Below are 57,671 nucleotides of genomic sequence, written 5' to 3'. Positions count from 1 at the left end.
AAAACTGCTGATGACATCAATACCGCATTTGCTGCTGGCAAAATGGCCATCGCCAAGACTCATCAACCTGGTACCGCCATCGCCGATCAACAGGCCGCTCAAATCCAAGCGTTGGCTCAGGCAGCCGCCAAAACTGCGCAGGCCATTCAAGCAGATCCTACTTTGACAACTGCAGAAAAGCACCAGCAGACTGCTGCAGTCGCCAATGCTCAGAAAACGGCGCAAACCACCATCACTGGCGCCAAAACCGCCGATGCGATCAATGCAGCAACCGTTACTGGCCGCACCGCCATCAACAATGCCCATCAAATCGGCACTGCGATTGACCAGCAGCAAACCACCCAGATGCAGGCACTCGCTGATAAAGCCGCAACTATCAAAAAAGCCATTCAAGCAGACGTCACCCTCACAGCTGTGGAAAAACGCCATCAAACAGCGGCAATCAATCAGATTGAAAAGAAAGCGCAGGCCGCCATCAAGGTCGCAACCACCGCGGACGAAATCAACACTGCCGTTACAACCGGAACAGCCGCTGCAGCCAAGGTACATCAAAGTGGACCTTCCATTGACGAGCAAAGGACAGCCCAAAAGAAGGCCATCAGTGTCGTAGCTTCTAAAGTCAAAAAGACCATTCAAGCTGATTCGACACTAACCACATCGGAGAAGCAGCAGCAGCTGACGGCTGTCGACAAAGCGGTGGCAACGGCTCTTTTTGCTATCAATGCTGCCAAGTCAGCAGATACCACCAATGCCGCTTTTGCTGCCGGCAAGGTTGCGATCACCAATAGTTACCAGACTGGCACCCCGCTCGCCGATCAGAAAACGGCCATGAAACGACTGCTGGTTTCAAAGGTGGATCGCATCAAACGAAGTATCGAAAACGACGCCACCTTAACGATGGTGGACAAACGGCAACAAACCGCGGCTGTTGACAATATTGATCACGTCATTGAAGCCATTCTCACTACTGCCGCTACAGCCGATGCCGTGCACACAGCAACCACCGCCGGTATAACCAACTGCACTAACGCCTATCAAGCTGGTCTCTCTCTTACCGATCAAAAAGTACAACGCAAACGAGAGCTAGACGCTGTGACAGCAAAAGCCGTTCAGACCATCCAAGCCGACGTTACTTTAACCATAACGGAGAAAAAAGCACAAACCGACGATGTTAATAAGGTTACTCAAATAGCCGTAGCAGCCATCGACGCAGCAAGGAAAGCCGACGCCATCAACGCAGCTTTTGCGATCGGTAAAATCGGTATTAACAGCACGCACCGAGTTGGCCAGCCGTTGGAGAGCCAAAAGACGCATCAAAAGCAAGCAGTAGCAAATGCCGCGACTAACGCTGAGCAAACCATCCAAAGCGACCCAACGCTAACGGCCGCAGATAAACAGCAGCAAATTGCGGCTGTTGGCGAGGCAGCAAAGCTTGCTGCAACTGCGATTGATTCAGCCACCTCTGCCGACACGATCAAAACTGCAGCCACTGCTGGCATCATTGCCATCAACAATGTCCACCAAACAGGCACGCCAATCGCCGATCAAAAAGCGGCACAACAACCGGCGCCTGATGAGGCTACGGTTCCCATAGATTATCAGATCATTAAAGGTGATACTGTGCTAATGGTCACAGAGAAATCAGAGCAACTCAATGCTATTGACCAAACTACCGAACAAGCTGAAACTGCTATCGACACAACACTGGCAGCTGATACCATCAACAAATCGCTAGCCACTAGTGAAACAACTATGGATCAGCTGCATCAGCTAAGTACTTCATCAATTTTCCAAGAAGCTCCCCAAGAAAAAGTGACACAGTCTGACCACGATCAAGTCACTGAACGGATCACATACGATACTGCCTTGACCCATCAATCCCGGACTTCTACCAAAATCACGCTCACTAGTCAGCAGCTGTCAGACAAACCCTTAGCTGACAAACAGCGCAAACCTGCAGAAACACTTGATATTGAAACAGAAGCTGAAAAGGAGCAAATCAAAACTAGTCTGGTGCTGATAAGCATACAAAAGGATACAGAAGAATACCAAATCGATCGCGAACAGCCGGACCAAAAAACTGACATCACCAAAAGCACCGAGCACCATAAAACTGAGAGTGAAACCGGCAAAGCGCGTATCCATTCGAAGCTTAAACGGCTCCCTGTTCAAGAAGCACCAGAACTCGTTAATTCCACCAAACCAACAAACCAAGCCACTTACCTACCACAAACCGGCGACAACAAGTCCCAAGGATTAGCAGTTCTGGGTGCCCTAATCCTAGGCATTGTGGGCGTGACAACCTTTGGCAAAAAACGCAAACCTATGTAAATTCACCTCACAGCAGTTGCATGAAAGTGGCCGGCATTTTCACACAAACAAAATAAGCCTTCAATCGGAACTGGCAACAGTTCGCGATTGAGGGCTTGTTTGCAATATTTCTCCGGCAACCTCTCCTTATCACCGATGCCGCCATCCTCCTCGGTGTCACTGTTGTCGGTGCCTTAATCCCCACCGTCATCTCCGCCAACGTGCCACTTGTTTTCAAAACCGGCAAAGTCGTTTTGAAGGCGCAGGCGGTATTCAACCAAATCATGCCGTCGCTGGTTCCTGTCGCGTTAGTTGCGTTAAGTTACTGGCTGCTTGGCAAGAAAAAAATGAACTCGACGCGTCTTATTGTTTTGGTATTAATTCTCGGTATCGTTTTAGGTGCTTTCGGGATTATTGGCAAGGTATAAATTCTCCCTCTAAGCGGCCAAAAAAACGATGGGTTTATAAAAACGATTCTGAGCATTTCGGTTAGATAGCCGTAATGATCAGAGTCGTTTTTTTGTGTACTGGTCGCAAATATATTAATAATTACAACTCTTGTTTTTATAGTTAACTAACATTTTCCCTATTTTAATAAGGAAACATAATATATTAGTATTAATAAAACGACTATCAATTAACCAAGTACACATGTTTTACCGTTTATAGTACTATTTTAGACCTATTTTTGATGCAAATTACTTTACCAGAAAAAGTAAAACATGATACTCTTCTTGTGAGAACGTGAATAGATGAGCACTGTCCTTCGCTTTAAACAAGGAGAAGAAAAATGGAAAGAAAAGTGCACTACAAAAGCTACAAGAGCGGCAAATTTTGGGTTGCCGCCCTCATTTCAGTGTCGCTCGGAACGGTTGGGGATATCACCATTCCACAATTTTTTGAGGCTGTACCGGTCTATGCGGATTCCAGTCCGACTGACGTTACAGTCAAGATCGATCCTGCCAAATTTGGAACCTATTTTAAATTGGACGGATCAGCATCACTACTTGCAACCCCCCCCAGACGGTCAACCAGCACGAGGTCTCCAAGTCGAGTTGACACCTAACTTGGGAGCTAAGACTGGAATTGTTTCACTACGAACCAAAATCGATATGACCCAAAGTTTTACGCTCAAAGGGCGTCTTTACTTAGGTGAGAATGAATTTGGTGCAGATGGGGTCGCTTTTGGTTTTGCGGACACTACTCCAGGAAAATATGGGTATGCTGGCAACGCATTCGGTATAGGGGGAATAGCCAGATCATTCGGTGTCAAATTCGATGAATATTATAATGGCACTGGGGACATCCATGCCGGTGCAGACCTTGGAACTAAAAACGACTATCCTCAGATGCGCCTTGTTCAAACCACTGACGATCAGTGGGGCACAGTCTTGAGTGTGGATGGGAAAAAGGGAGTAGCCTATGAAACCATCCCCAACCCAGATGGCAATTTTTTTGACCTCGTGATCATTTATAATGGCGATACTAAGCAAATGACAGTAACGTACGACAAAAAGACCATTTCGTTCAATGCAAAGGAGTACATCAAAAACGAACAGTTAGCCTTGTTTCTCACTGGCTCAACTGGTGGCTCGTTCAATCAACATGTGTTCGATTTTGAATCATTTGAATACACCCCAGGGCTAAACGCAGTCAAATCTGACCTTAAAAACAGATTGCTCACTGAAGCAAACACTCAAAAAGCAGCAGTTAACGCTGATCCAACGTTAACAACTGGCGATCGTAAGATTCAAACAGACAAAATTGATGTTGCTCTCAAAACAGGACAAGATGCGATCGACGCTGCAACCAAGACACCTGATGCGATTAACGCTTTTGATACCAACAAGCCCCTCATCCAGGCTATACACACGCCCGGTCAACCACTAGCGGATCGAAAAGCGGACAGAAAGACAAAGTTGCAGGCCGAGCATGACAAAATCGTAGCTGACATCAACAAAGATCCAACTTTAACCTCTGCAGAAAAGACTCAGCAAATCCAAAATGCTGATGCAGCGTTAATCGATGCCAACACAAAAGTTGATGCTGCTACTGATGCGGATAATGTTGACTCAGCATTTTCGAATGGAAAAGCTGCGATTGATGCCGCCCATAAGCCAGGTGCTACTCTTGATGCGCAACGAACCGCTAAAAAGGCAGTACTAGATACCGAGGCAGCGACAGTAAAAAAAGCCATTCAAGACGACGCCACCCTAACCTCAGCCGAAAAGAAAACACAGTCAGACGCCGTTGATAAGGCCTTGACCGATGCCAAATCCGCCATCGACAAGGCTACAACAGCTGACACGATCAACGCCGCTGCGGATACTGGTTTAGCCAATATTAGAAATGCGCACAAATCGGGTCCGTCCTTGGCTGACCAGCGCACCATCCAAAAGCAGGCGTTAAAAGCTAAACACGATCAGGTTGTCAATGACATTACCCTAGATCCAACATTGACGGCGGTCGAGAAGAAAACGCAGATCACTAAAGCGGATCAGGCCCTCACCGATGGCAATGCCGCTATTGACACTGCCGCCACAGCTGATGCGATCAACCAGGCAGCGACTGTTAGCCAAGCAAACATCGACAATGCGCATAAAGTCGGAAAACCGCTCGAGGATCAAAAAAACGCGCAGAGGCAACGGCTGAACAATGAAGCAGCTGCGGTTAAGAAAAAGATTCAAGACGATGTCACGTTGACAACCGCGGAAAAAAACCAACAAACCGCTAACGTTGATAAAGCACTGACAGAAGGTTTAAACGCCGTCAATGACGCGACCACCGCTGACAGCATCATTGCAGCCGGCGATGACGGAATTGCTGCTATTGATAAGGTCTATCAAACCGGCACACCCCTTGATGACCAAAAAACCGCCAAGAAAACGGCGATTGATAACGCGGCCGCTATTGCCAAAAAAGCCATTCAAGACGATCCAACCTTAACCACGGCTGAAAAGCAACAGCAACTCACCGTGGTTGACAAAGCGGTCACAGACGGTAAAAAAGCTATCGACGCCGCTACCAATGCGGATGACGTCAACAAAGCTGCCGATACGGCGATCACCACCATTAATCAGGCCCATCAGCCGGGTAAATCCATCGAAGACCAAAAAGACGCCAAGAAGACGGCCATTGATAAAGCTGCTACCGATGCCAAAAAAGCCATTCAAGACGACCCAACCTTAACGATGGCTGAAAAGCAACAGCAAAACGATGCCGTTGATAAAGCTGCTGACGCCGGTAAAAAGGCTGTCGACGTCGCTACCAACGCGGATGACATCAACACGACAGGTGACACCGCGATCACCAATATCGGCAAAATCCACCAGCCTGGGAAATCCATCGATGAACAAAAGGACGCAAAGAAAACGGAACTTGACAATGAAGCTGCCAAGATCAAAACCACGATTCAAGGCGACCCGACGTTGACCACCGATGAAAAGAACAAACAGCTTGGTGCAGTTGACAAAGCCCTCGACGCCGGTAAGAAAGCAATTGATGCCGCCACCAATGCCGATGACATCAACACGGCCACTGACACTGCTAAAACCAACATTGACAATGCCTATCAACCTGGCACTTCAATTGACGACCAGAAAAAGGCACAGAAAGAAGCACTCAAAAAAGAAGCCCAGACCGTCAAAGAGGCCATTCAAAATGACCCGACTTTGACGACGGTCGAAAAGCAACAGCAGACCGACAACGTTGATAACGCACTAAAAGACGCTGAAGCTGCCATTGATAAGGCCACGACCGCTGACGAGATCAACACCGCCACTGCCACCGGTAAAACCAACATCGACAACGCCCACAAGCCGGGTACCTCGCTTGATGACCAAAAGGCTGATCAAAAGAAGAAACTTGAGGAAGAAGCTGCTGCCGTCAAAAAAGCCATTCAGGATGACCCAACTTTGACGACTGCTCAGAAGCAGCAGCAGACGGACAATGTTGATAAGGCTTTAAAGGATGCAAAAGATGCGATTGACGCCGCCAAAGATGCCGACAGCATCAACCAGGCATTTTCTGATGGCAAAACCGCCATTGATGCGACCCACCAGCCTGGCCAAAAGCTCGAAGACCAAAAGGCTGCGCAAAAGAAAGCTCTTGAAGACGAAGCTGCCGCTGTCAAAAAAGCCATTCAGGATGACCCAACCCTGACAACGGTTGAAAAACAACAACAAACAGCAGACGTTGACAAGGCGCTAAAGGATGCTGAAGATACGATTGATGCCGCGACGAATGCGGATGGCGTCAACCAGGCATTTTCTGATGGCAAAACCACCATTGACGCGGCCCACCAACCTGGCCAAACGCTCGACGATCAAAAAGCAGCCCAAAAGAAGGCGCTTGAAGACGAAGCCGCCACAGTCAAAAAGGCGATTCAAGACGACCCGACGTTGACAACGGCCGAGAAGCAGCAACAGACCGACAATGTCGACAAAGCGTTGAAGAATGGAACAGCGGCCATTACCAATGCTATGAATGCTGACGAAATCAATCAAGCCTTCAATACCGGCAAAACCAACATCGACAATGCTCACCAGCCAGGCACCTCAATTGATGACCAAAAAGCCAATCAAAAGAAGGCCCTGGATGATATCGCAACCAGCGTCAAGAAAGCGATTCAAGACGACCCAACCTTAACGACGGCTGAAAAGCAGCAGCAAACCGCCAATGTCGACCAAGCACTCAAAGATGCTAAAGACGCGATTGATGCGGCCAAAGATGCCGACAGCATCAACCAGGCATTTTCACACGGTAAGACAACGATCGAAAACGCCCATCAGCCGGGGCAAACACTTGATGACCAAAAGAATGATCAAAAGAAGGCCCTGGATGACGAAGCTACTAAGATTAAACAAGCCATTCAAGACGACCCTACCCTGACGACTGCTGAGAAAAACCAGCAAATTGCCGAGGTCGATAAAGCGGTCAAGGATGGCAAAGACACGATTGACGCCGGAACAAACGCTGACGAGATCAACAAGGCATTCACGGATGCCAAGAATAACATTGACCAAGCCCACAAACCTGGCACGGCTGTCGATGATCAAAAGGATGCCCAGAAGAAGCTGCTTGATGATGAAGCAACTAAAGTCAAGCAAGCCATTCAAGATGATCCAACTTTGACGACTGCCGAAAAGCAGCAGCAAACCGATAATGTCGACAAAGCGCTCAAGGATGGCAAAGCGGCCATTGATGCGGCCAAGAATGCGGACGAAATCAATCAAGCTTTCGACACCGGCAAAACCAACATCGACAACGCCCATCAACCGGGTGCAAGTATCGATGATCAGAAAGCCGCCCAGAAGAAGTCGCTGGCCGATGAAGCTGCCAAGGTTAAACAAGCAATTCAAGACGACCCGACGCTCACCACCGCTGAAAAGCAGCAGCAAAGCGACAATGTGGACAAGGCGCTCAAAGATGGCGAAGCTGCCATTGATGCGGCCAAGAATGCGGACGAAATCAATCAAGCTTTCGATACCGGCAAAGTGAACATTGACAACGCTCACCAACCGGGTACCAGTCTCGATGATCAAAAGGCCGCCCAGAAGAAGTCACTGGCCGATGAAGCTGCCAAGGTTAAAAAGGAAATCCAAGACGATCCGACCCTAACCACAGCGGAGAAGAATCAGCAAACTGCCAATGTTGACCAAGCGCTCAAAGATGGTGAAGCGTCCATTGACGCCGCTAAGAACGCCGATGAAGTCAATGACGCCTTCAACACGGGTAAGATCAATATCGATAATGCCCATCAACCAGGCAAAACGATTGACGAACAACAAACCCTCCAGAAGAAGTCGTTGAACGACGAGGCCGCCAAGGTGACCCAGGAAATTCAAAACGACCCAACTTTGACAACTGCTGAAAAGCAAAAGCAGATACAGGATGTTGCTGACGCTCTCAAAGCTGGCGAGGCTGCTACCACCGCTGATGAAGTCAACCAGGCCTTTAACACCGGCAAAATCAACATCGACAATGCTCACAAGCCAGGCACAGCAGTCAATGACCAAAAAGAAGCCCAGAAGAAGTCACTTGCTGAAGAAGCAGCCAAAGTTAAACAAGCGATTCAAGATGATCCAACCTTGACCACAGCGGAGAAGAACCAGCAAACTGCCAACGTTGACCAGGCGTTCAAAGATGGTGAAGCCGTCATTGACGCTGCCACCAATGCCGATGACATCAACAAGGCGTTTGAGACCGGCAAAATCAACATTGACAACGCTCATCAACCGGGTAAGTCTATCAATGATCAAAAGAATGCCCAAAAGAAGCTGCTGGATGAGGAAGCTGCCAAAGTTAAGCAGGACATTCTAAATGATCCGACGCTGACGGCCGTGGAGAAACAGCAACAAACAGAAAACGTCGACAAGGCACTCAAAGATGGCAACGCCGCGATTGACGCTGCCACCAATGCTGATGACATCAACCAGGCCTTTGGCACCGGCAAAACCAACATCGACAACGCCCATCAGCCAGGCACAAGTCTCGATGGCCAAAAAGAAGCCCAAAAGAAGTCACTGGCCGATGAAGCCGCTAAAGTTAAGCAGGAAATCCAAGATGACGCAACGCTCACAACCGCGGAAAAACAACAGCAGTCAGAAAATGTTGATAAAGCCCTCAAGGATGGCGAAGCGGCAATTGATGCGGCAACGAACGCCGATGACATCAACAAAGCGTTTGGCACTGGCAAAATCAACATCGACAACGCCCACCAGCCAGGCACCGCTGTGAGCGATCAGCAATCCGCTCGGAAGAAAGCCCTTGATGAGGAAGCTGCCAAAGTTAAACAGGCGATCCTTGACGACCCAACACTCACGACCGCTGAAAAGCAGCAACAAACTGCCGATGTTGACAAGGCTCTCAAAGACGGCAAGGCAGCCATTGATGCGGCGACGAACGCTGATGACATCAACAAAGCGTTTGATACCGGCAAAACCAACATCGACAACGCCCATCAACCAGGCAAAACGATCGATGAACAAAAAGCCGCGCAGAAGCAGTCACTTAATGAAGAAGCCGCTAAAGTTAAGCAGGACATTCAAAATGATCCGACGCTGACCGCCGCGGAAAAGAAGCAGCAAACCGAAAACGTCGATAAGGCACTCAAAGATGGCACTGCTGCCATTGATGCCGCCACCAATGCCGATGAAGCGAACCAAGCGTTTGCTACCGGCAAGATCAATATCGACAAGGCGCACCAACCGGGCAAAACGCTTGACGATCAAAAGACGGCCCAGAAGCAATCCCTAGCCGATGAAGCCGCCAAAGTTAAAGAGGAAATTCAAGCCGACCCGACCCTGACGACAGCCGAAAAGCAGCAGCAGTCAGAAAATGTTGATAAAGCGCTTGTCGACGGTCAAAAGGCAATCGATCAAGCCCAGGATGCCGACAGCGTCAATACGGCATTTGCAACCGGCAAAGCTAACATCGACGCCCAGCATCAACCTGGCAAATCGTTGGCAGATCAACGCTTGGCAGCAGCCGCCGAAATTGACAAAGAAGCGGCCAAAGTCAAACAGCAAATCGACAACGACCCACTGCTGACCGATACACAGAAGGCCGAGCAAAAAGCCAACGTGGATCGCGAAGCAGCACTGGCGAAGGAAGCATTGGCGCAAGCAACTGATGCGGAGGCTGTAAATGCCGCACTTGCTGATGGCATCAAGAAAATTGATGCCCAGTACGTACCAGGCAAAACACCAGCACCCGCACCCGATCCAGCACCAGGACCGATGACGGTTGACCCACGCCCGACGCCGACCAAGCCACTGTCAACCACGCAAACACCAACCTCCCCATTGCCGCGAACCGGCGACAAACCAGCAACCGGCTTAGCTGCCCTGGGTGCCTTCATCCTAAGCATGTTCGGCTTCGCGCTGACCGGTAAAAAACGCAAACGTTCTTAAGAAAAGTCAGGTAACCTGAAAATCCTCCGTAAGTAACGCAACAAGCCCCCTGATCGAGATGCCGTATCGGCGCTCGACCAGAGGGCTTGTTTTATTCCAAGGTAACTACCTCAATCACTCGACAAACGGCACGTTAGCAACGTACGAAATATGTATGCCTCGCCTACTGGCCATTATAGTGAATGGCTGCAAATTTTCGCAACAACTCTGAAAACTTTACATCGCCTATTATCCAAATTCTTGTAGCTATTTTATAGCAACTCAGTTAATCAGTATTCAATTATGGTTATTCATTATGTACATTAATAGAATCTTTTGTGAGTATTTTATAATATATCAGTTTTTCAAAATAAGCTGCTTGAGAATTTACACATAATATAGTTTCCTAAATATACTACTTAATAATATTTTATATTATAAAGCGCTTCCATATAAAAATAATGTGTGCTATTCTACTTGTATAAAAACAGACAGCAACGCATTATCACAATTTTAATGAGGGGTAGAAAAAATGGAAAGTAAAGTGCATTATAAACGCTACAAGAGTGGTAAGTTCTGGGTGACCGCTTTGATTTCGATTTCACTCGGAACGTTTGGGGTTATCACCATTCCGCAGATTTTTGAAGCTGTACCGGTGTACGCGGACACCACACCGACTGATATTACCGCTACTGTTAAACCTGATGAGTTCTTGAACTTTTTCCAATTGGGAGGAGGCACGGATCCAAGTCAAGGCTCCGCCATTGCCTATCCATCAGGTCAATTAGGTTTTCAGGTTCAGTTAACCCCTGATGCACCAGGCCAAATAGGAGTTGCCGCGTTAAAGACGAGAATCGATATGAATAAAAGTTTTAAATTTCAAGGCAGACTTTACCTTGGCACCAAAGCTAACGCGGCAGATGGCGTTGCATTCGGCTTTGCTGATGCAGACCCTGGTGTAACCGGTAAGGCCGGGAACGCATTTGGCATCGGCACCTTGAAGAATGCATTTGGGGTCAAGTTTGACGAGTATTACAATGGCCAGGAAGACACTGGTGCTTATTTCAAAGACCCAGGTGTTGAAACCGACTATCCTCAGATGCGCGTTATTCAAACAGTAGGCACACTGGGTAAAGTTAAAAGCATCGAAGGAGCAGAAGGCGAATTTTATCAAAAACTCGAGGATCCAAAGGGCCAATATTTACCATTGCTCGTCGCTTACGATGGCGATTCTAAGCGGTTGACGGTTGCTTATGGCAACAAATCACTTTCATTTGATGCTAAGCCATATATTCAAAACGATCAGCTCTCCATGTTTATTATTGGTTCAACCGGCGAAAAGTCCAATCAGCATCTGTTCGACTTTGAATCATTCACGTACACTCCAGGACTGGACGCGGTTAAAACTGATTTGAAAAACCGATTAGTAACTGAAGCAGATACTCAAAAAACAGCAGTGAATACCGACCCGACGTTAACGACTCCGGAACGCGAAAAACAAGTCACCGACATTAACACTGCTCTCAAAACCGGACAGGATGCGATTGATGCCGCCACCACGACGCCTGATGCAGTTCACGCTTTTGATACCAACAAACCTCTGATCCAGGCCGTGCATAAACCCGGACAACCACTAGATCAACGAAAAGCTGATAAAAAGAAACAGTTACAGGATGAGCACGACAAAATCGTAGCTGACATCAACAAAGATCCCACTCTGACCTCTGCGCAGAAGACCGAACAAGTAAAGCAGGCTGGCACAGCGCTAACCAGTGCTAACACGGTGATTGATGCAGCAACTGATGCGGACCAAATTGACCAAGCATTTTTAAATGGCAAAAAAGCGATTGACGACGCCCATCAACCCGGCGCCACGCTTGATGAGCAAAAAACCGCAAAAAAGCAGGCATTAGAAGCCGCGGCAACAAAAGTTAAACAAGACATTCAGAACGATCCAACCTTAACGACTGCCGAGAAGAAGGCCCAAACCGATAACGTTGACACAGCCTTAACCATTGGCAAAGACGCGATTGATAAGGCCGATACCGCTGACGCCATCAATACCGCTGCCGCCACTGGCTTGGACAATATTCAAAAAGCCCATCAGCCTGGCCTCTCCTTAGAAGAGCAGAAAAAGGCTCAAAAGAAAGCCTTGCAGGACAAATACAATCAAGTCGTTAACGATATAAATAATGATCCCACTTTGACGACCGCACAGAAAAAACCACAAATTAAGAATGCCACTGATGCGTTTAATCAAGGTAACCAAGATATTGATAACGCCGCCACAGCTGATGCGATCAACCAAGCAGCCACAACCAGTCAAGCTAACATTGACAACGCCCATCAAGCCGGCAAATCACTCGAGGATCAGAAAAGCGCGCAAAGAAAACGGCTGACGGATGAAGCTACTGCGGTTAAGAAAAAGATTCAAGATGATGTCACGCTGACAAAAGCGCAAAAGACCGCACAAACTGTGGCAGTTGATCAGGCCCTGACAGACGGCTTAAAAAATATCAATGACGCTAAAACCGCTGATGCCATTATCACCGCTGCTGACGCCGGTATCACTGATATTGATAAGGCCTACCAACCCGGCACCCCGCTTGATGCGCAAAAAGCCGCCATGAAGACGGCTATTGACAATGCCGCGACTAAAGTTAAAAAAGACATTCAAGATGACCCAACCTTAACAAACGCCGAAAAGCAGCAGCAAATTGATGCGGTTGATAAGGCCACCACGGTCGGCAAAGATGCTATTGATACCGCAACCAACGCCGATGACGTGAACACTGCGGCTGAAACCGCGATTACCAACATCAATAACGCGCATCAGCCGGGCAAATCGCTTGATGACCAAAAAAAGGATAAGAAAACGGCCATTGACAATGCTGCAACCGATGCAAAAAAGGCCATTCAAGACGACCCAACTTTAACAACTGCTGAAAAACAACAGCAAACTGATGCAGTTGATAAAGCTGCCGAAAACGGCAAAACAGCTGTTGACGGCGCAACCAATGCGGATGCCATCAACACTGCCGCAGACACCGCGATCACCGCCATCGGTAAGATCCATCAGCCCGGCAAACCGCTTGATGATCAAAAGGACGCCAAGAAAACGGAGCTTGACAATGAAGCCGCCAAAATTAAAAAGGATATTCAAGGCGATCCGACCTTGACCACTGTCGAGAAAAAGCAACAAACCGATGACGTTGACAAGGCGCTGAAGGATGGCAAAGCCGCCATTGACGCGGCCAAAGATGCCGACAGCATCAACCAGGCATTTTCAGACGGCAAAACGAATATCGACAATGCCTATCAGCCGGGCCGAACCCTTGATGAGCAAAAGAAGGATCAAAAGAAAGCTCTCGAAGAAGAAGGCGAGAAAGTCAAACAGGCGATTCAAGGTGACCCGACGTTGACAACAGCTGAGAAAAACCAGCAAATTGCTGAGGTGGATAAAGCGGTCAAAGATGGCGGTGCTGCGATTGACGCCGGAACCAACACGGACGAGATCAACAAAGCGTTCACGGATGCTAAGCAAAACGTTGACCAAGCCCACAAATCCGGCACAGACATCAACGACCAAAAAGACGCTAAGAAGAAGCTACTTGATGATGAAGCAACTAAAGTCAAGCAAGCGATTCAAGACGATCCAACCTTGACCACTGCTGAGAAGCAGCAACAAACTGAAAATGCTGATAAAGCGCTCAAAGATGGTAAGGCCGCCATTGACGCCGCCAAGAATGCGGACGAAATCAATCAAGCTTTCGACACAGGCAAGGCCAATATCGACAATGCGCATCAACCGGGTGCAAGTATCGATGATCAGAAAGCCGCCCAAAAGAAGTCACTGGTCGATGAAGCTGCCAAGGTCAAAAAGGACATTCAAGATGATCCGACACTGACCACCGCGGAAAAGCAGCAGCAAAGCGAAAACGTTGATCAAGCGCTCAAAGATGGTGAAGCGGCTATTGACGCGGCTAAGAATGCTGACGAAATCAATCAAGCCTTCGACAACGGCAAAGCGAATATTGACAACGCTCACCAACCGGGTACCAGTCTCGATGATCAAAAAGCCACTCAAAAGAAGTCACTGGTCGATGAAGCCACCAAAGTCAAAAAGGATATTCAAGACGACCCTACCCTAACGACAGCGGAAAAGAACCAGCAAGCCGCCAATGTTGATCAAGCACTCAAAGACGGCGAGGCCGCCATTGACGCCGCCACCAATGCCGATGACATCAACAAGGCCTTCGACACCGGCAAAATCAACATCGACAACGCTCACCAACCAGGCAAATCCGTTGAAGATCAAAAGAAAGCCCAGAAGAAGCTTCTGGATGAGGAAGCGGCCAAAGTTAACCAGGACATTCAAAACGATCCGACCTTGACCGCCGTGGAAAAACAGCAACAGACGGAAAATGTCGACAAAGCCCTCAAAGATGGCAATGCCGCGATCGACGCTGCCACCAATGCTGATGACATCAACAAGGCCTTTGACACTGGCAAAATCAACATCGACAACGCCCATCAACCAGGCACCAGTATCGATGATCAAAAAGCTACTCAAAAGAAGTCACTAGCCGATGAAGCTGCTAAAGTGAAGCAGGACATCAAAGATGATCCAACGCTAACGACTGCCGAAAAGCAGCAACAGTCCGAAAATGTCGATAAGGCATTCAAGGACGGTGAAGCAGCCATTGACGCAGCTACGAACACTGACGAAATCAACCAGGCGTTTGACACCGGCAAAGTCAACATTGACAACGCTCATCAACCGGGCACCGCGATTGATGAGCAGCAGGCCGCTCGCAAGAAAGCGCTCGATGAAGAAGCAGCCAAAGTTAATCAGGACATTCAAAATGATCCGACACTCACGGCCGCGGAAAAGACGCAACAAAGTGCCAATGTCGACAAGGCATTAACAGATGGCAAGGCCGCCATTGACGCCGCCACGACCGCCGACGACATTAACAAAGCCTTTGACACTGGTAAAACCAACATCGACAACGCTCATCAGCCGGGCAAACTGATTGATGATCAAAAGACCGCCCAGAAGAAATCACTTGATGAAGAAGCCGCCAAAGTCAAGCAGGACATCCAAAATGACCCAACGCTGACGACTACTGAAAAGCAGCAACAAGCCGATAACGTTGACAAGGCGCGCAAAGATGGTCAAGCTGCCATTGATGCCGCGACCAATGCCGACGACATCAACCAGGCTTTTGAAACCGGCAAAGTGAACATCGATAACGCCCATCAACCGGGCAAAACGCTCGATGAGCAAAAAACCGTCCAAAAGAAATCACTGGATGAGGAAGCAGCCAAGGTTAAGCAGGACATCCAAAACGACCCGACGCTGACGACGGCCGAAAAGCAACAACAAGCCGAAAACGTTGACAAGGCACGCAAAGGCGGCCAGGCCGCCATTGACGCTGCCACGACCCCCGATGAAGTTAATCAGGCTTTTGAAACTGGCAAAGCTAACATCGACGCCCAGCACCAACCTGGCAAATCTTTAGCCGATCAACGCTCGACTGCTACTACCAAAGTTGACAAAGAAGCGGCTAAAGTCAAACAGCAAATCGACAACGACCCGTTGCTGACCGATACGGAAAAAACCGACCAGAAAGCTAAGGTGGATCACGAAGCAACACTGGCTAAGGATGCACTTGCAAAAGCGGTTAACGCCGACGCTTTAAATGCAGCACTAGCTGACGGTATCAAGAAAATCGACGCCCAGTACGTGCCAGGTACAATAAAATCACCAACCCCCACTCCTAAACCAGATCCAATGAGTACTTCGCCACGGCCAACAACAACCCACTCACTGTCAACATCGCAAATGCCAACCTCCTCATTGCCAAGAACCGGCGATAAACCAGCAACCGGCTTAGCTGCCCTGGGTGCGTTCATCCTAAGCATGTTCGGCTTCGCGCTGACCGGAAAAAAACGCAAACGTTCTTAAGAAAAGTCAGGTAACCTGAAAATCCTCCATAAGTAACGCAACAAGCCCCCTGATCGAGATGCCGTATCGGCGCTCGACCAGAGGGCTTGTTTCATTTCAAGGCGCTGTTTCAATCACTCGACAAACGGCGCTTTAGCAACGTACGAAAGATGCTTCACATACTGGCCTTTGTGTTGGATGGCAGCATATTGCTGCGTGGCATCATAGCCTTTGACATGCTTCAGCGTATAAGAAAGCTTTTGGCCCGTTTTCGAGTAAATCTTAACGTCCTGATAGGTCTGGGTCTTCAAAGGTACCCTAGCATAACTTGTTTCTTCGTTGATAAACGGATTGATTCGATCCGTCCATTCATTGTGGACTGAAAGTAGCGCTACTGCACCCATAACAATGAGTGCGCCAACAACGACTAGCATTTTCTTCGTACGCGTCATTCTTCATTGCCCCCTTTTTCAATCAGTAACCATCGCAAAATACCACCATAGCGGTAAACTTGGTTCAGTTTCTTATTGCTCAAATTCTAGGATGGCTGATTGATAATTGCAAATTTTTGACCCGTTACTTGCATAGATGAAAATGAAGAGGAAGTATCTAGCTTAAAATGGCCTCTTGATATCTTCAGTCTGTCGACTCTCAGATTATCACCCGTCCACCTGCGCAAGCTTACCTGCCATCACCTGCTGCAGATGCACTAGCGCCGTCATCACGACATCCGCATTGCCCCCCAAAGCTTCCCGCAAAAAAGCATCATTCTGTTCAAAGTACGCACGAATATGCGCCGCATCATGTTGCGCCTTAGGGGTTAGCTGAATCGCTTTATACCGGGCGTCCTCTTTTGATGGCGTTCGAACAATCAGCGCTTTACGTTCCATAAGCTGTAACAGTGCCGTGGCCGATGACTTTTGAATATTGAATTCCCGCTCAACATCGGTTTGGTAAAGACTGCGGTGCGAATCGTTGCGTGCCAAAAAATCGATGATGCTCATCTGTACCTGCGTCAATCCCATTTGCTTGGCCTCGCGATCTGCATATCGTTGCAGATCGTTATTCAGTTTCTTGACCAAGATACCTATCGAATCAGTCATTATATCCTCCATTATCTGAATTACTGCTGGTCCAAAACCAGCCATCTGCTTAAATAACTTGCTTTCAGAAAAATAAGTCGCTATAGTAGCATATAGTTCTATATAGAACTATACACAACGGAGGTTTTTATGACAAGAAAAGTATCAGCTAAATTGTATCTCTCGATTCTCGCCACTGGCCTCATGGCGTTTTGTGGTGTCCTCATCGAAACCGCCATGAATGTCACCTTCCCGACTTTAATGAAACAATTTCAGGTCAATACAGGCACGATTCAATGGCTAACCACTGGGTATTTGTTAGTCGTGTCAATCATTGTCCCTATTTCCGGATTTTTAAAACGCCGCTTTACCACCAAGCAGCTTTTCTTAACCGCAACAGCTTTTTTCATCCTCGGCTTAGCCATTTGTAGTGTTGCAAATGATTTTGCGCTTTTACTGATTGGTCGGCTGATTCAAGGCTGCGGCACCGGGATTGCCTTACCTTTAATGTTCAATATTATTCTGGAACAGGCTCCGCTGGATAAAATCGGGTTTTTGATGGGCATTGGCACGTTGGTAACGGCCATTGCGCCAGCACTCGGGCCAACTTATGGCGGGGTTTTGGTGGATTTAAATTGGCATCTCATCTTTATTTTCCTGCTAGTCGTCATGGTGATTGCCTTGTTTCTCGGGCTGTTTTCGATTACGCAAGTCACCAAGCCGGTCCATGTTCATCTAGACGTTATCGCATGGCTCTTGATCACGATCTTTTTTGCCGGCGCCATTTTAGGCCTTAATCGCATCGAAAACGCGCCAGGCCAGGCTGCAATTTACGGTGTGGTTGCCGGCTTGGGGCTCGTTGGCTATGCATGGCGGTCATTGCATGTCAAAGAGCCTTTAATCAATCTGCATTTGTTGAAAAACTGGTCATTTGACTGGCATGTTGTCACCTTCCTTATCATTCAGATCATTAACGTCGGCTTTGCCTTTGTCTTGCCGAACTACCTGCAACTCGTCAACCATACGAGTTCATTTACGGCAGGCTTGCTACTGCTACCCGGTGCGGCATTAGGCGCTTGCATGGCACCGATGAGCGGCAAGTTGTATGACAATCTAGGCCCCGGCAAGCCGATTTTTATTGGCTTAGCCTTACAACTGGTCGGTATTCTGTTGTTACTGGCCACCGCCTTAACCGCAACGCCGGTCATCTTGATGTTAGGTTATGCAGCGGTAATGCTAGGCACTGGCTTTGCCATGGGGAACATCATGACAAGCGGCCAGGCCCAGCTAACTCAAACGGAAACAGCCGATGGCAATGCGATTTTCAACACCATGCAGCAGTTTTCCGCCGCACTGGGTACCGCCTGCGTTTCTTTAATCGTTGCACTGGCGCAGGTTCCGACAGCCACCGCCCATACAACAGCTATCGGCGCCCAGCACGCCTTTTGGTTCCTGCTGATCTTAGCCATCATTGGCGATATTGCAATTGCGATCGGCTTAAAAACCAGACATGCCCAAAACCAGGTCGCAAGTCACGATGCCTAATCGTCATAGCGGCTAATCTCGAAACCTAAAGAAAACTGAGATGAAAAGTCTCCCTGTCGAAACTGAGCAGGTGTGACTTTTTATCTCAGCTTTTTCTTTTGCTATCATTCGCTGACACTTGGTTGCGTAAATCCTGGCTTTAGGCTTCGGCTTTTCCCGCCTTCACGTCTTCAATCCGCAGCCCGAGCTGTTCCGCAACGCGACTGCCGTATTCAGGATCGGCTTTGTAGAAGTTATGCGCAGCGAGGACGCGGACTTCCTGGCTCGTTACCTGCTTGAGGTTATTGACAATCGTGGTGACCAGGCGGGTGCGCTCGTCTTCGCTCATGACCCGATACAGGCGACCGGCTGCCGAGAAGTTATCCTCGTCGTAAGGTTTATAGTTGCCGATTTTGCCATTGACAGCATCTTGATGGATCCGGGCGCTGTGGTCTTCTTCAGGACCACCATGTGAATTAGGTTCATAGTTAACCGATCGATCCTGCTTGGCAGCCATGAAACCATCACGCGCATAATTGTGCACTGGATTCAACGGCCGATTGACCGGCAACTGCTCGTAATTGGCGCCGAGTCGATAACGTTCCGCATCCTTGTACCCAAACAATCGCCCTTGCAGCAGCTTATCCGGAGATGCTTCAATTCCCGGAACAAAGTTAGCTGGCGAAAAGGCTGCTTCTTCGACATCGGTAAAATAATTTTCCGGATTTTCATTCAAAGTAAACTCACCAACTTCAATCAGCGGATAGTCGTGATGAGAAACCACTTTGGTGACATCAAAAATGTCGTACTTATAATCTAACCCCTCCTGATACGGCAAAATTTGGACATAGACCGTCCACTTGGGGAAGTTGCCCGTTTCAATGGCGCTGAATAAGTCATTTTGCAGATAATCAGTATCGGTTCCGGCTATTTTTGCAGCTACTTCATCGGTCATATTCTGAACCCCTTGTTGGCTGATGAAGTGATACTTAACCCAGTAAGCCTCGCCTTGCGCATTGACCCACTTAAAGGTGTGGCTGCCATAACCGTTCATGGTGCGATAGCTCGCGGGATTGCCGCGGTCGCCCATCAGATAAGTCACTTGATGGGTGCTTTCCGGTGAATGCGCCCAGAAATCCCACTGCATGTTGTTATCGCGTCGATGCGTGCGCGGATCACGTTTTTGCGAATGAATAAAATCAGGAAACTTCAACGGATCATTGACGAAAAAGACCGGCGTGTTGTTGCCGACGATGTCATAATTACCGACTTGCGTGTAAAACTTCAGCGCAAACCCGCGAACGTCACGGATCGTGTCGGGATACCCACTTTCACCGGCAACCTGCGAAAACCGCAATAAAATCGGCGTTTCTTTGCCAACGCCATTAAACAGGTCTGCCTTCGTGTACGCCTTCATGTCATGCGTCAACTTGAACACACCTTTAGCACCTGCACCTTTCGCATGCACAACACGTTCCGGAATGCGTTCCCGGTTAAAATGGGCCAGTTTCTCCAGCAATTGATAATCCTGCAACAACACTGGCCCGCGTTCGCCAGCGGTCAGACTATGATTGTTATCCGCCCACGCTTGACCTTCGCCTGTGGTTAGTTTATCTGTCATTTGAGTACCTCCTGAGCGTGAACCGGCGCTCCGGTTCGATGATCTAACTATTAGATTGTGCACAATCATTGTTATGCAATAACCTGGATTATTCAAGCGAACGGCTCGCTTGGCAGCCATTTTAACGCACCTTTAAACCAACACCTCAACGCCTGCTTTTTCCAAACTCGTCGCCAGTGGTTGATCCGGTCGCGCGTCCGAAACGACGGCTTCCAGCTCATCTTCGTGACACAGGCGGTAATAACTTTTAACGTTGTATTTTGAGTGATCGCACAGCAGGATCGTTTTTTCCGCATGTTGCATCATGGCGCGCTTCACACTGGACTGCTCCTGGCTGGACATGAAGACGCCATCGTTGGTTAAGCCGACACACGACATGAAGAACAGGTTCGCCCGAAAATTATTAAGAAAACCAATCGCATCATCCCCGATAATCGAGCCCGCACCATTGCGCAACCGGCCGCCGGTGACAAAGGTCTTGATACTCGGCAAGCCGTCAAGTTCAACCGCAATCCGCAATCCATTGGTAATCACGATGACATGGTTCAGCTTGGCAAGGAATGGTGCCAGAAAAGAAGCCGTTGAACTTGAATCAATGAAAATCGCCTGATTATCGCCGAGAAACACGCTCGCCGTGGCGGCAATTCGATGCTTCTCCGGCGCTCGCTCCTGTCCCCGAAACAGATACGGCAATTCCAGATTGTCTGCTTTCACCAACTCAACATAACCAAAACTGCGGTGCACCTTATCCAGTCGCTCTAAAGTCATTAAATCCCGGCGCAATGTGGAATTGCTAACAAATAACGTTTTCTCCAAATCCGTCGTACTGACCACTTTTTTATGCTCCAGAATCGTCATGATCCGATTGAGCCTTTCATTTTTAAACACAATATCGTCCCCCTATTCACCCTTACACAGTTTAAAGGGCTGAGAAAGCGGTTGCAAGAAATGACGCTTTGTGGCGAATTATGAAGCTTCTTTGCCGCGTTTCCCGCGCTTTAGCCAGAATGTTCGCCAAGCGCCGCTACGACAGCGTTTTCAACTATAATGACGGTAATCAATCATGGAAGGAAGTTATTCAAAATGGAAATGATGTTTCAGGCGGAACGTGACGATCTTGCCCACACAGTCAGAGTCATGTTCGATCGCAAAGATACCAACGTCGCAGGCGGCAACATGTCGGTTAAGGTTTTTGACGAACAGGAACATCCCTACATCCTCATGACCCCGACGTTTATGTCCGAAACTTATTACTCCGAACTACATCCGGCGCAGATTCTGGTCATCGATGCCGAGACCGGCCAAAAAATCGACGGTGTCGGCGATGTGACGCGTGAAGTCAACATGCACGAAAAAGCCTACAACGCGCATCCGGGCATTCGCTGCGTTTATCATTCGCACGCAGAAGAGTCCATGTTCTGGGCCACTGCCGGACTCGATATGCCCAACGTCACCGAAGCCACCCGCGAGCTAGGCCGCATCCGCGTGCTGCCATTTGCCCCGGCAACGTCCATGGAACTCGCCAACACCGTCTACAAGGCTTTGAAAAAAATCGGCGACAAGGCAATGGAAAATGTCTTCCTATTAGACAGCCACGGCATCCTCATCACCAGCACCGATCTCCACATTGCGGCGCGCATCATGGAAACCTTGGAATGGAACGCCCGCATCGCCTATCAGCAAGCCATCTTCATCAAACTAGGCCTACTCGACGACTACCACTCCTGCGGCCAAAATTATCAAAAACCCTACAAAGAAGTCCCACCCATCGCCGTCCCCGGCATCCCAATCAAAGCCAAGCAAGTCCCATTACCCAAAAATCCCCAACGCCCAGCCAGCGAAATGCAGCCAGGCGAAGTCGCACCAGCCAGCACCGTCAAATAGGGTATGATCCAGACCCAACGTCGCTTTATCCCAGTTGTATCAAAAGACAACTAGGCCGAAGCGGCTTTTTTGCTGTTTACGGTTAATACTTCGGTTAGGCTAAGCCGCAAAAAGACCGAACACTCCCATTGGGAAATGTTCGGCTTTTATGAATTATCAAAAGTTTCACTTGCCAATTCAAGATGCTGTAAAGACTCCCTAGTGCCAAGGCGAAGCGATCGGAGGCCAGATGGGCTCAGTGGTGAAATTGTTGTTGGTGGGGCGGTCTTTGCCCCGCCTACAACAAGGCCGAGCTTTGAAACCGCGGTTTTTGCGGGTTCAAAGTCGTGCCCACCACGTTCCAGCCCAAGCTGGCCGGAGATCGCGGAGTTTGGCACGGCAAGTAACTCATTGCCCACCTTTTTAGTTTTCCACCCTTACCGCTACGCAATGACACCCTTTTTCAAAATCAAATTCCCGTACAATGCCTGCTCGCCAGTTTGCACAATGGCGAAGCACTGCTTGGAATGATCGTAAAAGTCAAACCGCTCCAGCGACTTTAGGTGAAACTCCGGAAATGCCTTGGCGAGCTCGGCGCGATACTCGTGCCAGATCGGCGGCTCACCTTCCGGAACGTTCTTGTCGCCCGGCACAACCGCTTGAACCACCGCCTGATAATCCGCATACGGATCCAGTGGCATCAGCGTCAAAATGCCTTGCAACAGCGTCGGAATCGTCAGCCCATCAGCCCGAATCACCCGCGCATTATTCGTTCGCGCCGGATAATTAGCATCCGCCAACAAAATCTCGTCGCCATGCCCCATCTCCATCAACGTCTCAACCAGCGCCGGTGACAACTGTTTTGGAATATGCTTCAGCATCACTTCACCCTCTCACGCATGCTTGGTTTCCCAATAATGTTCGATGTCTTCCAATGTCCGCCCCTTAGTCTCTAGGACGTTCCGATGAATATAAACTACCGCCAGCGCCGACAACGCCGCAAAAATGTAAAAGACGTTAATCCCTAACGCTTCCAGCATCATCGGGAAAATCAACGACAGTAGGCCATTAAACAGATACTGCGTAAACGTAATGACCCCCATCCCCAACGCCCGCGCTTTTAATGGAAGAATCTCCGGCACATATGACCAAAAGACCGGTCCTAATCCGAACCCGAAAGCAAAGACATACACGAAGATCGCAATGATCGCAATCGTCGCATCGTTGGACCACAGACACAACACGATGGCAGGCGGCACTTGACCGGCGAGACTGATTTCCAGCAACTTTTTCCGCCCCAACCGATCGATAAACGGTAGCGACATCAACGTTGAAATCACCAATGCGCTGCCGACTGCAAAATCGGCAATGATGCTGGCATTGGCCATCCCTAAGTTGTGGAAAATCTCAGGGGCATAATATACCGCAGCGTTGATACCGGTAAACACTTGAAAGAACGTCAAGGTAAACAGCAGCAACATCGCCGGTCTAAAGGCGCCAAACAGCTCACGCATCCCGGCTTCTTGGGACTTCAAGCTATCCTGGATATCCTGAATTTCCGATTCAACTTCATCGTCAGTGGCACGGACCCGTTTTAAAACCTGACGCGCTTTGTCAACTTTCTGATCACGAATCAACCAACGCGGACTTTGTGGCGACAACATCATGCCAATCGCAAAAACCGCTGCCGGCACGGCCCCGAGTCCCAGCGTCCACCGCCAACTATCAGTCGGCAGGTTATAGGCACCAACAGCATAAGCCGCCAGAATCCCGACGTTGACACTCAATTGGTAAAGCGACGACATTAACCCGCGAATATGGGCCGGCGCCAATTCGGAAAGATAGATCAAACCATACATATTGGCGATCCCGGCCGCAACCCCGAGGACAAAGCGGGCAATCATCAACATCACGGTATCCGTTGATAACGCGCTGAAAATACTGCCGGCAATGAAAATGATCCCGCCGAGGACTAAAACATTGCGGCGTTCAATTTTCTTCTCCATCGCGGTAAAAACAACGATAGACGGCAACGCGCCGAACAGCAGAAACGAAACGACCAAACCTTTTTCTGCTGAATTTAAGCCGAATGCAGTGGTAATCGACGGCAAGGCCAGCGAAATGGCGCCTGAATCGTAGCCATATAACAACCCGGCAAAACCGCCCAGAATGGCAAACAGGTACACAATCGGTTTCGTTGCCGGTTTGGTGACAGGTTGCTTCGATGTCGTCCCCATATCACTTCGCCTCCATTTTTGGTGGTAACTCAGCCGCTACTGCCTTGCCTCGTTCGACAATCTGTTGAAACGCCTTGAAGTGCGCGTCGAGATCCGGCACTGCTTGCGGCTGGATCGTCGCAACGGTGTACGACTGCTTCATGGTTGCGGCCACGTCTTCCGGCGCTAATTTTTTCAGCACCAGCAGCTGTGACACAATATTCCCGGTCACACTGGCTTCGATCGGCCCGGCGCTGACCGGCATTTGCGTCAAATCTGCCGTTAGCTGCACTAACAACTGATTCTGGATCCCGCCGCCAAACATATGGATCTTCGTCAGTGGCATTTCCGCCGCCTGTTCCAAGTTGAAAATAGTTTGCCGATACGTCATCGCCAGACTTTCCAAAACGGTACGCACCAGCTGACCGCGACTTTGCGGCAACGATTGACCGGTTTGGTGCAGGAAGGCTTCAATCTTTTCTTCCATCCGACTCGGGCCGGTGAACAACGGATGATTCGGGTCAATGTAGCTGTGCAAAGATTCAGCCGCCTGCGCTTCTGCGGTCATTTTGGCAAAATTAACCATCTCGCCTTGATACGACCATTCCCGTTGCAACTCCTGCACGATCCACAGACCGGTCACGTTTTGTAAAAGGCGATTGCTGCCGTCAAAGCAGCCCTCATTGGTCAAGCCGGCATCGGCTGCCGCCAGTGACACGATTGGCTTGGGAGTTTTGCGGCCGATGATGGACCAGGTACCGCAACTGATAAACGCGGTTTGTTGCCAATCTTCCGGCGTCAACGGCAGTGCTAACACCGCCGCGGCGGTATCATGCCCGACACCATTGATGACCTGCATCTCCTCATTCAGCTGCAACTCCGCCTGAATCTCCGGCCGCAGTGGTCCCAGCACGGCACCGCCTGTCACCAGCTGACCAAACCAGTTCCGCGGAATGCCCAGCTTGTGCAAAACCGCTTCATCCCAGTCACGATTGGCAACATCAAGCAAACCACTGGTGCTGGCAATCGTAAAATCGGTCTGTTTGACACCGGTAAAGAAATACCCAATCAGATTCGGCATCATCAACACATCCGCGCCTTCCGTCAGCAAAAACGGATAACGGGTCACATCAGCAAAAAGTTGCACATTGGTGTTGATCATGGCCGCCTGATTGCCTGTTTCCAAAAACAGCTTGCACGGACTCATGCGCTGATAAAAAGCCTTTTTGACGGCCTCGGTTCGCGAATCCCGGTAGCTGTGCGGTGCAAATAACAGCTCACCGCGTTGACTCAGAATGCCATAATCAACGCCCCAGGTATCAATACTCATGCCGTCGATCCGCCCGAGATCTCGCCGCGCAATAGCCAGGCCATACTTGATTTCCTGGAAAATTTTCAGATAATCCCAGTACAAATGGCCATTCACCGCCACTGGCTGATTGGAAAAGCGAAACTGCTCTTTTAAGTGAATTTGGTCACCATCAAACTGGCCGGAAATCAAGCGACCGGAACTCGCGCCCAGATCGACGGCAATTAAATTTGTTATTGCCATGGTTATCACTCATTTCCCCAGCTATTTGTATAACGGACCAAAGTTCTTGCAGGCATTGAAATCAGCCGCTTCGAGATTTTCTGTTCCAAGTGACGACCATGCCCGTGGCCGGAAAATGTCGGCTTCAGGAACATTGTGCATATTCACCGGAATCCGCAAAATCGAAGCTAAGGTAATCAAATCAGCACCGATATGCCCATAGCTGATGGCTCCATGATTGGCACCCCAGTTGTCCATCACGTCATAAACCGATTTGAACGCGCCATGTCCGGTCAAAATCGGGACAAAGAATGTTGATGGCCAACCCGGATCGGTCCGTTTGTTGATAATGTCGAAAACATTTTCCGGCAAATCAACGGCATAGCCTTCTGCCACCTGTAATTCCGGACCCACACCCTTGACAAGATTCAGGCGGGCCATGGTGACTGGCATGCCCTTTTCACCGCCGCGGGTCACATAGTTGGATGAGAAGCCGCCGCCACGGAAGTAGCCAATGTTAGCCGGAATCCAGCGGGTATGGTCAAGATTGGCCTGGGCTTCTTCTTCGCTTAAGTCATAGAACGGCTTGATCGCCGGCTGGCCGTCAATCGTCTCCTGACCGGTGGCATCAAGCGTTTGGGCTCCGGAATTAGAGAGATGCAAGAATCCGTTCTTGGCTAACCCTTCAAGTTTGGTGCCAGTGACCCGCTCAACGGCTTCAGGGCTCCAGTACGTCCGCACATCAGCAAAAATCTGCGGCGTGTTGGTCAACAGGTAGTTGAACAACATGGAGGTCGCATTCAACGAATCGTTTTCGGTCGCAAAAACATGCGGCTGATGAATGCCATTCCAGTCATACTGGGAATTCATGAAGGCTTCCATGTAGTCGCCATTTGGAAAATGATCCGTCCACTGCCGCTGTCCCTGGAACCCAGCCGCAATCGCGTTGTGCCCTTCTGCTTCTTCCTTGAAGCCCATGTCGGCAAGTTTCTTATTGCCATCCATGAGGTCACGAGCAATCATGGTCATTTTCACGCAAGCAACGAGTTGCTCATGTTTTTGCTCGTCGGTAAATTTGTTCGGATCGTCTTCGTTGTAAAGATCCGGGCCAATCGGGGTATTCTTTTCGGCCCAGGCCAAGGCCTTTTCAAATTCTTCCCTATCGTAAATGCCTTCGTCCCAGCGACGAACAATTTCCGTCATGTCCACATATTCGTTACGCATGCCTAAGTATTCCTGGAAGAAATCAGGGTCAACGGTCGAACCGGCAATTCCCATCGCTACACTACCGATCGACAGGTAACTCTTGTTGCGCATGATGCCGGTCGCCAGCGCACCTTTGGCAAACCGAATCAGTTTGGTTTTGACATCGTCAGGAATGCTGGTATCGTCGGCATCTTGCACATCATGACCATAAATACCAAACGCCGGGATGCCTTTCTGAGCATGCGCCGCCAACACGGCCGCCAGATAAACGGCACCCGGACGCTCGGTGCCATTAAAGCCCCAAATCGCGTGCGGCAGATCCGGTGACATATCCATCGTTTCACTGCCATAGCACCAGCACGGGGTCACCGTAATCGTGCCGCACACCCCGGCGCGATCGAACTTCTCTTTCGACATTGCGGCTTCTTTAACGCCGCCAATGGTCGTGTCGGAAATCACCGTCTGCACCGGCGAGCCATCCGGATATTTAAGCGTCGCCGCCAAAAGGTCCGCCACCGAATGCGCCATCTTCATCGTTTGATCTTCCAATGATTCACGAATGCCACGCCGCCGACCATCAATCGTCGGACGAATACCAATCTTCGGGAATGTCATGTTTGTCATTTGTTTTTGCCTCCACATGTGCTGCTTGTCTAGTTACCATCTTGTTAATTTCATCAGCTGACTACGGCTTTTATGATAAGCGCTTTCATTCCACGCGCCAAGGGTTGGCAAAATGATTGAAACTTCGTCAAAAAAAGCGCCAATTTTCGTCATAGTTCATCAAGCTTGTGAACTTTTCTTCGCTAGGGTGGGTATACCAAAAGAAAATTATTGGTGGGCTGATCCAATCAGAAGCGCGTTGCTGGAGTGTTCATGCTTGGAAAACTGATGGCACCTAACTGTATCTTAAACAGACGATTTCTTGATGTGAATTTGCTGATAGTATCAGGAATGTTTGTAGCACTTCAAAATAAATTATTTAATATAAATTTCTCTGTGTGTTAGTAAGATGCAGGTTAAGCAACATTTATCAGCGGAAAAATACACGCGAAGAATAAACCAATTCTTTTTTAGTGGTATCATAACTGTTGTTAGCATTGCAGATACAGATGGTCGTCAACGTCGAAGCTATATTGCCAAAGGTGGTAGACATATTGAAACATCAAAAGAATGCTCAAATAAACGAAGATATGCTAAACAAGCTATACGATTTTGTCCTCGATCCCGATATCAAAGACCACGAGCGAAAATTCGGGCTTATGGCAAAAGCCGATATGGAAAAAGGCAGATATAATGTCGCGGTTCTTCAACAGACCCTTATCAGTTTACAGAGAGAGTCAATGCAGTTCGGTCTGTCACGTGATGCGGGAAAACTTTATGATGATTTTCAAGCTCTCTATGATCAAAACCTGCCTTTTGGTACCAATCGCGGAGCATTAGGGACGTTGAGCAGTTATCTGGATTCGTGAGAGTGTAACAGGCAGTTGTGTTGCTCGCTTCTGATGAGTTTGGTGCCTTCCGCACGCCACTAAATGAAAGCAAAATGCGCTAATGCGTTGGAAAACAAACAATTATGAGAGACTGTGATAACCCGTGACGATTCAGAGAGATCCTTTGCTCAAAAGAATCGCTTATATGATGCTGATGTACTTCGTGTCGCCGCTCCCGCAGTGCTTTTTATTGCTGATGGCTGATGCCAAAAGTACCTTGGCTTTAGTTGAACTTACGAACGCTTTTGTTTTCGCAGAGGCAGTCGTTATTTTCGTTGCATATAGATTCGTCCGAAAAAACACAGGTACTGGCATTCTGCAAAAGGCCAGTCTTCACGACCTTGGATATATTTTCGGTGGTTATGCTGCTGGCCTGATGAGTGATGCTATTTTTACTTATCTAAATTACATAACATATCATCAAACACAAACACCAAATAACCAAATCATCGAAAGATCCTTGTTTGACCATCACCAGCTGATGGTTGGTCTGTTTATCATTAGTATGGTGATCGTAACGCCAATCGTCGAAGAGTTGGTTTTTCGAGGAATGGTGTTTAGTCTATTTTTCAATTCAAATCAAGCTTGGATTAAAATCATACTAAGTGCCCTTTTGTTCTCATCCGGGCATGAAAGCAACACAATTTTTGGCTTCTTGATGTACGCCTTCACGGGAATCGTACTTGGATTTGTCTATTGGAAAAGTGGTAAGTTGCAAAACTCGATTGCGCTGCATGCCGTCATAAATATAGTTGCAGTGCTAGCCATATTTTTCCTTTAAGAGACACTAAAACTAGGCTTAACTTCAAACTGGCCTTTAAATCTTTGTGTGGATCCTGTTAAACGATTTTATCAATTGTTGTAGCCCTCGTGACCCGTTAATCTTTAAGCCAGAGTCAAACAAAGAGGCGCATGAATTTTCAAAACGAAAATTCATGCACCTCTTTGTTTGACAGCCCTATTATCCGACAATGCGTCAACCCACTAATCAAAACTCAAATGAACCTCAATCCCCATCTTTCGCAGCCAATGGCGATCGGCCACACAATAGTTATCGGCGCCGATGGTATGTAGAAAAGTGAGCATCTCCACGATATGTTGATACTCGTGCGGTTCGTTGCGGAGTGAACACCGCAATGCTGCCTCTATCATCCTGATGCGGTATTTGAGGAAAATCGTGTCGGCAGTAGCAACCAGTCCGCGTAAGTTTCCTAACAAGACGTTTGCCGTTGGTACATCATGCTTTTCAATGGCTGCGACTGCCGCGTAGAACAAGCCACTGGTGAATGGTTCCAGAAAAATATGGGCATGGGCATGGTCGATTTCATGAATGGCTCTGATCAGACAATGCCTGCTGTCTTCAGGATTGGCTAAGTAAATTGAAGCCGCAAACAGTTGGAACTCCAGCAGGAACCACCGGCCATTGCCGAGCAAATAGTGAATCACCGGCGCAATTGCGTGACCCCGATCCAACTTTTCGTGTTTGAACATGCTGCGATAAGTTTTGAGAACAGTGACGATCATCGCATTGATAGTATCCGGCTTTTCTTCAAACGCAACAATCACTTTGTCTAACTCGCGGGTGTCTTCAGTAAGCGCAGCCTCAGCTAATGTTTGCCACATCTCGGGAATTTCGGTTGAACCATCCACGAGTTCGGCAGTTTCCGGCAATGAAGCATGAACGCGTCGGAACAAGTCGCTGGCAAGCTTAATCGAAATGGTCTGACTGCCTCGTTCAAATCGCGAAATGGTGCTCAAACTAGTGTTACCGGCAATGTCTGCCATACGCAGCTGTCGCCGTTTGCGCATAGCCGCCAGCAACAATCCAAAATTTGCAAATGTATCTGTCACGGCATTCACCTCTTCATATTTTCATATATGCAAGTAAACCGCCTAAAGAATTGCCTTCATAAACGAGCTATCGTACGATTTTGGTGGCAAGAAAGGGGTGGTAATAACTCTAAACAGATGTGTAGGTGATGTTGTTGATACGTTTGGAATCTTCACAATAAGAATACATCATGGCTCTTGTTAAAATATGTGGGTTTCAACTCGGGTACACGATGCTTTGTTCGTTTCGATTAAAATGTACACTTCAATTTTAAAAAAAGCGAGCAAAATGGAACAAAATGTGAAGATTATCCAATTTCTATAAATTGCTGTTGTTCTGCAGGAGCAGAGCAGATTGAGGAGGTATTTTCATGTTTAAGAAAAAGTTGGCGAGTTTGGTGGCTGCGGGGTCACTATTAGTTTCAACAGGCGTATCCACAACGGTCTTAGCGGATAATCACGGCGACACTTCATGGCACAACGAGTATCGTGTTTGGTCCCCCAACGACCACACACCCGCACGGAAAAAAACAAATCGAACTTCTTACTACAACAAAACAAACTCAACCCATGGCAATGTTGGTTACATCACTATCTGGGCCGCTTTGTATGATGGTCGAGATGCCTCTGGTGGCCATAACTACAGAAGTTATGCAGGTACAACAACCTTTCTGTGGAATAACGCTGTGGAGAATCATGGATCAGGCATTTCGGTAAGAATTGATTCAAGTTCATGGTCTGACGGTTCAGCTGACGGCGTTTGGAGTCCTGATAGCATCTGAGTGAAAACAAAACCTAGGCAAACAACACTCGAACGAAATCACCCTAAGATATTCGTCCGAGCGTTGTTTGTTTCTAACGAGGTGTTTATACATTGGCATTTTTATGGCTGCGTCTACCGAAGAAACGAATGGTTTTAGCTAGTATCATTGCTTTATCGATCTGTGGGTTACAGATGATTCAACTATTAAAACCGATCCCCGCCGGCAATTCTCCTTATACCCGTTGGCTGTCAATTGACCCTTTCAGTTTTTTACCGATCATCTTTTTTATTTTGTTGCCTTTGATCGCTAGCATCCCCGCCGGAACCTTGTTGAAAAACGATGTTGATTCCGGCTTGTTTGCAAAGGTCAAATTGCAATCCCCTTTGCAAAGGGTCATGTGGTCCTATATTGGTATTGCCTTTTTAACCGGTTTTGCCATCATTACATTGGCATTGTTGCTTAATCTTGCGTTCTATTTTACCGTTTTACCCAACATAAAACCGGACAACCTGTTGAACAGCAACATCCTGTTAATTAACCAAAACACGATGTTGGTCAGTCTTTACTATGCCCACCCATTATTGCACGCTGCCATTTCCATCCTTTTTGCAAGCACTTGGGCAGGTCTGTTTTCTGTCTTTGTGACGGTGACGGCGATTTGGATCAAAAACGCCTTTGTTGCCATGAGCCTAGGACTGGTTGCGCAAATTGTTGTGTTGATGCTCAATAGCTTCATCAAATTACCTAATTCTGTCAGTTATTCACCAGCTGACTTTCTCCATGAAATGTCACCCACGGTCAATGTCAATCTCGCGGTCACTAGCATTGTCACTTTACTGATGCTAATCTATTGCATTGTCTTTTCCCAAATCGGGGTGAAGCATCTTGTACCGTAACGTCATCCGTCAACAGAATCTACTCACGCATGCATTTCTCAAAATTCATGTCGTCTGTGCCGTGATCACGCTCATCATCAGTTTGATCGATGGCAACAGCTTAAACCAAGAACTCATGTCACCGGAAAATCTGATCGTAATTATTTTCCCTCGCTACTTAATTTTTTGCGGACTGATTCCGACTTACCTGCTCGCATTACTTGCCACCACTCAGATTCGTTCGCAAGATATTCTGATTTATCAATCGCGAAAAGTGGTCGTTCTTCAAGCAATTTATCGGCTTTGCTTAACCACCATCATCATGGCTGGCGTTTGGACTGTTGGCACCTTTTTGACAATTACCATCAACCACCACTTTTATTTTTTAGCGGCAACCTGGTTCACAATTTTGGTACGCGCAGTTTGTTTGTGGACAGCGTGTTTTTTACTGGGAATGATTGCGATCACACTCACCTTTGCCGCCAAAAGCAAGCTAACCGCATTTCTCATTAGCTTTTCCATCAGCGCGTTATCTTTTTACCTTGCCACCGCCCATATACCTTCTTTGCTCTTCGACTTTGGCAGTGCAGATACAAACATCATCTTGATTGGCAAAGAAACCATCATGTTAGGCGCTATTTTAGTGTTCGTTGCGATTATGACGCAGATTATCGGGAGGAGGGATCTATAGTGTGGCGACTGTTCCAAAATCAGTTCCTCTTTTACTGGCACATCATTCGGATCCGTTTGATTTTCTGGCTGATATTTATGAACCTCGCCATCATCACGCTCACTTTCCATATTGCTGACAATCCCCATATATCAGTCATCAACCTGTTTTTTGATGGCACCAGTTACGCCATGGTCGAAACCCATCATGTCGTCTTGCCGGTTTTGTGGTTCGTTTATTTCTTTGCCCCGCTTTTAATTTCGCTCAACAGCTTCAAGCAGCTGTGGCAGGCGCGCACGATGCACCTGCGTGGATTACAAATACCACCGCGGCAGTTTGCCAATGTCAATTTGCTGTTGCTGGGTTTCATCACAACGACCTATTGTGCGTCGACAATGACCTCAATGTTTCTAGCCTCAATCGCCACATCGCGAGCGGGGCTTTCCACCACCCCAGGGACCTTCAGCGAACTTCTTTGCCTCACTTGGCTAGGCGTTTTCACGCTCCTGTTGGTTCAAGCCATTGGCAATCGATTCAATCCGCCACTTGCCTTGATCGTTCCTGCCACCATCTTAATCGCGACAGCCTATACAGAAAATCGGTTTAACCCATTCAGTTTCCTGATGCTCAACCGACTCCCTACCATAGGAACTTGGAACGCAATCCTAATTTGGCTCGGCATCGTCCTCGCAATGACGCTGGGTTACGTCATCATTGACCGCAACATCAAGTTAGCTTGAGGAGGACTTCATGACACTTATCGAATTACATCAGGTAGCTAAAGTCATCAAGCATCGGCAACTCTTGCACCAAGTCAATGCCAAAATTGACCGCGGCAACATTGCAACACTTGAAGGCATCAACGGCTCTGGCAAAACGTTGATTTTAAAAGCGTTGCTAGGGCTCATCGCCGTCACCGGCAATGTAACAGTCGCCGGTAAAACCGTGCGGACGCAAGATGCTTACCCGATCAAAGCCGGTATCTTAATCGAAAACCCCAGCCTCATCGAAGACTTCACGGCGGCTAAAAATCTGGAACTACTGGCCAGACTAGACCCCAATATCCATTCATCGCAAATTCAGGATTTGCTGACTTATTTTAACCTCGCAAGATTTCCCAAGCAAAAAGTACGCAAGTTTTCTTTAGGTATGAAGCAGAAGCTAGGCATTGCGGAGGCTTTTTTGGGCGGCTATCCACTGATCGTCTTGGACGAGCCCACCAATGCGTTAGATCATGACGCCATCGGCAAGTTGGTCCAACTTATTCATGATTATCATGCCAAAGGCGCCACTTTCATCATCGCCTCGCACGATCACGACTTTGTGGAGCATGTGGCGACGCAAAAGCTATTGGTAAAGGAAGGGACGATCAGTGATGCGCACTAAACATAAGCTTTGGATGATGACTTTTCTGGCCTTAATCTTAGTGATGTCGATCGGTATTTTCCGTTACCACGAAGTCAATGCAAACCCAAAATCACTCGGCGTCACCAAAGAAGTCTTCATTCATGAAAATCAACTCATTCATGCCATGAACGTCGACTTCATGATTCGCAGCGCCCATGTCTCAAAAAGCAAAGGCCAAATCATGGTGCCAGTTGAACTGACAATCAAACAAACCGGCTCGGCCAATTATGGATATAAGAAAAATAACCCCAACTTTTTGGAAAACATGTGGCTGAACATCCCCTATAGCATCAGCACTGCAACTGCCGATGTTACGGATAAAGACAACCAGCGCATTCATAAAACCGAACATCTTTTAGCTGCCAAACAACCCATCACGCTGCATTTCACGACAACGCAAGCAAATTATGCGTTACGCAATCAGAAAATGAGATTTAGTTTTTTAGTGCCGGCGGCGAATCATTATGTGAAATATTCGCTGTTGCTGGAGTGATTTGATCTTGCTCTGGTTAGGCCTTGGACAATTCTGTTAGTAAAATCGAGATGCAATCAGTTTTATAGCAGACAAAGACCAGCTCCATGATACTTACAAGTGGCTTCAAGCACATCAAAAAGCAGGTATCCCTACCAGTCAAGAATTGGCTTGCTGGTATGATACCTGCTTTTATTGCGTTTTTCAGCAGCTCCCAATCCTCACTTCTTATTTTTCTTAGCATTTTCAATCAGCCAAAAAATCCCCGAAAAAATAGCGGGAACGACGATCACCGGTAAAAGAAAAGCGCTGTTGCCATAATAAGAAGCCGCAAAAAGCACAAAACCGTAAATAACAAACACGACTACCCAAATGACTTTTCTAAGCAGCGTCATGCCACATCCTCCTCGCTTCTTACTGGGACGAAATCATTAGTCGGCGGATTTTTATGCACTGACAATATAACATTTTGAATGTAAAGTAAAGAAAACTGAACGTAGCAAAAAGCCCCGATCGCTCGGGACTTTCTTCGTTTATTCAACCTTTATGCGTCACCTCAGACCGCCGCTCCCGTTTCTGCCACGGCAATCGATTCCGCTGTGGCCGATTACGAATCGCGGCCAACATATCTGCCTGACGCTGGCGATCATCTTGAGCATCGCGATTTTCTAACGTGGCCCATTCTTCCGCAGTTAACAGCGCCACATTTTGTGGCAGGTTTTCCTTGAAGAACTGGCGGATCTGGGCCTCGGGCTGATCAAACATCAAGGAGTAGCTGCCGCCTTTTTTAGACCAAAAAGTGACCATAGTGCCTTGCTTGATGGTTTCAGTGATGATCCGATCGTAGCGCCGGTAGTCACTGGCATGCGCGACCGAGCCATACGTGATAACTTTGGTTTTGCCTAACCCTTGGCGATACAGCCCGACGCTAGCCACCAGAATCGCCAGAATCACGAGACGGAGGTTGCTGATGGTGTTTGCCGACCAGAACAGCGTGACGATTAACAGCGCTGCGACGATGGCAACCACGACTTTAAGCCAAGAGGACTTGGTTTTGATTTGCAGCTGTCGTTGCTGCTGCCACTCGAGATAAAGCAATCCGCCTAACAAGAGTGCCGTTGCCGTTACATCTGTCATCTCACATGCCCCCTAGCTTTCAATCCGCGACTTTTACCATTCGGCAATCGTGCCGTCATAATTCTTCCAAGACGGGTTGTTCCAAACCAAGCCTTCCTGCGCAACTTCTTTGATCTTGTCTTCGTCCATATCAATGCCGAGACCCGGGCCTTTTGGTAACTGAACATAACTGTCTTTGTATTGGAAAATTTCTTTATTCTTCACAAAGTCAAGCAGGTCAAAGCCTTGATTGTAGTGAATCCCTAGACTTTGTTCCTGAATGAACACATTTGGCGTGCAGGCATCGACTTGCAGGGTTGCTGCGAGTGACACTGGTCCATACGGTGCATGCGGGGCGACACCCATGTCAAAGGCTTCAGCCATAGCCGCAATTTTGCGGGTTTCCAAAATACCGCCACACAGCGCCACATCTGGCTGCACGATATCAATGGCCCCTTGACGGAATAAATTCTTGAAGTCCCAGCGCGTGTAAAGCCGTTCGCCAGTTGCCAGCGGAATGGAAACTTCGCGGGCAATGTCATCAAACGAATCCCAGTTTTCCGGTAACACGACTTCTTCCAGAAACATCGGATGATACGGTTCCAGCGCATGCGCCAGCACTTTTGCCATTGGCCGGTGCACCCGTCCGTGGAAGTCGATGCCGATTTCCAGCTTGTCGCCGACCTGATCACGGATGGAAGCAACGCGATCAACGACGGCTTGCACCTTGTTGTAGGAATCAATGTAGTGCAGCTCTGAAGTGGCATTCATTTTAATCGCAGTGAACCCTTTGTCAACCCGGGCTTGCGCCTGTTCGGCAACATCGGATGGGCGATCGCCGCCGATCCAGGAGTATACCCGAATGCGATCGCGCGCCGCCCCGCCGAGCAGTTCATACACCGGTAGATTAAGCGCTTTGCCTTTGATATCCCAAAGCGCCATCTCCAAACCGGAAATAATGGTGCCGTTAATCGGGCCGCCTCGGAAGAAGGAGCGGTGCATCTCCTGCCACAGCCGTTCAATCTCGAACGGATCGCGGCCGAGCAACTTTTTCCCCATTTCATAGGCGCCAGCGACAACGGTTTCCGTTTTGGTTCCAGAGATCATTTCACCCCAGCCCGTGATGCCTTCATCGGTTGACAATTTAACAAAAATCCATCGTGGCTTAACTTTGTAAACTTTAATATCTGACAGTTTCAATTCAAAAATGCTCCCTTCAAAACAGTTTCAACGACGTTAACGATTAAGCTTGGGCACTTTTCTGGTTCTGGGCGTCCATCGCCGCATTGACATGTTTGATCCCGTCAAAGAAGTACCAGACACCGGCGAAAATAATTAACAATACCGGAATCGAAATCAGCGGATGCCAAGTGAAAGCGAAGTAAACCGCAAAGCTTTGAATCATCGAAGTGGCCGCAAATGATGAAATATACAGCGAGTTGGCACCAAGTTTAATGCCGACTGATTTGGCAATTTCCGTCAAAACCGGTGCTGTCGAAGTCCCGCACCACAAAAGCGAAGCGGTGACGACCAAGCCGATGATGATGTTCTTCAGTAGATTGCCGTTTGTCAGTGCCACAACCAAGGCCACCCGGAATGGCACAACTGCCAAGTCAGCAAATGGCAAGACTTGGTTGCCTGGCAAAACCAAGGCCATCAGAATGGTCAATGGAATGATGATCAAAGCGGTCGTGATAACATCGGCATTGCCGACAACCACGGCGGCGTCCAAGCCGATGAACAGCTTGCGGCCTTTGAACCGTTTTTCTGACCATTTTTGCGCGGAGTCGGAAATCGGCATTAAGCCTTCCATGAACAGCGAGGTCATTTTTGGAATCAGGACCAAAACCGCCGCCATTGACACACCTAATTGCATGATTTTCATGAGGTTATAACCGGCGAAAAAGCCAATGGCCATCCCGATTAACAGTCCCATGATCATCGAATCACCGAAGAAACCTAAATACTTCTGGGCATCACGAATGGAGAACTTATTGCGCCGCATAAATGGGATGCGATCTAGCAACCAATTCAATGGCCACGCAATCACCAATGACGACAGTGCCGAGACCGTTGGCAAGGACACGCCAGGCATACCGAAGAACTTTTCGGTCATCGGCTGTGACCAGTCGGCCAACTTGAAGGTAACCAGCGCCATAACAATCGATGAACCTACGCCAAGCGCAATGTTCTTCGTGACGAAGTAAACCATGACGCCGACAATGGCCATGTGGTGGTAGTTCCAAATATCAACGTCAAGCGTATGCGTGCGCTTGATGATCAAAAGCACAATGTTGACGGCCAAAATAGCAAAAATCAGAATCGCGATAATCGGTGATGCCCAAGTCACAGCGGCGATGGAGCCCCAGCCGACATCAAGTGCGGTCAGATGGGCACCGGTTCGCTCAACCATGGCTTTGGCAGCCGGTCCGACATTGGTGGTCATGAAGTCCAGAATCAATTTGATCCCGGCAAAACCAATTCCCAACGTCAGACCGGACTTAAACGCTTTGTCGATGCGCAGGCCAAATATCATGCCGATAATCGTGATGATAACTGGCAGTAACACTGTTGGACCGGCGGCAATCAACCAGTTAAAGACGTCCATTACGATATTCATAAAACGTTATCCCTCCAATTCGGTCAGGCTCCCCTGACCTTGTTGACGCACCTGCTTACTTGTCTTTAACCGTTTCGTAAATCTTGTTGAGAGTCTCTTGCGCCCCAACGCCGGTTAACAGTGGCAGCCCGTGAATATACGGAACGCCGTGTGTTTGCCCTTCAAACTGGCCAGTCGTCACCAGCAAGTCGTAGTTTTCGACTTTGCCCGGCACTTCCATTAACTTCGTCTGGGTCGTTTCAACATCGACCCCCTTTTCTGCCAAAAAACTCTTAATCTTCGACGCAACCACCGTTGACGTCGCGATACCATTACCACATGCAACTAAAATATGAGCAGCCATAATTTCCGTACCTCCATTTTTTATTCAAACGTTTTCGCCAATAATTGATACAAACCATCCACATCCGCTGCGTCTGCAATGGCGTGGCGTAACTGATCGTCTTGAATGACATCGACGATTTTTTGCAACATCTCGACTTGGCCATGCGGTTCGCCAATGGCCATCATGATGATGACATCCACGTCCAAGACGTTGTTGACATCCCCCATATCGTGAAATTTAACCGGATGCGCCAAAGTGGCGACCGAAATGGTGGTCTTTTTCACCAGCTGATAATTCGCGTGGGGAATCGCTACGGTCGGTCGCGGTGATGGCAGGCCGGTCGGGTAAGTGGCTTCCCGATCAAGAATCGCCTGTTTATACCCTTCCTTGACATAACCTTGCGCAAACAAGTTGTCGGCAATCTGGCTCAACGCGTCCAGATTGTCCGTTGCCTCCAGGTGAGGCAGTAATAATTTTTTATCAATGACTAAATCAACCGCCACAGATCCAAGCCCCTTTCTAAAGTACGTATTTGATATCGACAAAGGCTTGCATAGAAGCCGCCAACCCGTCCACATTCCGGTTAGCCAAATCTTCAGCGTTGAACATTTTGGACCCGATGCCTAGGTAACTGGTCCCATGCGTCAACAGGTCTTTGGCATTTGCCAGCGACACACCGCCAACTGCCATTAATGGCAACTTGCCAAGTGGCGCCTGAATTGCTTTGAAGAAGTCCGACCCGACCGTAGTTGCCGGGAAAATTTTGACGATATCGGCGCCTTTTTCGAACATGTCGTGCACCTCGGTCGGGGTCATCGCTGCCGGCACCGTGATGACGTCATGCGCTTTGGCGTAAGCAAAAATGTCATCCGTGAATTCGATCGGACTCAGCATGAACTTGGCGCCTTCGGCAATCGCTGCCTTTGCTTCGTCCAGCGTTGTGACAGTCCCTGCCCCGATATGGATACGATCGCCATACTCAGCATTGCCGTTTTCAATAATGTCGAGCGCATGCGGCGTGTTCATCGTGACTTCAACACCGAATTGATTTTCAAAACCGGCCATGGCCTGCATGATCGCATCAGCCTGCTCCGGCGTGTAACCGCGCATAATCACGGTAAAAGTTGGATATTCAGATAATTCCATGGTGCCCTCCTTGTATTTCGTAACGTGTTGCTTAATTTTTTTATTTCAGGTTTGCGCCTGATTTGTTTTCGTAACGTTGCAAGATTTCGTAAGCCTGTTGGCCACTCTTGGCAGCGAACAACTGCTTCAAAGTGGTAGTGTCGGCAATGATCTCCGATAGTTCCTGAATCGCTTGCAAATGCTGATCAGTGTCTTTAACGGCTATCGGCACGATCATGCGAATGTGAAACCCGTTTGGATAAATCACCGGCTGTTTCAGAATATAAAAGGCAAAGCCATTGTTCAGCACCCCGTTTTCCGGAACCGTGTGGGGAATGGCAACCTCCGTTCCAATGAAGCTGTAATTATCCGCAGCTGCTGTCTCGTCGATCAACGTTTGGCGAAACGGATCGGTCACATAATCCAACCGTTCCAACGGTTCAATTGCTTGCTGCAAGGCGTTTTGCCAATCGCGACTTTGACCGATCTGAATCAGATTCGGCGCCGTCAACGCCGACAAGCGCGGCTGGTGGACTTCCGGCAGTTCTTCAACCCCTTGATCGGCTAAAAACCGGCGTAAGGCATGATCCAGCCCCGCGGAATCCGTAATCTTGGCGTGTTTACGCACAATCGCGGTCAATGCCGAAATGCCAGTTTGGATATTTTTCACGCCGATATCATTCAACACGCGGTACCGCAACTGAACTTGCTCATCTTCGCTTAACAACGGGTGGATGATATATTGCCGCGCCGACGTTTTTAACGGTACGGTGGTGAAAACCAGATCGTAGTCCCCGGAAAAGTGTTCGAATTCGCGCGCAGAGGTAGCGGATAAAAAGCTGATTTCCGGAAATAACCGGCGCAGATTCTGAATCATCAGCTTGGAAACGATCAGGCCGTTGGTACAAACTACTGCGGCGCGTTCCTTACTGATGTGTAAATCGGCTGACTTTTCCAATTCACCGTCGAAATAAAAGGCAATGAGGTTGCGCTCATCTTCGGGAATAGTTTTACCCGTCAGCTTCTCGAGCGGTTCGATAATCGCATCAATGGTGTCGACCAGAAACCGATGACGGGGATCGGCGGCCATCACCTGCCCGATGCCGATGTCGCGCAGATGCAAGCCATAGCGCACGCGGAAGATCGCCGGTCGTAAGTGGGCGAGGAGCCGTTTCACAAAGTCATCCTGATCCGCCACTTTGATGAACGTCTGCTGTTCAAACTTGGCAACCATCGTGCGAATCGCCGCAACCAACGCTTGATCCGCGACCCCGACATCCCCGCGAATTGTGTTGGCCGATAACAGCAGAATCACCAACCACTCCGCATCCGAATCACTCGTTAGCCACGACTGGGGAATCAGCGGTTTTAGCTGTGCAAACTCCTGCGTATCGCTGATCTGATGCTCAAAATATGGTGTATCTTTGGCGCGGTGCGACAGATTGCGCGTCACGTTCATCAGCACTGCCAGCATTAAAAAGCTAAACGATTCATCGGAGTACGTGACATTCCGGACATTTTCGATTTTGTGAATAAAATGAATGACTTGCTCTGTGGGCACCTTGCCTAGCTGCTCGACTGAACTGCGGCCATCGTCATAGGTCAGCAGCTGGGTGACCAGATAATTCAGCAAGTTACGCATCACCTGTTCGGAACCGGCAATAAAATAGCCTGCCTGCCGCGTGTACTTCAGCGTCAATTGGCGCTCTTCGAGGAATCGGCCAACTGCTTTTAAATCAGCTGACGTGGTTGTCCGACTCACGCCGCTGAAATCATAGATGTGCACCAGTGATAACAACTCGTCGCTGACCAGTAAATACAGGCAAATGAGCAAGATGCGCTCGTCTTCTTCGCGATATACATAAGGTTGCGGTGCTTCAGTTGCCTGGACATTGAAAAAGTCAGCTACTTCGCTCGGGGTGACAAACTCACCACGCGGGGTCCGGGTAATTTTAGGCAGCTGATGGTCCGCCAGCTCCTGATTGATTTGGGCCAAGGCGTAAGCAAGTTGGCGCCGCGTAATTTTAAATTGTTTTTCCAAATCACCACTTTTCAAATTAGGATGCCGAATAATTTCTGAAAGGATTTGCAGATTGCGTTTCTTCACTCAACCCTCACCTCCAGGTCCAATGTCAATTGTACGGGACAAAACGCCTATATGACGGCGCTTTCATTCCGGCTTTTGTCCACCCCATTCGGATCCGGAATGTTCAAGGTGAACTTATGTCTGCATCAAGCGCGTGGTTATGGGATTTTGTTTGGGCGGAAAAGGAGACAGAGAATGTAAGTTGCCGTGCCAAACTCCGCAATCTCCGGCCAGCTGGGGCTGGAACGCTGTGGGCACGACTTTGAGCCTCAGCAAGACCGGCTGAGTCTCAAAGCTCGGCCTTGGTCTAAAACGGGAAAACCGCCCGTTTTAGACCAATTTCACAGCTGAGCCCCATCTGGCCTCCGATTGCTCCTCCTTGGCACTCACTGCTTAAAAAAGTTGACTAACTTTCCTCTGAGACAACAAAAGACGAGTGAATTTTCCGATCTACAGAAAATTCACTCGTCTTATTGATCCAACGCAAATGTAACGCTATTCTCGTCAATAACTCTTCGCTATTGAAAATGTAATCCTGGATACAGTTATCTAAGCATTCACATGCCCGTTTGCATCTCCTTCACAGCGTCAAAGGTAGGATCAACTGCACCGTTAAAGTCATCCTTCATAAAGACGCTGTTGACTTCAAAAGCATTGGTTGCTTGGTTAATTTGCCGATGAAGCAATTGATATTGTATCGGTGATATTTGTGGCGCTATCTTTTTCAAGTGGCGATATGCTGCCGCCTTAATCTCATTTAACGGATAACCCTTTGTTTCTAGAATCGCGGTTTTCGTCCAGCGATAGGTTGTCTTGCGAATGTGGCTGAAATCCGGTTCTTCATACGTTCGCCCATCCCGATCAACGGCATAGACAAACATGCCGCCTAAATTTTCACGCGAAAACGCTGCAACAGTATGCATATTTGAACGTAAAAAATGATTGGGATCGGTGTCATACCAGCGATTATGATCGCCCTCTTCTGGAAAGGTTAAGCCAGCCAGCAACCGATTTTGTGGAAAGCCAGCTGCCGTATACGTTTGGCGCATTTTCTCGGTTCGATTTGGCCCACTGCCATATTGTTGATAACCGAGATTGGAAAAGTAACTCATGACATTTTCAAACGGGGCAAGGTAACTGCCATTGGTGTCATAAATTAATAAGGTACCATTTTCCGCTTTTGGTCCTAAATACTGCCCCATTGTTCGAATAATGCGGTCTGACAACGCAACTTTTTCGGCATCAGGGGACTGTTCCATATCAATATCGATGCCGTCCAGTCCCCATTGACCGGACAATTCATAGATCAATGTCTGCACATATTCATCAATTTCGCTTGCGGTTGGATTTTTGCCATATTGCTGAATTAAGCCATCGACCATGCGACCATAATCCAAAGCACGAACCAGTTTTGTGCCCCGACGATGCATTTCCGGTGCATAGACGTCTTTTAACTTATCGAAAAATGGTTGCGCCTTGGCCTCTTGCCCAGCCGGAACATAGCTGAACACGTTGATAATATTAATCCCGTATGGCAAATCCAGCATGCTTTGCGGATTCGGATCCAAAATTGTTGTATTAACCCCGTGCATGGCTTGGTCCCGCCACGCGCGATAATAAACCATAAACGTCTTTTGCGGCGTTTCCGCTGAGGCACTCACTGACTGCGGTTTCACCATCAGACTTAAAAAGATCCCGCTGGCGACGATCAGCCAGCTTACCCACCGTAGCTTAAAACCCTTTTTCATTGTCATGACCCTCCCAATCAAGCAAAATCAGCTTGCTGACTTCTCACCCAACCGTTCATACAACGCCACGATTTCCTCAGCCAAGTCGCGAAACGTAATGGCGGTCATGACGTGGTCTTGGCCGTGAACCATCAAAAGTGACACAACTTGATGCTGGCCGTTTGCTTCCGCGGTCAACATGCTTGTCTGAGCTTGGTGTGCGTCGGCTAAGAAGTGATCGGCTTCTTTGAGTTTGGCTTTTGCCTGTTTAAAGTCGCCGATTTTCGCAGCTCGGATGGCTTCAAATGCGGCATTCTTCGCATTGCCGCCAGCCATAATCAGCTGCATCACGACCAGTTGTTGTTGTTCGTCCATGAGCCTCGTCCCCCTTTTTCCCTAAAGAACTACTCTTTTTACTTCGCATTCATGGGTCATACTTTATGGTCACAGTAGAAACAAAAGTCTCCCTCACGTTTGTCGATTTAATGCTCGTTTCTTTCTTCAAGGATAATTGACCAAAAGTCTTAAGATCTTAGTGCCAAAGCGGAGCAATCGTAGGCCAGATGGAGCTCAGTGGTGACATTGTTGTTGGTGGGGCGCTTTTTGCCCCGCCTACAACAAGGCCGAGCTTAGAGACTCTGCCGCTTTTGCAGAGGCTCTAAGTCGTGCCCACCACTCTAGCTTCGCGGTCGCCAGCCCCAAGCTGGCCGGAGATTGCGGAGTTTGGCACGGCACAGAACTCTTTCAGTCTACTTAAGCCATTAAATCAAGCGCTGTCTGTAAAACCCGGTCACCTTTCATTAAGCCGTAGTCAGACATATTGATGACAGCGACTGGTATCGACAAGGCTGCCTTAAAGTCGCCTTCTAAATAGCGTACCTGGGGACCGAGCAGTAAAACATCAGGATGCTCGGCTGCCAGCTTGTCTTTTGCATCTGCTGCCGAGGCTGCAAAGATTTTGACGTTAGCCTTGGTTTGTTCCGCAGCATCCATCATTTTTCTAACTAACATACTGGTCGACATCCCTGCCGCACAAACCAGCATGATTGTTTTCGGATTTTCAGCCATGATGAAGTTCCTCTTTTCTATTGGGTCGATTTTTCAACGCGCACCGGGCAGGAATCAGCGTCCGGCACATAACCGGTGGCCGCAACCTGCCGGAACCAGTAGCCAGATTTCTTCAGCGATTTCGTTTGATTGCGCAAATTGTTGCGGATCAGGCCGTATCGATTTTTATAGGCATTAAGCCACGACCAGCAATCAATCCCGGTCCAGACAAAATAGCCATGGCAGTTGGCGCCGGCTTCAATCGCCTGATGCAGGAAGCGCAGGTGATCGGTCATAAATTGAATCCGGTAATCGTCCTGCACCACCTCGTCTTGCAAAAAGCGCTCCTCGTCAGCAACGCCGATCCCATTTTCCGCCACGAACCAGTCGATATTGCCATAACGGTTTTTGATGGTCATCGCAATGTCATACAACGCGTCAGGATAAATTTCCCAACCTTTGTCGAGATTCATTTTGCGTCCCGGCATATCGTACTCGTCAAAATAAATGTCCGGCAACCACGGCTGCAAACTGTCGGGTGCTACATCGGGTGCCTGCACACGACAAGGGTGGTAATAATTCACGCCGAGCACATCAATGTGATTGGCCGCAATGACCGCTAATTCCTCAGGCGTTGACGTCCATAAAACATGATCCTGCCTGAGTCGTTCAACCAGTGCTTCCGGAAACCGCCCATGAATCGCCGGTTCCAAGTACAAATCATTCGCCCACAGCTCCGCAAACCGCGCCGCTTCCCGATCGCCATCGGACTGGGTGGCCGGATAAACCGGCGTCAAGTTGATGATCGTGCCGATGGTCGCATCCGGATGCTGGTTGACCTCACGAAATGCCGCCACCGCCTTGGCACTGGCCAAATTGAGGTTATACGCAACCTGAACTGCCGCCTTACCATCAACCAGATTGGGATAGTGAAATTGATATAAATACTGACCGTCCACAATCACCTTAGGCTCATTAAACGTAAACCAGTGCGTCATCTGATCGCCGTATAGTTCAAAACACCGCCGAGCAAATTTCACATACAGATCGACAACGTGCTTGGACTGCCATCCGCCATAACGCTGCTGCAAGGTAATAGGCAGATCGAAATGATGCAGGTTCACATACGGCGTAATCCCCAGTGCATGCATCGCATCAAACACGCGCCGATAATAATCAGCACCTGCCGGATCCACCGTGGCCGCTTCAAGATCATCAATTAACCGCGTCCACTGAATCGAAATCCGCAGCGCCTGAACCCCCGCCTGCTTCAACAGTTTCAGATCCTGTTCATAATCGTTGTAAAAGTTTGACGCCACATCCGGTCCGACATTGTGATAAAAATCCTGTGGTCGCGTGTGATAATGATAATCGAAGATATTTTCATGTTTTTTGTGAAACGTGCCTTCTGCTTGGGGGCCGCTTGTGGCTGCACCCCAGGTAAAATCAGCTGCAAATTGGATGGCCATCACTTCCTTTCTAGCGGATCAAACCGGCTTGACTTTGTTGTTGAAAATGAACCGCCGCGCCATACAGATTGGCATCGGCTTGAAACTTGGCAATCCGAATAACCGGCCGCACCGGTGCCAGTTCGGTTTGCGCCATCACGGCATCCAGTGCCGCCTCTAAATCGGCCAATAAATGTGGATTTTGAGAAATCCCGCCGCCAATGACGAAGCAGTCCGGATCAAAACTATATTGCAAATTGAAAATGGTCGTAGCTAGGACATGGAACATGCGCTGAACGGCTTTTTTAGCTTCCTGGCCACCTTTGTGCGCCTGCTCATATAGCGTTTTGCCATCCAGGTGAGTGCCATGACGTCGATTGTAACGTGCCACCGTGTTCACCAGCGTACCAAGGTGGCTGACAGTATCGTCATCACCATGCCGCATATAACCGAATTCGCCACCCATCAGATGGCGGCCGCGATGCAGCTGGCCATTCAAAATCACCGCCCCGCCAACGCCGGTTCCAAGCACCAGAAAAATCGCATCGCGCACATCAGCAGCCGCACCTGCCTGAACTTCGGCCAACGCCGCGCAGTTCGCATCATTTTCGATCGTGACCGGCAGCTCCAAGCGTTTGGTTAACTCAGCCACGATCGGAAAATGATGAATATAAGGTACCGCACTGGCACCCCGAATGATGCCGGCCGCTTGATCCACGACGCCAGGACTACTGATGGCCACACCAGTCACTTCGGTCATCTGCCGCAACCTCGCCACCTGTTGTTGCAGGCACTGATAAAAGGCTGCCAACGTTTTCGGCGTTGCAACCTTGGTTCGCTGAAAAAGACCGGTTTCGGCACTGTAGCCACCAAACTTAATCGTGGTGCCGCCAATATCGATCACCGCTAAACTCATCGCAATCCTTCCTGTTCCTGTTGCTGAATTACATCAAGTGCCAACTGGCAAAAGGTCATATTCGCCCACGAAAACCACGTGCGGGTATATTGCGTCGGATCATCCTTTTGAACACCTTCGTGACATTGACCGGTTCCGCCGGTTGTCGCCACTAGCAACAACAGTTTGGCCATTTTATCCGCGGCTGTCGTTGCGACCAAGCCTTCCATTGCCACCGCAATCGGCCAGACGTATTCTGGCGGCGTGTGCTCGCTACCGATGCCGGACAACATTTTTCCTTCATAGTAATAAGGATTCTGCGGACTGAGGACAAACGCCTTTGTGGTCAGATAAAGCGGATCATCTGCGGCGATGGCACCTAGAAATGGCAGACTCAACAAGCTTGGCACATTGGCATCATCCATCAAGCGGGCGTGTCCGAGACCGTCGACTTCATAGGCCAGTCCCTGTTCCCCGCTTGGCAAGGTTTGCAGCGCGTAAGTCATGACGCCTTGCTCAATCGCTGCCACCAACGTCTGTGTCCGCTTGGCCAGTAACCGCTCATCAACCGGCATTAACGGCAATAAGTGAGTCAAAACCGTTTTGGCTAACAGGTTGGCCGGAATATGAAAACCATATTCACACCGATTGTCGCTGGGTCAAAAACCGTCCCAGATCAAGCCAGTCTCGCCAATTGGAGCCCCTATTCCGTTATTCAGCAGCGTATCGTTTTCATCAGTGTCCGACCGCCGAAAGAAATATGGCGATCGTTCATGATGCTGCTCCTGTTCAAAAATCGTCAGAATCAGCGTGAACGTTGCCCAAAAGTCGATGTCAAAAATGCTGGCATCTCCGGTTTCGGCGTAAAGATTCACCGCCAAGAGCAATGGCGCACACAGAGTATCGATTTCAAATTTTTGCTCCCAGACTTGGGGCGACATCGGCCGATCGCTTTCGTCATCAGCCCGCCAATGCGCGCCACTAGCCGTTTCATTAAAGGCGTTTGCATAAGGATCAAGCCGCACAAAAGCCAGTTCGCGGCGCAACACCCCTTCAAGTATCGGCTTCAGGTCAGGGATGTCCTTGATGAGCTGCACATACGGCAACACCTGAAACGTCGCATCCCGCAACCACATTGCCGGAATATCGCCAGTCGCCACAAAATACGTGCCATCAGGCTGACGGCGGGTTGCTTTAACCAGCGCATCGGGTAATAACGTCCGAAACATTGTTTGGGTCGCTGTATCCGGTAGCGGATGGGCTTCAGCATATTCCGTTAAGGCTGTTGCCAACGCTGACTTTTCTTCCATAGCTAAGCGTGCTCCTTTTCTGCCACTGATGGCGATTGGTGCGGGTAGATGCCGTAAGTCCGAATCTCACCCGGCTTAAATACAGGCAGTTCGAATGCCGTCACATCCGTTGCGACCGTTTTTTGGACCTCGTTATTGAGATTCAACAGGCGAACGCTGGCGGGTTGCGCAAAATGAAGCGTCGCTGCTTCCGTGTCAGTTTGATCGGTCGGATTGTATAGCCGGATGAGATATCCGGTACCATCCGCAGTGGCGCTAACGCTCGACACGACCACTCCCGAACCGCTTAACTCAATCGCTGAGTGATGGTGCAGTGGCGTTTGATTCGCGTTAATCGGAAAGTATTGCAACGGCGTGGTGAAGCGATCAATTGTCTGGTTTTGGTAACCAAGACTGCCAATGGCCAATGCCTGCACCCGGCGCTGTAATTCAGCCGGATCAAAGGTGGCATCCAAACAAATACCGCCGTGCATGTGCCGCGTTCCCAACAGCTGACTGTCAGGGGTTGGCACATACCGAGTCTGTAAGCCAGACGCATCCCCCGGCCGCCGCTTCAAATCCGGCCGTCCGAGGTAACCGACACCACGAAACATCGTCACTGCTAACTGATCAAACTGCTCGCCGACAATCTGGCACTCTTTTTCACCTAAGCCAAGGAATGTCCAACTGGTCTTTTGGTCATGGCTGTTGGCAAAATGAATCAGCGGTCGTAGCGCAGTGGGCTCTTCGTGATAACCGATGGCTTGCCAGTCCTTCAGATGCGGATCAATGACCGGACGCTTGGCGACTCCAAAAGGCGTGTCTGCATAACTATCTTTTGCCTTGACCGGCGTCTTAAGCACCAGCCGCAGCCGGTGATCGCGTACCGTATTCTCGACCGTCAAATCAAATCGAATCACGGGATCATCAGCGGCCAGTTGCAACACCAGCGTATATGGCATCATGACGTTGGCCTTGTGCGCCTTGCGATCGGCCAACTCGCCTGGTAACTGCCAGCTTCCGCGGAAAATCAGGTCACTCACCAACTCGCCTTGATGACCGGTCACCTCGGCCTGCGCAAGCGACAAGTCAAGCAGCCAGTCTTGATCAGGCGGCGAGTAATCATACGTATCTCCCGCATCACCGCCATCATCGAAGTGAAGCGGATCAACAAAGGTTTGCTGCGTGCGGTGATCCGTCAACAAGAGCTTGCCATCCTCAAAAGTCAGCGTGTAAACGCCGTTGCTAATCGTGGTATTTTGGGTTCGCAACGCCATCGACTGGTGCGCTGGCTCAAGCGTCAAGCCCACCCAGTCCAGCGCATCAATGGCCACTGGTACTGCAATGGTCGTGCGATAATAAATGTCCGGTGTCTCCTGTGCGGGATCGCCGCGTAAAACGGCGTTGTCGACTTTTTCTTGCTTCAGCACCTCAAACGCCACCGGTTCGCCGGCTTCACTTTTCAGCGTAAAATGCGGTTCGCGCGTTGCCACCGTGATCTGGCCGTTTTGGTGAATCGGTTGAATCGTCGGGTTCCAAAAGAAAACATTCAACGAATCCGGGGCATTGCTGGCCAACTTGCGTAATAAATAGTCACGAAGCGATTCCGCCAACTGTAAGGCATCGGCGCCACGCTGGGCAATGTCGCGATTTGTCTCATCCGAATTGCAACCGCCGGAAGAATCATGCGCCTGACCGCGGGCAATGCTTTTCCAGATAGTTTCGACGATGCCAGACTGGGCTTCAATCCCATGGTGTGCCGCCACGGCCATCAGCGGTTCAACGACATCGACCATCAGATGTTCGAGCCGATCATACAGCGCCTTTAAGTCAGCGCGTGACGAGTAAATGCCGCGATGAATTTTCGAGGCAGACGAATCCACAAACTCACCTTGATAGGTAGGTAAATCCGAAGTTTTCGCCAAGTCCTTGAAAAAGTCCGGGTAGTTGTCTTCCACCAAGTTAAATTCATCTTGTTGCGCATTGGCGATTTCCAGCCGATCCTTCAAGTTGAAATCGACCGCGCGCTGATCACCGCCCACCGGCAAAATCAAATCATGCGCCTCGGTATCCGTAGCAATCCGATGAAGCAAACTTGCCACATCGTCATTTTCAATCAGCTCAACGCCGGCATAGTAGCCGTTTTTAATATTCGCGACCAACACTTTAGAGCCGTCATTGGCGGTCCAGTAAAAGTAACGCGCATTCTTCTCATGTGGCATACCGCGCCAAAAGACGGTCGACCTAATGTCAAAGCCGTGATAAATCTTCGGCATGTCCTGCCCCTGCCCGAACGAATCAGGCAGATAGCCGACTTTCATAATGCCGCCTAACTCAGCAGCCAATTTATGCCCAAGTTGCAGGTTCCGCACAATCGATTCGCCACTGGTAACCATCTCGTCAATTTGCGTATACCAGGGGCCGACGAACAGCCGCCGCGCCTGAATAAACTTGCGCATCTGATCGCGTCGTTCGGGGTTAGTCTGCAAATAATCATCGACAATCGCCATCTGACCATCCAGTAAATAGGCATCCAGTTGATTCGCCTCAAGCGCCTGCAACACTTCCGCCATATGGTAAGCAAACTGAACCCGGGCCTGCTGACGGGTGAAATACCATTCAAAATCCCAGTGCGTGTGCGCAATCACGTGAACTTTTTGCATTAATCAAATTCTTCTTTCTGTCTTCATGCCGTGTCTACCAACTATGCCGTGGCCAGTCGCCGTTCACTGCGTTGATTCATAATGACAAACGGTGCGTAGAGGAAAATATCGATGACAACCAAAACAGCCGTCAGAATCACCGGACTCATATGCAACCCGCCAAGAATCCAAGTGCTGACAAAAATCGGCTCATTGCCCGAGTTTAAAACCACGAGCGGCACTACCCAGCCAATTGAAGTCACCATATAAGCCACAATCGCGTTAAAGAGCGGGACAAAAATCCACGGAATGAACATGATCGGATTCAAGACAATCGGCAAGCCAAAGATAACCGGTTCGTTGATACCAAAGCATCCCGGCACCAAGGCCAGCTTGGCCACTTCCCGCTCTTTTTCACCTTTTTTGGTAAAAATCAGCATGGCGATAATGAGGCCAAATGTCGCTCCTGAACCGCCGATCATTGCGTAAACGTTGGTCATTGTGTTCGGCGCAATCGAAATACCGGCAAAACTTTTGGTTTCCGCAAACTTAGCCACATTCTGCAGGAATAACGGCAGCCAAAACGCGGAAACAATCCCCCAAACAATGTTGAAACCGTGTAACCCAAGGAACCACAGAATCTGTTCTAATAAAATGACGACAATAATAGCAGGTAATCCGGTGCCGACTGTCAGTAACGGCTTAATGATGACCGTTGAAATCAGCTGAATCAAACTGGTGTAGCCCATCGCCTGAAGACCGATCCGGGCCAGTCCGAACAACAGTAAAACTTCGGTCATCGGAATTAAGGCAAAAAACGAGTCAAACACATTTTGCGGGACACTCCCCGGCATCCTGATGGTGAACTTAGAGTGGCTGAAGGCCGCAAACATCGCAACGGCTAACATGCCGACAATCAAGCCGGTAAACATCCCTTCATAACTGAAAAGCGACGCCGCAAACCCTTCAATGACTTTAGCTTTAGGATCGGCGAAGTTGACGTTGTTCGGTACCATAACAAAATAGGCGGAAAAGGCCAACAAGGTGGCAATGATGACATTCATGCCTTTGTTCTCATCACGCCGCTTCAACTCAACCGCATAGGAATAGGCGCTGGAGACAACCACAATCAAGCCGACAATCCCCAGCGTGGCGACGCCGAGATAACCAAAAAGTTGACTCAGGCTCGTCAACCAACCCCAATTTAAATGTTGTGACTTAATCAACGCATCCAGTTGCATCTTAATCAGGTTCGAAAACGATCCAATCACCGTAAATGGAATCGTTCGAACAAAAGCATTCTTAACAGCTTGGAGAATCGTGTTGTTCTGCACCCACATCGAAGCCTTCAGTAACGGCTCCTGAAGCTTATCCACATTGAACTTCATCATGCATCACCCCTAAGTAGTTTTGAAAAGAAAACGTTTTCCAACATCGTCAGTTTACCGGTTTCCCTAATTTTTGTAAAGTCTTATTTATATTTTGTATATACAAATTATACGACGCTGTCAGATAACGCCGGCCCAATCTTGACTGGCTTGAAAATATGGCTTATCAAATCATTCGCTTATGTTATAATCGCTTAACAAGTAAGCCATTGAGGTGACGGTGTTGTATCTTTATTCAGAAATTTATTCAGACATTAAAAAAGACATTTTAACGAACCACTATCGCGCCGGGAAGCCGCTGCCCACGCAAAAAAAGCTGGCGGAAACTTACCACACCAGCCGTTTAACCATTAAAAAAGCGCTAAAACTCTTACAGGATGAAGGCCTGATTTACAGTCAACAAGGATCAGGCAGCTTTGTGCGCGCTCGGGCAACCGAAGACGACAAGGAACTGCTACCGCTTGACGCCCCAATTGGAGCGACCTATTCCCACCGCGATCAAAACATTTCCAGCAAACTGCTGTATTTTGATGCGCGCTTACCCAATGCGACCGAGCAAAAAAATCTTGCCATTAAAAGCAATGAGCCAGTCTACGACATCAAACGCGTCCGCCTCATTGATAACCGTTACTACAGCCTTGAACACACCATCATGCCCACTAATATCGCACCGTTAGACGAGGACATTCTAAAAGGTTCTATTTACGATTACCTCGGCAACCGCGGCATCCAGCTAACCGATGCCCGCCGCATTTTATACGCAACCGAAGCTGACGCAGAAACCGCCGAAGCCCTTGATATCAAAAAAGGCAGCCCGGTACTCGTCATTGAACAAACAGCATACGACCAAAAAGGCCACGCGTTTGAATACTCGGTTTCGCGGTTCATTCACGACCATTCACGGTTTGTGTTAAATATTCATCGACGGCTGCCCAATCTCTAAACGCGCGCAACATTCGGAACTCGGCAACCATCAGGACGTGGCGCACTACTTACGCTGAACTTGAAACCAAGTAAAAAGTGCTCAATAAAAATAAGGTATGGTTATGACCGTGTCCCGCAGACACGCCCAGAACCATACCTCATTTTTTTGTCACCCCATTATTCATTCGAAAGGTTAAGATTGAGCACTGAACTTCGAACAATAATTTCCGGATCGATCACTTTCTGCTCAACCTGCTCTGGCTTCCCATTCTCAATAATATTAACTAACCGGGCGATGCCCATTTCAATAATAGTCGATGTCGGTTTTCGAATGGTTGTTAAAGGCGGGTTTAAATATTTAGAATAAGCCATGTCGTCAAAACCGATGATCGAGATATCACGGGGAACCTTATACCCTAGTTCTACACAAGTATTAATCGCTCCGACGGCCATATCATCGTTTTCACAAATGACACAGGTTGGCAGGTTGCCACTGGAGAGGATTTTTCGCATGAGTCTACTGCCGCTCTTTGGCCGATAATCGCCTTGCATCATCAGTTCATCCGCAACTGTCAACTGATGCTCGCTGAGTGCTTCCCTGAAGCCCTTGGTTCTTTGGGCAGCGGATTCAAAAGAAGCCAAGCCGCTAATTAATGCAAGTCGGCGATGCCCCATTCGAATCGCGTATTCAGTGGCCATTTTACTCCCCAGCTTATCGCCAATCGCATAATTATAAATATCATCACGCTCAATCACGCGATTCAAAACGACCATGGGCAACCCAACCTGATGCACGTATTCGATAAACTCATCATCCGTCTTGGATTGACTAATCACAATGACGCCATCAAAGTTGATGATCGCGACACTTTTGTTGTCCATTGCATATTCGATACTGTTGATCGACAACAAGTAACTGCGTGGTAACATTCCCTGTGCCTGCTCAATGACATCCGTTAAAAAACTGGCTGAAGTCCCGGTATCTAAGTTAGTAAAGAAAATGCCAATCATATAAGAGCGGTTTGTAACCAGGCTTTTTGCGCTCATATTCGGAACATAACCGATCTCCTTGGCAATCTCCGTTATTTTATCCCGCGTCTTTGGCTTTACTAGGGGACTGCCATTCAGCGCCCTTGAGACTGTTGTGTGTGACACGCCGGCCATTCTAGCAATTGTTCTGATCGTCGCAGTGCGCTTATCAACCTTTTTCACGAAATTCACACTTTCTTTTCAGTCATGACCTATACGGGAATTGTACCAAAAATCCAGACACTAAAACACTTCAATGTCAGCATGGTACGGTGATCTTGAGCAAAAAGCAGCGCAACCTCACAACGATCATGAGATTGCGCTGCTATGAAGCCATGACTAATGCTGTCAAGTTCATGGTTTGGTATTGGCATTCTCACAGCCAAACAGTCTAACATCGAGCGCGCATTGATATAGCTTTAACAAGACGGCTTTTTTATCCTGGTCAGTTTCACTTGACACCAACCCCATAAGCTCCTGTAAATCCACATTTTTGACTTGATTGAACAAGATAGCTTTGCTTGCTTGATCGTTTTCTGACTTTATCACGTGATAACCCCTCCAGTCATATTGTTCGAAAAGCATCCTTGTTCAGCCAACCTGTCTCAGAAGCTACACAGAACCCGGCAAAACAACTTATTGTCCCGCTTTATTGAACAGTTTGCGAAATATTCTCTTTTGGTTCATGCTTTTCCAATGCTTCGGCCTTCGTCTTGACAATACCTTGAAGTAAATCCAGGTGCTCGGCAATATGGATATTTAGATATTTATCGTATAAGTCCTGATTCTTAAGCAAAATATTCCAGAACTTATCCCGATAGACATAGTGGAAATTATGCTTAAGATTCATAATCGAACCGTACATGGTGTGGAGTATTTGCCGCGCATCATCGTTATTAAGCAACCCCATAACGTTTTCCACGTTTATGTCGTCCGGTTTAGGTGCGGTTCCATCAGTCTGTGCATTGAAAACGTAAAAGTCCTTAACGTCATCCAGGTTTTCATAAGCAAACCGATAAAGTTCGACCATGAATTGCGGATCCTTGTGGGCAATGACACGCAAGGCTTCAAGCCAGTTAGTCCCGGCAGTCTTGACATGCCACCCATGCTTCTTAGCCACGCGCCCGATAATTTCGTAAACGGAAAGCTTGTCTGACCCGGAATGAATACTGAGTTTGTAGCCAAAATGCTCGGCAATCGCCTCGTGGACCACAAATTCACGTTCGAAACGAGCCGTATCACCGATGTAATCAATGGCTTTTTGAAATTCCCCATAGAAACGTGGTGCCATGGTTGTTGGCGTAATACCTCGGCGATGAAGTTCATTCGCAAAGAAGAAATGGTTGGCATTGGTCGTTTGATAAGGTGTTTCATCCATTGAGATTTCAAAATCCAAGTTGTACGGAACAACAAAGTCCTTATAAATATTGGCCGCAAACAAAATTGCGTCATAGAATGTCAAAACTGACTCTTCAACATCATGCTTGGTAAACTTAACTTCCGAATTGCCAACTTTAAATGTTTGATTCAGGTACGTTTTATTAAAATATGCTATTTGGTCGGCATCTAAGTCATTGAACCGCTTATCAAGTTCGGCTTCGGCCAAATTGACCACGTCATTATGGATTTCCTCCGTGCAGTCCAGGGTAATCATCGAGCAACCGACTTTGACCGCATAGTCAACTTCATACGGCGTCTTAACATGATCACCATCAGCACCCCAGCCATAAGTAAATCCTTCTTCAAAAACCGCCCATGACGCTGACTGGAAAACATCTGTATTGGTTCGATGCATCAACACAAGTTCGCGAATCGATTGTTGAGCCAAAACCGGCATGATGCCGCGACCCTTGAATAAACGTAAGTGGGCATTCGACGCATTACCAAGACGATCGCCTAAACCAAATGTATATTTGTAATTCCGGCGTGACGTTGGTCGGATCCAGCGGAATCTTTTAGCCAAAGCATTATTATTCTTTTCGTTCAAGTCACCGACAATCAGCATCGAATCACGATCTTGCATTTCCTGCACCGGATCAAAGTCGCCAATCGTCAATCTATTTTCGTAAACAACCATTTTCTTTTGTATAATCCCTTCACTATTAGGGATGTGCAAAATGAAATAAACATTGCGGCGATCTATCTGGATAGAAGGCTTGTAAATTTCTTGATTGCTAAGGTGCTGATAATTGCCATCATCATTTAAAATTTCTTTTACGTCTTTTAGTAATTTTGGTAAATCCATTATTGATACCTCCAGTAAAATACCGTATCTTAGCGTGTTTCCAAGTATAAATACGTCAAAATACACACGTGAACATTTTGCACAGCAACTTAGCTTAGCAGACAACGCAACGCTACGAGTCAGTTTGACATTTCCGTATGCGATCTGTGTCGGCTGCATAATTTTTGACCTTTTTGTTTCTCACAATATGGTCACCCAGTTATGTAGGGTTTTGACGCACAATGTTACCGTTAACATTTAAATACAAAAAATATAGGCTTGAAGACCACCTAACCAACACGCCAAAACTATATCCGGTTTAGAAAGTGTTGTCAAGACTCAAAATAAACCCCTTAGTATCAAAAATACATATTCAACTTATTATTTTAAAATTCATGTGCAATCTTTTCTCAGTTGCTGGTGGGCCTTTCCCATTATTTTCCGTAAGTGTCTAATTCAGCTTATGCTCTGTTATTACCAACCTTGTCAGCCTAGCCAATTCTTCTAAGGAAAAGTAAAAGCAGCCGTTCTGCAATTGTTAGACATGCGATGTCCGCTTTTATATTGCCATTGTGAATTATGACCCAGCCACTTTACCACCAAGAATCCTTATTTTTCCCAGCCCATAACGTCTTCTACTTCACCGGTTCCTTCGTCTTGACGACTCGTTAAGACAGAAAAGCCCTGATGCTTATAAAATTTCGCAGCGCGAATGTTCTTCTGGTACACCGTTAATCTCAGTTGGGGATAAGTCGCTTGCAACTTTGCCATCAAAGCCGTACCAACGCCACGTTCACGGTGTTTTTCATCAACAAAAAAGCCGGCGATGAAGTCTTGTTGCAAGCCACAAAAAGCAATCAGCGTTGCTCCGTCGCGCACAACCCACAATGTTGATTGCTGAATTAAAGGGCGCACCAGAGGAGCATTACTTTTCCAATATTCAGCGTGAATAAACTGGTGGGCCTGTAAATTCCCCTGCAACCATAACCGCATAATTTGATCCAATTGTTCGCGACTGGGCGCGCTTATTTGTTCAATCGTGTATGGTGCCATACCGTCCCTCTTTTCTAATATCAAATT

Annotated in this window: 42 protein-coding genes and 2 pseudogenes (1 of these 44 running past the window's edge); 16 read left to right on the top strand and 28 right to left on the bottom strand. The window is 48.3% G+C overall.

The genetic code is table 11. The annotated features are described in order from the left end of the window. The 5 genes and pseudogenes from GSO_RS17775 to GSO_RS15770 form a co-directional block, all read left to right on the top strand. Positions 1–2,331, top strand: the 3' portion of a protein-coding gene (locus GSO_RS17775; protein WP_010490869.1) for a DUF1542 domain-containing protein. Its footprint begins 5,847 nt before the window's first position; only the last 2,331 of its 8,178 coding nucleotides appear in the window; the start codon falls outside the window, past its left edge; its stop codon occupies positions 2,329–2,331. A 128-nt stretch (positions 2,332–2,459) separates the two neighbouring features. Next, positions 2,460–2,738 (top strand): annotated as a pseudogene (locus GSO_RS07895) (PTS system mannose/fructose/sorbose family transporter subunit IID); the annotation flags it as partial. Positions 2,739–3,100: 362 nt separating this feature from the next. Further along, complete coding sequence (locus GSO_RS18370) at positions 3,101–3,376, top strand: KxYKxGKxW signal peptide domain-containing protein (RefSeq protein WP_010490866.1); 276 nt, start codon at positions 3,101–3,103, stop codon at positions 3,374–3,376. Position 3,377: 1 nt separating this feature from the next. Further along, on the top strand, positions 3,378–10,223 hold the full coding sequence (locus GSO_RS15775) for a DUF1542 domain-containing protein (protein WP_052308268.1): 6,846 nt from the start codon (positions 3,378–3,380) through the stop codon (positions 10,221–10,223). A gap of 511 nt (positions 10,224–10,734) precedes the next feature. After that, complete coding sequence (locus GSO_RS15770; protein WP_010490862.1) at positions 10,735–16,173, top strand: DUF1542 domain-containing protein; 5,439 nt, start codon at positions 10,735–10,737, stop codon at positions 16,171–16,173. Between the two features lie 113 nt (positions 16,174–16,286). On the opposite strand, the gene GSO_RS07875 is transcribed toward GSO_RS15770, so the two are convergent. Further along, complete coding sequence (locus GSO_RS07875; RefSeq protein WP_010490860.1) at positions 16,287–16,604, bottom strand: YxeA family protein; 318 nt, start codon at positions 16,602–16,604, stop codon at positions 16,287–16,289. A gap of 207 nt (positions 16,605–16,811) precedes the next feature. Next, positions 16,812–17,255, bottom strand: a complete 444-nt coding sequence (locus GSO_RS07870; RefSeq protein WP_010490859.1) for a MarR family winged helix-turn-helix transcriptional regulator — start codon at positions 17,253–17,255, stop codon at positions 16,812–16,814. A gap of 129 nt (positions 17,256–17,384) precedes the next feature. On the opposite strand from GSO_RS07870, the gene GSO_RS07865 reads away from it, so the two are divergent. Next, complete coding sequence (locus tag GSO_RS07865) at positions 17,385–18,779, top strand: MFS transporter (protein WP_010490858.1); 1,395 nt, start codon at positions 17,385–17,387, stop codon at positions 18,777–18,779. 139 nt (positions 18,780–18,918) lie between these two features. Here the strand turns inward: GSO_RS07865 and GSO_RS07860 are convergent, their stop codons facing one another. After that, a complete protein-coding gene (locus tag GSO_RS07860) occupies positions 18,919–20,379 on the bottom strand; it encodes a catalase (RefSeq protein WP_010490857.1) in 1,461 nt (486 codons plus the stop codon). A gap of 132 nt (positions 20,380–20,511) precedes the next feature. Beyond that, the gene (locus tag GSO_RS07855; protein WP_010490856.1) at positions 20,512–21,267 is read right to left on the bottom strand and encodes a DeoR/GlpR family DNA-binding transcription regulator; all 756 of its coding nucleotides are present in this window, start codon (positions 21,265–21,267) and stop codon (positions 20,512–20,514) included. Between the two features lie 195 nt (positions 21,268–21,462). Between GSO_RS07855 and GSO_RS07850 the strand changes: the two genes are divergently transcribed. Continuing rightward, the gene (locus GSO_RS07850) at positions 21,463–22,263 is read left to right on the top strand and encodes a class II aldolase/adducin family protein (protein ID WP_010490854.1); all 801 of its coding nucleotides are present in this window, start codon (positions 21,463–21,465) and stop codon (positions 22,261–22,263) included. 422 nt (positions 22,264–22,685) lie between these two features. Here the strand turns inward: GSO_RS07850 and GSO_RS07840 are convergent, their stop codons facing one another. From GSO_RS07840 to GSO_RS07825, 4 genes are read right to left on the bottom strand one after another with little or no spacing between them, the layout of a single operon-like run. Beyond that, positions 22,686–23,123, bottom strand: a complete 438-nt coding sequence (locus tag GSO_RS07840; protein WP_010490850.1) for an RbsD/FucU family protein — start codon at positions 23,121–23,123, stop codon at positions 22,686–22,688. A gap of 12 nt (positions 23,124–23,135) precedes the next feature. Further along, positions 23,136–24,479 carry a sugar porter family MFS transporter gene (locus GSO_RS07835; protein ID WP_010490847.1) on the bottom strand — a complete coding sequence of 448 codons (1,344 nt, stop codon included), beginning with the start codon at positions 24,477–24,479 and terminating at the stop codon, positions 23,136–23,138. Between the two features lies 1 nt (position 24,480). After that, entirely contained in the window at positions 24,481–26,010 is a 1,530-nt protein-coding gene (locus tag GSO_RS07830) for a rhamnulokinase (RefSeq protein ID WP_010490845.1), read from the bottom strand. Between the two features lie 21 nt (positions 26,011–26,031). Further along, a complete protein-coding gene (locus GSO_RS07825; RefSeq protein WP_010490843.1) occupies positions 26,032–27,819 on the bottom strand; it encodes an L-fucose isomerase in 1,788 nt (595 codons plus the stop codon). A gap of 569 nt (positions 27,820–28,388) precedes the next feature. On the opposite strand from GSO_RS07825, the gene GSO_RS07815 reads away from it, so the two are divergent. After that, the gene (locus tag GSO_RS07815; RefSeq protein ID WP_044112780.1) at positions 28,389–28,667 is read left to right on the top strand and encodes a hypothetical protein; all 279 of its coding nucleotides are present in this window, start codon (positions 28,389–28,391) and stop codon (positions 28,665–28,667) included. A gap of 166 nt (positions 28,668–28,833) precedes the next feature. Next, positions 28,834–29,469 (top strand): CPBP family intramembrane glutamic endopeptidase, encoded by a 636-nt coding sequence (locus GSO_RS07810; protein WP_010490840.1) that lies wholly within the window; start codon positions 28,834–28,836, stop codon positions 29,467–29,469. A 203-nt stretch (positions 29,470–29,672) separates the two neighbouring features. On the opposite strand, the gene GSO_RS07805 is transcribed toward GSO_RS07810, so the two are convergent. Then, positions 29,673–30,539: a helix-turn-helix domain-containing protein gene (locus tag GSO_RS07805; protein ID WP_010490839.1), complete on the bottom strand. Its 867-nt coding sequence runs from the start codon at positions 30,537–30,539 to the stop codon at positions 29,673–29,675. A gap of 350 nt (positions 30,540–30,889) precedes the next feature. Between GSO_RS07805 and GSO_RS07800 the strand changes: the two genes are divergently transcribed. The 6 genes from GSO_RS07800 to GSO_RS07775 all read left to right on the top strand — a co-directional run bounded on the left by GSO_RS07800 (position 30,890) and on the right by GSO_RS07775 (position 34,727). Beyond that, on the top strand, positions 30,890–31,300 hold the full coding sequence (locus GSO_RS07800; protein WP_010490837.1) for a DUF2712 domain-containing protein: 411 nt from the start codon (positions 30,890–30,892) through the stop codon (positions 31,298–31,300). A gap of 128 nt (positions 31,301–31,428) precedes the next feature. After that, a complete protein-coding gene (locus tag GSO_RS07795) occupies positions 31,429–32,178 on the top strand; it encodes a hypothetical protein (protein ID WP_052308269.1) in 750 nt (249 codons plus the stop codon). After that, on the top strand, positions 32,168–32,848 hold the full coding sequence (locus GSO_RS07790; RefSeq protein ID WP_010490832.1) for a hypothetical protein: 681 nt from the start codon (positions 32,168–32,170) through the stop codon (positions 32,846–32,848). The genes GSO_RS07795 and GSO_RS07790 overlap by 11 nt, the downstream gene beginning before the upstream one ends. Next, positions 32,848–33,567 carry a hypothetical protein gene (locus GSO_RS07785; RefSeq protein WP_010490830.1) on the top strand — a complete coding sequence of 240 codons (720 nt, stop codon included), beginning with the start codon at positions 32,848–32,850 and terminating at the stop codon, positions 33,565–33,567. The genes GSO_RS07790 and GSO_RS07785 overlap by 1 nt, the downstream gene beginning before the upstream one ends. Before the next feature lie 10 nt (positions 33,568–33,577). Next, positions 33,578–34,213 carry an ATP-binding cassette domain-containing protein gene (locus tag GSO_RS07780; protein WP_010490828.1) on the top strand — a complete coding sequence of 212 codons (636 nt, stop codon included), beginning with the start codon at positions 33,578–33,580 and terminating at the stop codon, positions 34,211–34,213. Continuing rightward, on the top strand, positions 34,203–34,727 hold the full coding sequence (locus GSO_RS07775) for a hypothetical protein (RefSeq protein WP_010490826.1): 525 nt from the start codon (positions 34,203–34,205) through the stop codon (positions 34,725–34,727). The genes GSO_RS07780 and GSO_RS07775 overlap by 11 nt, the downstream gene beginning before the upstream one ends. 200 nt (positions 34,728–34,927) lie before the next feature. On the opposite strand, the gene GSO_RS18170 is transcribed toward GSO_RS07775, so the two are convergent. The 16 genes and pseudogenes from GSO_RS18170 to GSO_RS07695 form a co-directional block, all read right to left on the bottom strand. After that, positions 34,928–35,101 (bottom strand): hypothetical protein, encoded by a 174-nt coding sequence (locus tag GSO_RS18170; RefSeq protein WP_010490824.1) that lies wholly within the window; start codon positions 35,099–35,101, stop codon positions 34,928–34,930. A gap of 142 nt (positions 35,102–35,243) precedes the next feature. Beyond that, positions 35,244–35,843, bottom strand: coding sequence for a hypothetical protein (locus GSO_RS07765; RefSeq protein WP_010490822.1), 600 nt, complete (start codon positions 35,841–35,843; stop codon positions 35,244–35,246). Positions 35,844–35,876: 33 nt separating this feature from the next. Beyond that, on the bottom strand, positions 35,877–37,022 hold the full coding sequence (gene dgoD / locus GSO_RS07760) for a galactonate dehydratase (RefSeq protein WP_010490821.1): 1,146 nt from the start codon (positions 37,020–37,022) through the stop codon (positions 35,877–35,879). Positions 37,023–37,065: 43 nt separating this feature from the next. Further along, positions 37,066–38,442: a PTS galactitol transporter subunit IIC gene (locus tag GSO_RS07755; RefSeq protein WP_010490819.1), complete on the bottom strand. Its 1,377-nt coding sequence runs from the start codon at positions 38,440–38,442 to the stop codon at positions 37,066–37,068. 55 nt (positions 38,443–38,497) lie between these two features. Beyond that, positions 38,498–38,785 carry a PTS sugar transporter subunit IIB gene (locus GSO_RS07750; protein WP_010490817.1) on the bottom strand — a complete coding sequence of 96 codons (288 nt, stop codon included), beginning with the start codon at positions 38,783–38,785 and terminating at the stop codon, positions 38,498–38,500. Positions 38,786–38,805: 20 nt separating this feature from the next. Next, positions 38,806–39,270: a PTS sugar transporter subunit IIA gene (locus GSO_RS07745; RefSeq protein WP_010490815.1), complete on the bottom strand. Its 465-nt coding sequence runs from the start codon at positions 39,268–39,270 to the stop codon at positions 38,806–38,808. A gap of 16 nt (positions 39,271–39,286) precedes the next feature. Next, positions 39,287–39,913 carry a bifunctional 4-hydroxy-2-oxoglutarate aldolase/2-dehydro-3-deoxy-phosphogluconate aldolase gene (locus tag GSO_RS07740; RefSeq protein WP_010490812.1) on the bottom strand — a complete coding sequence of 209 codons (627 nt, stop codon included), beginning with the start codon at positions 39,911–39,913 and terminating at the stop codon, positions 39,287–39,289. A 40-nt stretch (positions 39,914–39,953) separates the two neighbouring features. Further along, positions 39,954–41,999, bottom strand: a complete 2,046-nt coding sequence (locus tag GSO_RS07735) for a BglG family transcription antiterminator (protein ID WP_010490810.1) — start codon at positions 41,997–41,999, stop codon at positions 39,954–39,956. A gap of 536 nt (positions 42,000–42,535) precedes the next feature. Then, on the bottom strand, positions 42,536–43,726 hold the full coding sequence (locus tag GSO_RS07730) for an EndoS/ChiA family endoglycosidase (protein WP_010490809.1): 1,191 nt from the start codon (positions 43,724–43,726) through the stop codon (positions 42,536–42,538). 27 nt (positions 43,727–43,753) lie between these two features. Then, positions 43,754–44,080, bottom strand: a complete 327-nt coding sequence (locus GSO_RS07725; RefSeq protein WP_010490808.1) for a PTS lactose/cellobiose transporter subunit IIA — start codon at positions 44,078–44,080, stop codon at positions 43,754–43,756. A 378-nt stretch (positions 44,081–44,458) separates the two neighbouring features. Next, entirely contained in the window at positions 44,459–44,773 is a 315-nt protein-coding gene (locus GSO_RS07720; protein WP_010490807.1) for a PTS sugar transporter subunit IIB, read from the bottom strand. Positions 44,774–44,790: 17 nt separating this feature from the next. Further along, positions 44,791–46,221, bottom strand: a complete 1,431-nt coding sequence (locus GSO_RS15765; RefSeq protein WP_010490806.1) for a glycoside hydrolase family 1 protein — start codon at positions 46,219–46,221, stop codon at positions 44,791–44,793. Between the two features lie 10 nt (positions 46,222–46,231). Further along, positions 46,232–47,116, bottom strand: a complete 885-nt coding sequence (locus GSO_RS07710) for an ROK family protein (RefSeq protein ID WP_010490805.1) — start codon at positions 47,114–47,116, stop codon at positions 46,232–46,234. Further along, positions 47,113–48,405: pseudogene (locus GSO_RS17465) on the bottom strand (glycoside hydrolase family 125 protein). The gene GSO_RS07710 and the pseudogene GSO_RS17465 overlap by 4 nt, the downstream one beginning before the upstream one ends. 2 nt (positions 48,406–48,407) lie before the next feature. Next, a complete protein-coding gene (locus GSO_RS07700; RefSeq protein ID WP_010490804.1) occupies positions 48,408–51,047 on the bottom strand; it encodes a glycoside hydrolase family 38 N-terminal domain-containing protein in 2,640 nt (879 codons plus the stop codon). 41 nt (positions 51,048–51,088) lie between these two features. Continuing rightward, on the bottom strand, positions 51,089–52,414 hold the full coding sequence (locus tag GSO_RS07695) for a PTS sugar transporter subunit IIC (RefSeq protein ID WP_010490803.1): 1,326 nt from the start codon (positions 52,412–52,414) through the stop codon (positions 51,089–51,091). A gap of 223 nt (positions 52,415–52,637) precedes the next feature. Between GSO_RS07695 and GSO_RS07690 the strand changes: the two genes are divergently transcribed. Further along, the gene (locus GSO_RS07690; protein WP_010490802.1) at positions 52,638–53,357 is read left to right on the top strand and encodes a GntR family transcriptional regulator; all 720 of its coding nucleotides are present in this window, start codon (positions 52,638–52,640) and stop codon (positions 53,355–53,357) included. A 158-nt stretch (positions 53,358–53,515) separates the two neighbouring features. Here GSO_RS07690 and GSO_RS07685 read toward each other — a convergent pair whose 3' ends face one another. From GSO_RS07685 to GSO_RS07670, 3 genes are all read right to left on the bottom strand, one after another. Continuing rightward, positions 53,516–54,550, bottom strand: a complete 1,035-nt coding sequence (locus GSO_RS07685) for a LacI family DNA-binding transcriptional regulator (protein WP_010490801.1) — start codon at positions 54,548–54,550, stop codon at positions 53,516–53,518. A 466-nt stretch (positions 54,551–55,016) separates the two neighbouring features. Then, positions 55,017–56,612, bottom strand: coding sequence for a tagaturonate epimerase family protein (locus GSO_RS07675; RefSeq protein WP_010490797.1), 1,596 nt, complete (start codon positions 56,610–56,612; stop codon positions 55,017–55,019). A 588-nt stretch (positions 56,613–57,200) separates the two neighbouring features. Beyond that, the gene (locus GSO_RS07670) at positions 57,201–57,644 is read right to left on the bottom strand and encodes a GNAT family N-acetyltransferase (protein WP_010490795.1); all 444 of its coding nucleotides are present in this window, start codon (positions 57,642–57,644) and stop codon (positions 57,201–57,203) included. Positions 57,645–57,671: the final 27 nt, after the last annotated feature.

The sequence above is a fragment of the Lacticaseibacillus zeae DSM 20178 = KCTC 3804 genome, from assembly GCF_000260435.1.
Lineage (GTDB): Bacteria > Bacillota > Bacilli > Lactobacillales > Lactobacillaceae > Lacticaseibacillus > Lacticaseibacillus zeae.
This window is presented reverse-complemented; position numbering and strand designations above follow the sequence as displayed.

Bases quoted from the DNA above. Each gene is read 5' to 3' on its own strand.
- GSO_RS07700 (WP_010490804.1), bottom strand. From the start codon at position 51,047: ATGCAAAAAGTTCACGTGATTGCGCACACGCACTGGGATTTTGAATGG.
- GSO_RS07765 (WP_010490822.1), bottom strand. From the start codon at position 35,843: ATGACAGATGTAACGGCAACGGCACTCTTGTTAGGCGGATTGCTTTAT.
- GSO_RS18370 (WP_010490866.1), top strand. From the start codon at position 3,101: ATGGAAAGAAAAGTGCACTACAAAAGCTACAAGAGCGGCAAATTTTGG.
- GSO_RS07830 (WP_010490845.1), bottom strand. From the start codon at position 26,010: ATGGCAATAACAAATTTAATTGCCGTCGATCTGGGCGCGAGTTCCGGT.
- GSO_RS15770 (WP_010490862.1), top strand. From the start codon at position 10,735: ATGGAAAGTAAAGTGCATTATAAACGCTACAAGAGTGGTAAGTTCTGG.
- GSO_RS07835 (WP_010490847.1), bottom strand. From the start codon at position 24,479: ATGGGGACGACATCGAAGCAACCTGTCACCAAACCGGCAACGAAACCG.
- GSO_RS07775 (WP_010490826.1), top strand. From the start codon at position 34,203: ATGCGCACTAAACATAAGCTTTGGATGATGACTTTTCTGGCCTTAATC.
- GSO_RS07860 (WP_010490857.1), bottom strand. From the start codon at position 20,379: ATGACAGATAAACTAACCACAGGCGAAGGTCAAGCGTGGGCGGATAAC.
- GSO_RS07870 (WP_010490859.1), bottom strand. From the start codon at position 17,255: ATGACTGATTCGATAGGTATCTTGGTCAAGAAACTGAATAACGATCTG.
- GSO_RS07710 (WP_010490805.1), bottom strand. From the start codon at position 47,116: ATGAGTTTAGCGGTGATCGATATTGGCGGCACCACGATTAAGTTTGGT.
- GSO_RS07795 (WP_052308269.1), top strand. From the start codon at position 31,429: ATGGTTTTAGCTAGTATCATTGCTTTATCGATCTGTGGGTTACAGATG.
- GSO_RS07720 (WP_010490807.1), bottom strand. From the start codon at position 44,773: ATGGCTGAAAATCCGAAAACAATCATGCTGGTTTGTGCGGCAGGGATG.
- GSO_RS15765 (WP_010490806.1), bottom strand. From the start codon at position 46,221: ATGGCCATCCAATTTGCAGCTGATTTTACCTGGGGTGCAGCCACAAGC.
- GSO_RS07725 (WP_010490808.1), bottom strand. From the start codon at position 44,080: ATGGACGAACAACAACAACTGGTCGTGATGCAGCTGATTATGGCTGGC.
- GSO_RS07800 (WP_010490837.1), top strand. From the start codon at position 30,890: ATGTTTAAGAAAAAGTTGGCGAGTTTGGTGGCTGCGGGGTCACTATTA.
- GSO_RS07750 (WP_010490817.1), bottom strand. From the start codon at position 38,785: ATGGCTGCTCATATTTTAGTTGCATGTGGTAATGGTATCGCGACGTCA.
- GSO_RS07875 (WP_010490860.1), bottom strand. From the start codon at position 16,604: ATGACGCGTACGAAGAAAATGCTAGTCGTTGTTGGCGCACTCATTGTT.
- GSO_RS07695 (WP_010490803.1), bottom strand. From the start codon at position 52,414: ATGAAGTTCAATGTGGATAAGCTTCAGGAGCCGTTACTGAAGGCTTCG.
- GSO_RS07840 (WP_010490850.1), bottom strand. From the start codon at position 23,123: ATGCTGAAGCATATTCCAAAACAGTTGTCACCGGCGCTGGTTGAGACG.
- GSO_RS07755 (WP_010490819.1), bottom strand. From the start codon at position 38,442: ATGAATATCGTAATGGACGTCTTTAACTGGTTGATTGCCGCCGGTCCA.
- GSO_RS07825 (WP_010490843.1), bottom strand. From the start codon at position 27,819: ATGACAAACATGACATTCCCGAAGATTGGTATTCGTCCGACGATTGAT.
- GSO_RS07670 (WP_010490795.1), bottom strand. From the start codon at position 57,644: ATGGCACCATACACGATTGAACAAATAAGCGCGCCCAGTCGCGAACAA.
- GSO_RS07780 (WP_010490828.1), top strand. From the start codon at position 33,578: ATGACACTTATCGAATTACATCAGGTAGCTAAAGTCATCAAGCATCGG.
- GSO_RS07810 (WP_010490840.1), top strand. From the start codon at position 28,834: ATGATGCTGATGTACTTCGTGTCGCCGCTCCCGCAGTGCTTTTTATTG.
- GSO_RS07815 (WP_044112780.1), top strand. From the start codon at position 28,389: ATGCTAAACAAGCTATACGATTTTGTCCTCGATCCCGATATCAAAGAC.
- GSO_RS07740 (WP_010490812.1), bottom strand. From the start codon at position 39,913: ATGGAATTATCTGAATATCCAACTTTTACCGTGATTATGCGCGGTTAC.
- GSO_RS07675 (WP_010490797.1), bottom strand. From the start codon at position 56,612: ATGGATTTACCAAAATTACTAAAAGACGTAAAAGAAATTTTAAATGAT.
- GSO_RS07865 (WP_010490858.1), top strand. From the start codon at position 17,385: ATGACAAGAAAAGTATCAGCTAAATTGTATCTCTCGATTCTCGCCACT.
- GSO_RS07730 (WP_010490809.1), bottom strand. From the start codon at position 43,726: ATGAAAAAGGGTTTTAAGCTACGGTGGGTAAGCTGGCTGATCGTCGCC.
- GSO_RS07850 (WP_010490854.1), top strand. From the start codon at position 21,463: ATGGAAATGATGTTTCAGGCGGAACGTGACGATCTTGCCCACACAGTC.
- GSO_RS18170 (WP_010490824.1), bottom strand. From the start codon at position 35,101: ATGACGCTGCTTAGAAAAGTCATTTGGGTAGTCGTGTTTGTTATTTAC.